51 protein-coding genes (1 of these 51 running past the window's edge) are annotated in these 57,671 nt (G+C 67.0%); 41 read left to right on the forward strand and 10 right to left on the reverse strand.

Annotation, left to right across the window (positions count from 1 at the left end; translation table 11 throughout):
- Positions 1-60: 60 nt before the first annotated feature.
- The gene (locus BIU82_RS10030) at positions 61-2,085 is read right to left on the reverse strand and encodes a M3 family metallopeptidase (RefSeq protein WP_070349329.1); all 2,025 of its coding nucleotides are present in this window, start codon (positions 2,083-2,085) and stop codon (positions 61-63) included.
- Positions 2,086-2,177: 92 nt separating this feature from the next.
- On the opposite strand from BIU82_RS10030, the gene BIU82_RS10035 reads away from it, so the two are divergent.
- A complete protein-coding gene (locus tag BIU82_RS10035; RefSeq protein WP_070349330.1) occupies positions 2,178-3,272 on the forward strand; it encodes an FAD-dependent monooxygenase in 1,095 nt (364 codons plus the stop codon).
- A gap of 4 nt (positions 3,273-3,276) precedes the next feature.
- On the opposite strand, the gene asnB is transcribed toward BIU82_RS10035, so the two are convergent.
- Positions 3,277-5,952: an asparagine synthase (glutamine-hydrolyzing) gene (gene asnB, locus BIU82_RS10040; RefSeq protein WP_070349331.1), complete on the reverse strand. Its 2,676-nt coding sequence runs from the start codon at positions 5,950-5,952 to the stop codon at positions 3,277-3,279.
- A 108-nt stretch (positions 5,953-6,060) separates the two neighbouring features.
- Between asnB and pdxT the strand changes: the two genes are divergently transcribed.
- The 9 genes from pdxT to BIU82_RS10085 all read left to right on the forward strand — a co-directional run bounded on the left by pdxT (position 6,061) and on the right by BIU82_RS10085 (position 15,954).
- Positions 6,061-6,741 (forward strand): pyridoxal 5'-phosphate synthase glutaminase subunit PdxT, encoded by a 681-nt coding sequence (gene pdxT, locus BIU82_RS10045; protein ID WP_253182743.1) that lies wholly within the window; start codon positions 6,061-6,063, stop codon positions 6,739-6,741.
- Positions 6,742-6,745: 4 nt separating this feature from the next.
- A complete protein-coding gene (locus BIU82_RS10050; protein ID WP_070349333.1) occupies positions 6,746-7,501 on the forward strand; it encodes a YebC/PmpR family DNA-binding transcriptional regulator in 756 nt (251 codons plus the stop codon).
- Between the two features lie 43 nt (positions 7,502-7,544).
- A complete protein-coding gene (ruvC, locus tag BIU82_RS10055; protein ID WP_070349334.1) occupies positions 7,545-8,123 on the forward strand; it encodes a crossover junction endodeoxyribonuclease RuvC in 579 nt (192 codons plus the stop codon).
- Positions 8,124-8,184: 61 nt separating this feature from the next.
- On the forward strand, positions 8,185-8,832 hold the full coding sequence (gene ruvA / locus BIU82_RS10060) for a Holliday junction branch migration protein RuvA (protein ID WP_070349335.1): 648 nt from the start codon (positions 8,185-8,187) through the stop codon (positions 8,830-8,832).
- Positions 8,825-9,901, forward strand: a complete 1,077-nt coding sequence (gene ruvB, locus BIU82_RS10065) for a Holliday junction branch migration DNA helicase RuvB (RefSeq protein ID WP_070349336.1) — start codon at positions 8,825-8,827, stop codon at positions 9,899-9,901. The genes ruvA and ruvB overlap by 8 nt, the downstream gene beginning before the upstream one ends.
- A 185-nt stretch (positions 9,902-10,086) precedes the next feature.
- The gene (gene yajC / locus BIU82_RS10070; protein ID WP_070349337.1) at positions 10,087-10,482 is read left to right on the forward strand and encodes a preprotein translocase subunit YajC; all 396 of its coding nucleotides are present in this window, start codon (positions 10,087-10,089) and stop codon (positions 10,480-10,482) included.
- A gap of 106 nt (positions 10,483-10,588) precedes the next feature.
- Positions 10,589-12,361 (forward strand): protein translocase subunit SecD, encoded by a 1,773-nt coding sequence (secD, locus tag BIU82_RS10075; RefSeq protein ID WP_070349338.1) that lies wholly within the window; start codon positions 10,589-10,591, stop codon positions 12,359-12,361.
- Complete coding sequence (gene secF / locus BIU82_RS10080) at positions 12,361-13,374, forward strand: protein translocase subunit SecF (protein WP_070349339.1); 1,014 nt, start codon at positions 12,361-12,363, stop codon at positions 13,372-13,374. The genes secD and secF overlap by 1 nt, the downstream gene beginning before the upstream one ends.
- A gap of 186 nt (positions 13,375-13,560) precedes the next feature.
- Positions 13,561-15,954, forward strand: coding sequence for a bifunctional (p)ppGpp synthetase/guanosine-3',5'-bis(diphosphate) 3'-pyrophosphohydrolase (locus BIU82_RS10085; protein WP_070349340.1), 2,394 nt, complete (start codon positions 13,561-13,563; stop codon positions 15,952-15,954).
- Positions 15,955-15,962: 8 nt separating this feature from the next.
- On the opposite strand, the gene BIU82_RS10090 is transcribed toward BIU82_RS10085, so the two are convergent.
- The 3 genes from BIU82_RS10090 to BIU82_RS10100 form a co-directional block, all read right to left on the reverse strand.
- On the reverse strand, positions 15,963-16,577 hold the full coding sequence (locus BIU82_RS10090; RefSeq protein WP_070349341.1) for a type IV toxin-antitoxin system AbiEi family antitoxin: 615 nt from the start codon (positions 16,575-16,577) through the stop codon (positions 15,963-15,965).
- Between the two features lie 89 nt (positions 16,578-16,666).
- On the reverse strand, positions 16,667-18,241 hold the full coding sequence (locus BIU82_RS10095; protein WP_070349342.1) for a DUF349 domain-containing protein: 1,575 nt from the start codon (positions 18,239-18,241) through the stop codon (positions 16,667-16,669).
- Between the two features lie 65 nt (positions 18,242-18,306).
- Positions 18,307-19,104, reverse strand: coding sequence for a peptidylprolyl isomerase (locus BIU82_RS10100; protein WP_070349343.1), 798 nt, complete (start codon positions 19,102-19,104; stop codon positions 18,307-18,309).
- Between the two features lie 205 nt (positions 19,105-19,309).
- On the opposite strand from BIU82_RS10100, the gene hisS reads away from it, so the two are divergent.
- The 4 genes from hisS (at position 19,310) to BIU82_RS10120 (ending at position 24,719) form a co-directional block, all read left to right on the forward strand.
- Entirely contained in the window at positions 19,310-20,653 is a 1,344-nt protein-coding gene (gene hisS, locus BIU82_RS10105) for a histidine--tRNA ligase (RefSeq protein ID WP_070349344.1), read from the forward strand.
- Between the two features lie 14 nt (positions 20,654-20,667).
- A complete protein-coding gene (locus BIU82_RS10110; RefSeq protein WP_070349345.1) occupies positions 20,668-21,957 on the forward strand; it encodes an amino acid permease in 1,290 nt (429 codons plus the stop codon).
- Between the two features lie 102 nt (positions 21,958-22,059).
- Positions 22,060-23,847, forward strand: a complete 1,788-nt coding sequence (aspS, locus tag BIU82_RS10115) for an aspartate--tRNA ligase (protein WP_139146577.1) — start codon at positions 22,060-22,062, stop codon at positions 23,845-23,847.
- A 68-nt stretch (positions 23,848-23,915) separates the two neighbouring features.
- Complete coding sequence (locus BIU82_RS10120; protein WP_070349347.1) at positions 23,916-24,719, forward strand: GNAT family N-acetyltransferase; 804 nt, start codon at positions 23,916-23,918, stop codon at positions 24,717-24,719.
- 25 nt (positions 24,720-24,744) lie between these two features.
- On the opposite strand, the gene BIU82_RS10125 is transcribed toward BIU82_RS10120, so the two are convergent.
- On the reverse strand, positions 24,745-25,404 hold the full coding sequence (locus tag BIU82_RS10125) for an acVLRF1 family peptidyl-tRNA hydrolase (RefSeq protein WP_253182744.1): 660 nt from the start codon (positions 25,402-25,404) through the stop codon (positions 24,745-24,747).
- A 42-nt stretch (positions 25,405-25,446) separates the two neighbouring features.
- Between BIU82_RS10125 and BIU82_RS10130 the strand changes: the two genes are divergently transcribed.
- The 14 genes from BIU82_RS10130 (at position 25,447) to nusB (ending at position 38,805) form a co-directional block, all read left to right on the forward strand.
- Complete coding sequence (locus BIU82_RS10130) at positions 25,447-26,886, forward strand: replication-associated recombination protein A (RefSeq protein ID WP_070349349.1); 1,440 nt, start codon at positions 25,447-25,449, stop codon at positions 26,884-26,886.
- 207 nt (positions 26,887-27,093) lie between these two features.
- Positions 27,094-27,720: a 30S ribosomal protein S4 gene (rpsD, locus tag BIU82_RS10135; protein ID WP_070349350.1), complete on the forward strand. Its 627-nt coding sequence runs from the start codon at positions 27,094-27,096 to the stop codon at positions 27,718-27,720.
- A gap of 158 nt (positions 27,721-27,878) precedes the next feature.
- Positions 27,879-28,253: a DUF948 domain-containing protein gene (locus tag BIU82_RS10140; protein ID WP_070349351.1), complete on the forward strand. Its 375-nt coding sequence runs from the start codon at positions 27,879-27,881 to the stop codon at positions 28,251-28,253.
- Between the two features lie 59 nt (positions 28,254-28,312).
- Positions 28,313-28,525, forward strand: a complete 213-nt coding sequence (locus BIU82_RS10145; protein WP_070349352.1) for a hypothetical protein — start codon at positions 28,313-28,315, stop codon at positions 28,523-28,525.
- 108 nt (positions 28,526-28,633) lie between these two features.
- Positions 28,634-31,312, forward strand: a complete 2,679-nt coding sequence (alaS, locus tag BIU82_RS10150) for an alanine--tRNA ligase (protein ID WP_070349353.1) — start codon at positions 28,634-28,636, stop codon at positions 31,310-31,312.
- Positions 31,313-31,323: 11 nt separating this feature from the next.
- The gene (gene ruvX, locus BIU82_RS10155) at positions 31,324-31,932 is read left to right on the forward strand and encodes a Holliday junction resolvase RuvX (RefSeq protein ID WP_070349633.1); all 609 of its coding nucleotides are present in this window, start codon (positions 31,324-31,326) and stop codon (positions 31,930-31,932) included.
- Positions 31,913-33,445, forward strand: a complete 1,533-nt coding sequence (gene mltG / locus BIU82_RS10160) for an endolytic transglycosylase MltG (RefSeq protein ID WP_070349354.1) — start codon at positions 31,913-31,915, stop codon at positions 33,443-33,445. The genes ruvX and mltG overlap by 20 nt, the downstream gene beginning before the upstream one ends.
- Positions 33,442-34,296 (forward strand): shikimate dehydrogenase, encoded by an 855-nt coding sequence (locus BIU82_RS10165; RefSeq protein WP_070349355.1) that lies wholly within the window; start codon positions 33,442-33,444, stop codon positions 34,294-34,296. Before mltG ends, BIU82_RS10165 begins: the two co-directional genes overlap by 4 nt.
- A 26-nt stretch (positions 34,297-34,322) precedes the next feature.
- Entirely contained in the window at positions 34,323-35,522 is a 1,200-nt protein-coding gene (aroC, locus tag BIU82_RS10170; protein ID WP_070349356.1) for a chorismate synthase, read from the forward strand.
- Positions 35,523-35,569: 47 nt separating this feature from the next.
- A complete protein-coding gene (locus tag BIU82_RS10175) occupies positions 35,570-36,088 on the forward strand; it encodes a shikimate kinase (protein WP_171906535.1) in 519 nt (172 codons plus the stop codon).
- Positions 36,085-37,176 carry a 3-dehydroquinate synthase gene (gene aroB / locus BIU82_RS10180; protein WP_070349358.1) on the forward strand — a complete coding sequence of 364 codons (1,092 nt, stop codon included), beginning with the start codon at positions 36,085-36,087 and terminating at the stop codon, positions 37,174-37,176. The genes BIU82_RS10175 and aroB overlap by 4 nt, the downstream gene beginning before the upstream one ends.
- A complete protein-coding gene (locus tag BIU82_RS10185; protein WP_070349359.1) occupies positions 37,173-37,694 on the forward strand; it encodes a tetratricopeptide repeat protein in 522 nt (173 codons plus the stop codon). Before aroB ends, BIU82_RS10185 begins: the two co-directional genes overlap by 4 nt.
- A gap of 137 nt (positions 37,695-37,831) precedes the next feature.
- Complete coding sequence (gene efp / locus BIU82_RS10190) at positions 37,832-38,395, forward strand: elongation factor P (RefSeq protein ID WP_070349360.1); 564 nt, start codon at positions 37,832-37,834, stop codon at positions 38,393-38,395.
- Positions 38,395-38,805: a transcription antitermination factor NusB gene (gene nusB, locus BIU82_RS10195; protein WP_070349361.1), complete on the forward strand. Its 411-nt coding sequence runs from the start codon at positions 38,395-38,397 to the stop codon at positions 38,803-38,805. The genes efp and nusB overlap by 1 nt, the downstream gene beginning before the upstream one ends.
- 71 nt (positions 38,806-38,876) lie before the next feature.
- Here the strand turns inward: nusB and BIU82_RS10200 are convergent, their stop codons facing one another.
- Positions 38,877-40,133, reverse strand: coding sequence for a PrsW family intramembrane metalloprotease (locus tag BIU82_RS10200; protein ID WP_070349362.1), 1,257 nt, complete (start codon positions 40,131-40,133; stop codon positions 38,877-38,879).
- A gap of 190 nt (positions 40,134-40,323) precedes the next feature.
- Between BIU82_RS10200 and pyrR the strand changes: the two genes are divergently transcribed.
- The 13 genes from pyrR (at position 40,324) to BIU82_RS10265 (ending at position 55,472) form a co-directional block, all read left to right on the forward strand.
- Complete coding sequence (gene pyrR / locus BIU82_RS10205) at positions 40,324-40,905, forward strand: bifunctional pyr operon transcriptional regulator/uracil phosphoribosyltransferase PyrR (protein ID WP_070349363.1); 582 nt, start codon at positions 40,324-40,326, stop codon at positions 40,903-40,905.
- Complete coding sequence (locus tag BIU82_RS10210; protein WP_070349364.1) at positions 40,902-41,906, forward strand: aspartate carbamoyltransferase catalytic subunit; 1,005 nt, start codon at positions 40,902-40,904, stop codon at positions 41,904-41,906. Before pyrR ends, BIU82_RS10210 begins: the two co-directional genes overlap by 4 nt.
- Positions 41,906-43,243, forward strand: a complete 1,338-nt coding sequence (locus BIU82_RS10215) for a dihydroorotase (protein ID WP_070349365.1) — start codon at positions 41,906-41,908, stop codon at positions 43,241-43,243. The genes BIU82_RS10210 and BIU82_RS10215 overlap by 1 nt, the downstream gene beginning before the upstream one ends.
- On the forward strand, positions 43,243-43,761 hold the full coding sequence (locus BIU82_RS10220; protein WP_070349366.1) for a hypothetical protein: 519 nt from the start codon (positions 43,243-43,245) through the stop codon (positions 43,759-43,761). Before BIU82_RS10215 ends, BIU82_RS10220 begins: the two co-directional genes overlap by 1 nt.
- 4 nt (positions 43,762-43,765) lie before the next feature.
- Positions 43,766-45,001, forward strand: a complete 1,236-nt coding sequence (gene carA, locus BIU82_RS10225; protein WP_070349367.1) for a glutamine-hydrolyzing carbamoyl-phosphate synthase small subunit — start codon at positions 43,766-43,768, stop codon at positions 44,999-45,001.
- Positions 45,001-48,309 carry a carbamoyl-phosphate synthase large subunit gene (gene carB / locus BIU82_RS10230; RefSeq protein ID WP_070349368.1) on the forward strand — a complete coding sequence of 1,103 codons (3,309 nt, stop codon included), beginning with the start codon at positions 45,001-45,003 and terminating at the stop codon, positions 48,307-48,309. The genes carA and carB overlap by 1 nt, the downstream gene beginning before the upstream one ends.
- Positions 48,302-49,180 (forward strand): orotidine-5'-phosphate decarboxylase, encoded by an 879-nt coding sequence (pyrF, locus tag BIU82_RS10235; protein WP_070349369.1) that lies wholly within the window; start codon positions 48,302-48,304, stop codon positions 49,178-49,180. Before carB ends, pyrF begins: the two co-directional genes overlap by 8 nt.
- Before the next feature lie 154 nt (positions 49,181-49,334).
- Positions 49,335-49,676 carry an integration host factor, actinobacterial type gene (gene mihF, locus BIU82_RS10240; RefSeq protein ID WP_070349370.1) on the forward strand — a complete coding sequence of 114 codons (342 nt, stop codon included), beginning with the start codon at positions 49,335-49,337 and terminating at the stop codon, positions 49,674-49,676.
- A gap of 21 nt (positions 49,677-49,697) precedes the next feature.
- Positions 49,698-50,270, forward strand: a complete 573-nt coding sequence (gene gmk, locus BIU82_RS10245) for a guanylate kinase (RefSeq protein WP_070349371.1) — start codon at positions 49,698-49,700, stop codon at positions 50,268-50,270.
- A 39-nt stretch (positions 50,271-50,309) separates the two neighbouring features.
- Positions 50,310-50,570 (forward strand): DNA-directed RNA polymerase subunit omega, encoded by a 261-nt coding sequence (gene rpoZ, locus BIU82_RS10250; protein ID WP_024816817.1) that lies wholly within the window; start codon positions 50,310-50,312, stop codon positions 50,568-50,570.
- Positions 50,571-50,597: 27 nt separating this feature from the next.
- On the forward strand, positions 50,598-51,860 hold the full coding sequence (coaBC, locus tag BIU82_RS10255) for a bifunctional phosphopantothenoylcysteine decarboxylase/phosphopantothenate--cysteine ligase CoaBC (RefSeq protein WP_070349372.1): 1,263 nt from the start codon (positions 50,598-50,600) through the stop codon (positions 51,858-51,860).
- Between the two features lie 88 nt (positions 51,861-51,948).
- The gene (gene metK, locus BIU82_RS10260) at positions 51,949-53,175 is read left to right on the forward strand and encodes a methionine adenosyltransferase (protein ID WP_070349373.1); all 1,227 of its coding nucleotides are present in this window, start codon (positions 51,949-51,951) and stop codon (positions 53,173-53,175) included.
- Between the two features lie 143 nt (positions 53,176-53,318).
- Entirely contained in the window at positions 53,319-55,472 is a 2,154-nt protein-coding gene (locus BIU82_RS10265; RefSeq protein ID WP_070349634.1) for a primosomal protein N', read from the forward strand.
- 15 nt (positions 55,473-55,487) lie between these two features.
- Here BIU82_RS10265 and BIU82_RS10270 read toward each other — a convergent pair whose 3' ends face one another.
- The 3 genes in view from BIU82_RS10270 to BIU82_RS10280 are tightly spaced (at most 57 nt apart) and all read right to left on the reverse strand, a layout consistent with a single transcriptional unit that may run on beyond the window.
- Positions 55,488-56,573: a glycosyltransferase family 1 protein gene (locus tag BIU82_RS10270; RefSeq protein ID WP_070349374.1), complete on the reverse strand. Its 1,086-nt coding sequence runs from the start codon at positions 56,571-56,573 to the stop codon at positions 55,488-55,490.
- Entirely contained in the window at positions 56,570-57,514 is a 945-nt protein-coding gene (locus BIU82_RS10275) for an alpha/beta hydrolase (RefSeq protein WP_070349375.1), read from the reverse strand. Before BIU82_RS10275 ends, BIU82_RS10270 begins: the two co-directional genes overlap by 4 nt.
- Positions 57,515-57,571: 57 nt before the next feature.
- On the reverse strand, positions 57,572-57,671 hold the 3' end of the coding sequence (locus tag BIU82_RS10280; RefSeq protein WP_070349376.1) for an aldo/keto reductase. Its footprint extends 779 nt past the window's final position; only the last 100 of its 879 coding nucleotides appear in the window; its start codon lies off the right edge, out of view — the gene reads right to left on this strand; its stop codon occupies positions 57,572-57,574.

Below are 57,671 nucleotides of genomic sequence, written 5' to 3' on the forward strand. Positions count from 1 at the left end.
CCGCCGCCGTCGTTTGGTGGTTGAGCTTGTCGAAACCCCGTCGACCCGGCAAGCGGCGTGTTACTCGAGGCCGCGGCGCTTGAGGAGGGGCTCCAGTTCGGCGTCGCGTCCCCGGAAGGCGCGGAAGGATTCCAAGGGATCCCGGCTGTTTCCGCGCGAGAGCAGCTCCGCCCGGAAGGTATCGCCGTTGGCCCGGGTGAGGCCGCCGTTTTCCTTGAACCATTCCACCGTGTCGGCGTCCAGGACTTCGCTCCAGATGTAGGAGTAGTACCCGGCCGCGTAACCGTCGCCGGCGAAGATGTGCTGGAAGTATCCCGTGCGGTACCGGGGCGGGATCAGTGCGTGGGCCACTCCTGCTGAGGCCAAGGCTTTGGCCTCGAAGTCGAGGACGTCCTCCGGAAGGGAAGCGTCGTCCAGGACGTGCCAGGCGAGGTCCAGCAGCGCGGCGCCGAGATATTCCGTGGTGGCGAAGCCTTCGCCCCACAGCCGTGATTCCTCCAGACGGGCGACCGTCTCCTTCGGAAGCGGTTCGCGGGTGCGGTAGTGCCGCGCGTAGTTGGCCAGGACCTCAGGCCACATGATCCACATTTCGTTGACCTGCGAAGGGTACTCCACGAAGTCGCGGGGGACTTCGGGGCCCGAGAACCGCGGGTACGTGACGTTGGACAGCAGGCCGTGCAGCGCGTGGCCGAACTCGTGGAACACGGTGCGTACTTCGTCGAGGGTCAGGAGCGTGGCTTCCCCGGCCGGCGGCTTGGAGACGTTCAAGGTGTTGTAGACCACCGGCCTGGTCCCGAGCAGGGCCGACTGCGCCACGAGTGAGTCCATCCACGCACCGCCCCGTTTGGTGTCGCGCGTGTAGTAGTCGCCAAGGAACAGGCCCAGCCCGCTGCCGTCGGCGTCGAAGACTTCCCACACGCGCACATCCGGGTGGAAACCCTGGAGGTCGGTGCGCTCCTGGAACGTCAGGCCGTACAGCTTGTTCGCCGCGAAGAACACGCCGTCAACCAGGACCCGGTCCAATTCGAAATAGGGCCGCAGGGCCTGCTCGTCCACCTCGTAACGCTCGCGCCGCACTTTCGCCGAGTAGAACGCCCAGTCCCAGGCCTCCAGCGGGTGGCCGGCACTTTCGGCGAGGGCGGCAGCCTCGGTGTCGGCGTTCCGGACCGCGGCCGGAGCCAGCCGGTTCAGCATGCTCTGGACGGCCGCGAAGTCCGGCGCGGTCTGGCGTTCCACCACGAGCTCCGCGTAGTTCGCGAAGCCGAGGAGGGCAGCCTTCCCGGCCCGGAGGCGCGCCATCGACAGCACCAGGTCCCGCACGTCCAGCGGACCGCCGTCGGTGCCGCGGGCCACGGAGGCCTCGTAAAGGCGCCGCCGCAGTTCCCGGCTTTCCAGGGAAGCCATGGCCGCCTGGTTGCTTGGCTGGATCAGGGTGAGCAGGTATTTCCCGTCGTGCCCCGCTGCGCGGGCGGCTTCGGCGGCGCTGGCGACGTCGTCCGCAGGAAGCCCGGCGAGCTCCGCGGCGTCTTCCACGAGAATTGCAGCTGCCTTCATGGACTCCTTGGTGCGCTGCCCGAACTCGGTGCCCAGCCGGGACAACTCGGCGTTAAGAGCGCGCAGCTGGTCCTGGCCTGCGGCGTCGAGCTGGATGCCGGCCTGCCGGAACTCCCGCAGGTACTCCTCAACCAGGCGGCGGGACTCAGCGTCGAGGCCGGAGGCGTCGATCGCGGCAAAGCGCTCGTACAGGGCTTTGTTGAGGTAGACAGCGTCGTGGTGTGCAGAGAGCTTGGGGGTCAGCTCCGTTTCGAGCTGGCGGATGGCGTCCGTGGCGTGGGCCGAGACCAGGGTGTAGAAGGAAGCAGCGGCGCGCCCCAGCAACTGGCCCGAGCGTTCCATGGCCTCCGCCGTGTTCGCGAAGTCCGCTGGCGCGGGATCAGCAACGATGGCCTCGATCTCGGCGAGATGCTCCGCCAGTCCGGCGTCAATGGCCTCTGCGTAGTGCTTGTCCTCGATCGCCGCGAAGGGCGGCAACTGGTAAGGAAGGCTGCTTGGTTCGAACAACGGGTTGCTGCTGGAAGTCGTCATGAAGCAACACTTTCACGAGTGAGGCGTGGCTCACAAGCCTGCCGTGCCAATGCGAGAATTGGCCCGGTAATCGAAGCGATGAGGGGGCAGCGATGAAGGTTGCGGTGATCGGCGGCGGAATTGTCGGGCTTGCCGCGGCGGCAGGGCTCGCGCGGGCGGGCGCCGCCGTCGAGGTCTTCGAACGGAGCCCGCGGGAGGCGGCTCCCGGAGCCGGAATCTCGCTGTTCCCGAATTCCCGGAAGGCCATGAAGGAATTGGGCCTGCTCGAGGCTTATGACCGGCTGCCGCACGGACCGGCCGCCTCCACCCGGACCGCCATGCGGCGCCCCGACGGTTCCATCGCCCTGTCCTTCCCGTCCTGGGCCCGGCCCGGTGTGCGGATGTTCCACCGGGCCGCGCTGCGGGGCTTCCTGCTGGAAGCCTGCCGCAGTATCCCTATCCACTGGGGTACTTCCGTACGCGTGCTCGACGACGGCGGTGCGGACCGTGCCGCCGTCCTCGCCGCCCCGGACGGCAGCCGCAGTTCCTGGGACCTCGTGGTGGCCGCCGACGGTTTGCGCAGCGCCACGCGCGGATTCCTGGGAATGGACCCGGGCCTGCGCTACGCGGGGTATACGGCCTGGCGCGGCGTGACGAACGCGCCTGCCGACACCGCGGGCACCGCCGGCGAGGACTGGGGGAGCGGGCAGCGTTTCGGCACGGTTCCCCTGGCGGACGGCCGGGTGTACTGGTTCGCCGTGGCCAGCCGTCCTGAAGGCCACAGCGCCGGCTCCACGGGCTTCGCCTCTGAAAAGGATGCGGCGGCGCATGAATTCGCCGCGTGGTATCCGCAGGCGCGTGCCCTGATCGCCGGTACGTCCGAAAGCGAGGTGCTCCGGCACGATCTGTACCACCTCGCCACGCCGCTCCAGGCGTTCCACCGCGGGCGCGTCGCCCTCGCCGGCGACGCCGCGCACGCCATGACACCGGATCTTGGGCAGGGCGCGGGATGCGGCCTGGAAGACGCAGCGGCGCTGACCGCATTGCTGCGGTCAGCGCCGGAAGGGGACGTCGACGTCGTCGGGCTGCTGGGGCGGTACTCCCGCCTGAGGACGCCCAAAGCGGCCAGGCTGCTCCGCGCCTCCCGGCTGATGGGCCGGCTGGCGCAGCGGCGGCGGCCACGCTGGGACCGCTTCAGGCCCGCGTGAAGCCTTAGCCCTGCTTGAAGACGAGCGACATCGGGGTCGCCTGGGCGCCCTGGCCCTGCGGGTTGTCCTTGAAGATCGCCTGGATGGTGTCCTTGGGCAGGTCGGTGTCATGGCCCATGGCCACCACGCCGAGGTCGTTGGCGTCCATGATCGAGGTGCCCGCGAAGTTCGCGGCGTATTCGGCCGGAACCTGTTCACGGACCAGCGCGCTGATCCGGCGGGCAACCGCTTCCGGATCCTTCGGGGCCAGCTTCACCGAGTTCGCGGACGAACCGAGGCTATAGGGCGTGGCGCCGTCGATCGCGTTGATGTTGTGGCCCACGACGTCGTAGAACACGCCGCTCTTGCCCTGCAGCTTGCCGACGACGCTCGCGGCGGCCGCCTTCACGATCAGCGGCAGGCCGACCTCGTTGATGGCGATCTGCATCGACCACGGGCTGCCCAGGCCGATGCCAGCGGGCGTCCGCTTGACGAACTTGCTCAGGATGCGGGCCGCCGGGGTGACCTTGATTTCCCAGACGGGGAAGGAACGGCCCTGGGTGATGGCGACGATCTTTTCGCTCACCAGCAGGTACCACGAGGTGGAGGCGACGGCCTTGCGGGTCGCCTCGTCCGCCGTCTCCAGGCCGTCGAAGAAGCGCTTCACGTAGGACAGGACTTCCGGATCGAGATCCGTTTCGCGGGTGAAGACGCCGGTCTGCAGCGGGTAGCGGCGGAAGGTGTCGCCGCCCACGGATTCGGGAACCGTGATGTCCAGTTCCTTGCCGGGGTTCGGCTCGTAGTCGCTCTTGTTTTCCTTCACGTCCGCGGGCGTTTCGTTGTTGTCGATGAACTCGCGGAACCACAGCTCGACGTTCAGCAGGCGCCAGAAGATCATGGTGTCGGCGTCGTTCTTGTCGTTGAGGTATTCCTCGAACGCCGTCAGCACGGCCTCGCGGTTCCAGTACGGACGCTCGGCGAAGGAGTTGGACATGAACACCTTGTACAGGCGCTCCTTCATCAGCTTGAACCACTCCGCCTCCGGGGTGGTGAAGCCGATCTTGTTGCGGCGGTTGCTGATCTTCTCCGGCAGCAGGCCGCGCGTGGCGTCACGCAGGATGCGCTTGTTCCAGCCGCCCTTGATGATCGCTTCATCGGAGAGGCTGAAGAGGAACTTGACCACTTCCTTGTCCAGGAACGGCACGCGGCCCTCCAGGGAGAAACGCATGGTGTTCTTGTCCTCGTAGCGCAGCAGGGAAGGCAGCGACTTGTGGAAGAGGTCGTCGATCAGGCGCATCTTCATGTTGTCCGGGATGTTGCCGAAGCTTTCGCCCTTGTACTTGCCGGTGAAGCCCTTGCTCAGCAGGGAGGACATGGCCACTGTCTTCTTCGCGGTCAGCATGCCCTGGAGGCGGAAGCGGCCCAAGCGGTAGAAGATGTCCAGAGAGGACGTGGCTTCCTTGAAGAACGTCTTGTAGTCGCCTTTGGCCTTGAGCTGGCGCAGGTAGGCGAAGTAGTAGGGGATGTAGCCGGCCATCATCTCGTCGGCGCCCTGGCCGTCCAGGAGCACGGTGACGTGCTTGGACGCTTCCTTCATGACGCAATACTGCGCGTAGGGGCCCGAGGAGATGATGGGCTCCTCCATGGTGCGCACGAAGTCCTCCAGGTCGGCGGCGAAGCCTTCCGGCGTGGGGAGGATCTTGTGGGCCTGGATGTTGCCGCTGCACTTGGCGATCGCGGCATCGGCATAGTGCTCTTCGTCGTTGATCGAGTTCGGGAACACCGCGCTGAAGGTGTTCTGCTTCGCGCCGAGGGAATCGGTGGCTTCCGCCTTTTCCTGCATCAGTTTGTTGATCGTGACGACCACGGCGGAGGAGTCGAGCCCGCCGGACAACGCGGAGCCCAGGGGAACCTCGGACTTCAGGCGCATCCGGATGGCCTCGGTGAAGCGCTGCCGGTACTCCTCGGTGACTTCCGGGGTGTAGGGCCGGTTGACCTTGGAAAGTTCCTCGAGCTCTTCGCGGAGCCGGGTGAAGGCGGTGATGCTGTACTTCCCGGTGGCGTTGTCGATGGTCATCATCTCGCCGGGCAGCAACTTGGAGACGCCGTCGAAGAAAGTCTCGGCCGAGTCGTCGTGGATCCGGTACTGCAGGTAGCGGTACAGGATGCGTTCGTTGGGCTTGCGCTCGATCTTGCCGCTCTGCAACAGGGGCTTGATTTCGGAGGCGAACAGGATCTTCGGGGCATCCTGCGTGCCCGCGTTGGCCCAGTAGACGGGCTTGATGCCGAAGTGGTCGCGGGCCAGGACCGTGACGTTCTTCTTCTTGTCCAGGATGGCCAGGCCGAACATGCCGTTGAAGCGGTCGAAGGCCTCGATGCCCCACTGTTCGTAGGACTGGAGGACTACCTCGGTATCGGACTGGGTGCGGAAGCTGCGGCCCAGGCCTTCCAGTTCCGCACGCAGTTCAAGGTAGTTGTAGACCTCGCCGTTGTAGACGAGGACCGTGTCGCCATCGGCGCTGACCATCGGTTCCTGGCCGTGCGCGACGTCGATGATGGACAGCCGGCGGTGTGCCAGGCCCACGTTGCCTTCGGTGAAGTAGCCCTCGCCGTCGGGGCCGCGGTGCTCAATGCAGTCGTTCATGACCTTCAGCAGAGCTTCGTCTTCCCCAAAACCGTGGTAACCGGCGATTCCGCACATAGTGCCTACCTCTTCAATCGTCCTCTGAATCCTTGTCCATGCTACTTGCTGAGCGTCCACCGCCTTTCCGGGCGCGGTCCGCGCGCCCTCCACCCCTAGAATGTTCTGGTGAACAATCCACTGACTTCCTCGCCGCTGGTCGGCGTGCTCGCGCTGCAGGGCGACGTGCGCGAACACCTCCATGCCCTTGAAGCCGTGGGGGCACGCGCCGTCGGCGTCCGCCGCCCGTCGGAACTGGCCGCCGTCGACGGCCTGGTGATTCCCGGCGGGGAATCGACCACCATCGACAAACTGGCACGCATCTTCGAACTTGCCGAGCCCATCAAGGAGCGGATCGCCGCCGGCATGCCCGTATACGGCTCCTGCGCAGGCATGATCCTGCTGGCAAACGAGATCGCCGATCCCGCCAAGGACCTGGCCGGCAACCCCCAGCAGAGCTTCGGCGGACTGGACATCACCGTGCGCCGCAACGCCTTCGGCCGGCAGCGCGAATCCTTCGAAACCGACCTTGATTTCAAGGGCCTGGACTTCAGCGCGGGGGAGGCCGGCGTGGAGCCGGTGCACGCCGTGTTCATCCGTGGCCCATGGGTGGAACGCGTGGGGCCGGAGGTCGAAATCCTGGCCCAGGTGGAGCCGGACAAGGCACGGCACACGGACACTTTGCATGGGTTGGCTAGAATTGTTGCCGTGCGCTCCGGCCAGTTGCTGGCCACCTCCTTCCACCCGGAAGTGACGGGCGAGAAGCGCATCCACGAACTTTTCATTCGAATGATCAGAGGAGAAGCGTAAGAGCATGTCAGGCCACTCCAAATGGGCGACCACCAAGCACAAGAAAGCCGTCATTGACGCAAAGCGTGCAAAGTCGTTCGCCAAGCTGATCAAGAACATCGAAGTCGCAGCCCGCATGGGCGGCCCGGACCTCGCCGGCAACCCGGGCCTGGAACTGGCTGTCACCAAGGCCAAGAAGACCTCGGTCCCCAACGACAACATCGACCGCGCCATCAAGCGCGGTGCCGGCCTCACCGGCGAGGTCGTCGACTACACCGAGATCATGTACGAAGCCCGCGGTCCGCAGGGCTCGGCGCTGCTCATCGAATGTCTGACCGACAACAAGAACCGCGCAGCCTCCGAAGTGCGCCTGGCGATTTCCCGCAACGGCGGCACCATTGCCGACCCCGGTTCCGTGAGCTACCTCTTCACCCGCAAGGGCGTGGTCAGCCTGCCGAAGAACGGCCTGAGCGAAGACGACATCCTCATGGCCGTGCTCGAAGCCGGCGCCGAGGAAGTCAAGGACAGCGGCGAGAACTGGGAAATCCACTCCGAGCCCGGCGACCTGCAGGCCATCCGCGACGCGCTGACGGAAGCCGGCATCGAGTACGAAAGCGACGAAGCCGAATTCGTGCCGTCCATGGAGGTCCAGCTCGACCTCGACGGTGCCAAGAAGTTCATGAAGCTCGTCGACGCCCTCGAGGACCTGGACGACGTCCAGAACGTCTACACCAACGCCGACATGAGCGAAGACGTACAGGCTGCGCTCGACGCCGAATAGGCCCGCAGCTCACAACACCACAGCACCAGGAAAGGCCCGGATCTTGACTCTTCGCGTATTGGGAGTCGATCCGGGCCTTACCCGTTGCGGCATCGGCGTCGTCGACGTCGAACGGAACCGGCGCGCCACCATGGTCGCCGTCGGAGTGGTGGGGACTTCGCCGGAGGAGACCCTCGACAAGCGCCTCCTCGTCATCGCCGAAGCGATCGACGAATGGCTTGACCTGCACAAGCCGGACGTCATGGCGGTGGAGCGCGTGTTCTCGCAGCTCAACGTCAGCACGGTGATGGGCGTCGCCCAGGCGTCCGGCGTCGTCATTGCTGCCGCCGCGCGCCGCGGGATCCCGGTGGCGCTGCACACGCCGTCGGAAGTCAAGGCCGCCGTGACCGGCAGCGGCGGCTCCAACAAGGACGCTGTCACCAAGCTCATCACCAAGATCCTGCGGCTGGATGCGCCGCCCAAGCCCGCCGACGCCGCCGATGCGCTTGCGCTGGCCGTCACCCATGCCTGGCGTGCGGGCAGCGGGGCCGCCGTCGCGACCACCGGCCCGGGAAGCAATTCCCTGACGCCGGCACAGCGGGCGTGGGCCGAAGCCGAGGCCAAGGCGCGCCGCGGACGCTGATTGTCCGATGCCCTTGCTAGGGTATTCGTAGATATGTTCGGATAGGCAGTAGGAGCCGGCTTTGATCAGTTTTCTTCGCGGAACGGTGGCGCACGTGGGTCTGTCCACGGCGGTCATCGACCTTAACGGCGCCGGCATGAGCGTGTTCGCCACCCCGCAGACCCTGAGCCGCCTGCATGTCGGCGAGGAAGCCCAGCTGTTCACCTCGCTGATCGTCCGCGAAGACTCCCTGACGCTTTTCGGCTTTGCCGACGACGACGAACGCGAAGTTTTCGAGGTCCTGCTCAGTGTCAGCGGGGTCGGGCCGCGCCTCGCCCTGGCGGTCCTTGCCGTCCATGATCCCGAGACGATTCGGGTTGCCGCGCACAGCGGCGACGGCAAAGCGTTCACGAAGGTCCCCGGCATCGGACCCAAGGTTGCCGGCCGGATCGTCCTGGAGCTGACAGGCAAGCTTGTTCCGCATGGCACCGGCGGAACCGCACCGTCGCCTGCGGCCGTGTCCGAAGCGGACTGGAAGCCACAGGTGGTTGCCGCGATGACCAGCCTTGGCTGGTCGGAAAAGGACGCCGGCGGAAGCATCGACAAAGCCATGGCCGACTCCCCGGAACTTGCCGAGGCGGGCAACGTGGCACAGATCCTGCGCGCCACCCTCCGCTGGCTTGGCCAGGACGGCGCGCGCGCAGGAAACAGGGTAGGCAGCCGTGGCTGAACCCTCACTGGTCGCGGGCGGGGAGGAACCGGAAGAGCGCGTCATCGAGGCCGCCCTCCGGCCGAAGAACCTGCACGACTTCGTGGGCCAGCACCGGGTGCGCAAGCAGTTGGCGCTGGTGCTTGAAGCATCACGCCTTCGCGGACGCAGCGCGGATCACGTGCTGCTTTCCGGACCTCCGGGGCTCGGCAAGACCACGCTGTCCATGATCATCGCCGCGGAAATGAATGTGCCCCTGCGGATCAGCAGCGGCCCCGCCATCCAGCATGCCGGCGACCTCGCCGCGATCCTCTCATCGCTGTCCGAGGGCGAGGTGCTGTTCTTGGACGAGATCCACCGCATGTCCCGGCCTGCCGAAGAGATGCTCTACATGGCCATGGAAGATTTCCGTGTGGACATCGTGGTGGGCAAGGGGGCCGGTGCCACCGCCATTCCCTTGGAGCTGCCGCCGTTCACCCTGGTGGGCGCCACCACCCGCGCCGGCCTGCTGCCCGGACCGTTGCGCGACCGCTTCGGTTTCACCGGGCATCTGGAGTTCTACACCGTCGAAGAACTCGAACTGGTGCTGCGCCGTTCGGCCGGGCTGCTCGACCTGAAAGTGAACTCTGCGGGCTTCCGCGAGATCGCGGGTCGTTCGCGGGGAACGCCCCGTATCGCCAACCGCTTGCTGCGCCGCGTGCGGGACTGGGCCCTGGTGCACGGCGTCGAGCAGATCGACGCTCGGTCTGCCTCGGCCGCCCTTGACATGTACGAAGTCGACCAACGTGGGCTCGACCGCCTGGACCGCTCCGTCCTCGACGCCCTGATCACCAAGTTCAACGGCGGGCCCGTGGGTCTTTCCACCCTCGCCATCGCCGTCGGCGAAGAGCCGGAAACCGTGGAAACAGTCGCCGAACCGTTCCTGGTGCGGGAAGGACTCCTGGGCCGCACGCCACGCGGCCGCATCGCCCTGGCCCCGGCCTGGACCCACCTCGGCTACGCGGTCCCCGCCGGCGTATTCGGCCAGGACCCGCTGGACCTGTTCAACGAGGATGACAACACGGAGCAGCGCATCGAGTCCGGGTTGTAACCCTGCGCCCGGCTTTTCCCCCTAGACTGGTATGACGCTCGGCACGTTCGGGCCCATGGAGCCATGCCCGCCGACTGGCGGTGCAGTTCCGGTTGGTCGGGGGATTTCTCCGCTGCCGGTTCCACCGGGGAACGATGCCGTGAACCTCAACGTATGCAAAGAAATGGAACTTCCCCGTGGATGTAATGAACATTCTGCTGTTTGTCCTTCTCGGCGTCTTCATCTTCATGATGTTCCGCCGCAACAAGAAGGCCCAGCAGCAGCAGGCCGAGCTGCAGGCCAAGTTTGCTCCCGGCGTGGACGTGATGACCAGCTTCGGCCTCTTCGGCCGGATCGTTTCGATCGACGAAGCTGAAAACAAGGTCGTCCTTGAACTGTCCCCCGGAAACCTCGCCACCGTGCACCGCCAGGCCGTCACCAAGGTCGTGGACGCCCCGGTGGCCGCAGAGGCCGCCGTCGAGGTTCCGGATGACGCGTCCTCCCTCGGGAACGCGCCGCAGGCCGGCTCCACGGTGGACCCGAACGAAACCCCGGAAGAGTCCATCAAGCGGCTCAACGGCGAAGACAAGAAGGACAACTAGTCCTGCGCCTTTCCAAGGCGGACACGTTCCCTAGGCAATGAGCTGCCGCCGGCTGCGCTTACAAGCGACGGCCGGCGGTAGTTCCGTCACAACAGGAAGATCAAACATGGCACGAACCGGCCGCAAGAACCCAGCCCGCAGGGTGCTGATCTGGCTTGTCGCAATATTCGCCGCATTGACCGCCGTCCTTGGCGGCGGCGTCATCGCGGGCCAGGCCAGCTGGGCTCCGAAGCTCGCCCTGGACCTCGAAGGCGGCACCCAGATGATCCTGGCGCCCAAGGTCGAGGGCACATCGGAAATCAACGAGGACCAACTGAACCAGGCCGTGGCGATCATCCGCCAGCGCGTCGACGGTTCCGGCGTCGCCGAAGCTGAAATCAGCACGCAGTCCGGCCGGAACGTCGTGGTCAGCCTGCCGGGTACCCCGTCCAAGGAAACCCGTGCCTTGATCCAGGCCTCGGCGGACATGAACTTCCGCCCGGTCATTGCTGCGACGGACGGCGCACCCGTGCCGCCGGAAAGCCGCACCAAGGACGCAAACCTGCCCAAGCCGACGGCCAAGCCGAAGGATGCCAGCGACATCAACTGGGTCACCGCCGATGTCTACAAGGCCTTCGAAGCCCTTGACTGCGTCAACCCGGCCCAGGACAAGCAGGAACGTTCCGACCCCACCAAGCCGCTGGTCACTTGTGAACCGGCCACCGACGTGAGCCCTGCCATCAAGTACATCCTTGGCCCGGTGGAAGTGAAGGGCCAGGACATCACGTCCTCGTCCTTCGGTCCCGTCCAGGGCGCGCAGGGTTCGGTCACCAACGACTGGGCCGTGAACATCACGTTCAATGAGTCCGCCACCAAGACCTTCCGCGCCGTCACCGAGCGCCTCAACCAGTTCTACCTGGCCTCGCAGTCGCAGGGCGGCAACGATCCCAAGGCCCAGTTCGCCATCGTCCTGGACGACCAGGTGATCTCCGCGCCGCGCTCCCTCGCCGTTATCACCGACGGCCGTCCGCAGATCACGGGCAACTTCACCGAAGAAAGCGCCAAGGCCCTTGCAGACCAGCTGCGCTACGGTGCCCTGCCCATCAGTTTCGACATCCAATCCGAAGAGCAGATCTCGGCAACCCTCGGTGGCGAACAGCTCCGCCTCGGGCTGCTGGCCGGCGTCATCGGCCTGCTCCTGGTGGTGGTCTACTCCCTGTTCCAGTACCGGGCGCTCGGCTTCGTCACCATCGCTTCCCTCGTGGTCGCCGGCGGCCTGACATACCTGGCCATCGCGATCCTCGGCTGGACCGAAAACTACCGCCTGTCGCTGGCAGGCGTTGCCGGCCTCATCGTCGCCATCGGCCAGACCGCGGACTCCTTCATCGTGTACTTCGAACGCATCCGCGACGAACTGCGCGAAGGCAAGGGCCTCGTGTCCGCCGTCGAAAACGGCTGGAAGCGCGCCAAGCGCACCGTCCTGGCCTCGAAGGCCGTCAACCTGCTCGCCGCGCTGGTCCTGTATTTCGTGGCAGTGGGCAACGTCCGCGGCTTCGCCTTCACCCTCGGCCTCACGGCGCTGGCCGACCTCCTGGTGGTCTTCATGTTCACGCACCCCACCCTGCAGCTGCTGGCCCGCACCAAGTTCTTCGGTGAAGGCCACCGCTTCTCCGGCCTGGACCCCGAACGCCTCGGAGCCGTGCCGCTGTACCGCGGCGCCGGGCGCCTCCGCACACCCACGGAGAAGCCCGCCGTGGTCCGCCCGCGCAACACCGGCGCAGTTGCGGAAGCCGAACGCCGCATGACCATCGCCGAACGCCGGCTCGCAGAGAAGCAGGGCGAGTTGTCCGGAACGTCGAACGGCAGCGGAACGTCCGCCGGATCCAAGGAAGGCAAGTAATGAGCAGCAGCTTCGCACGCTTCGGCAATGAGCTCTACACCGGCAAGCGGTCCTACGATTTCGTCGGCACCAAGAAGATCTGGTTCCTGATCGCCGCTGTCCTGATGGCCGTGTCGATCCTCCTGCCGGTGGCCAAGGGCGGTTTCAACCTCGGCATCGAGTTCCGCGGCGGTTCCGAATTCACGGTTTCGAACGTCAAGACCACCGATGCCTCGCTCGGCGAAAAGGCCGTGCACGACGTCGTCCCCGGCGCTGTGCCCCGCGTGGCGAACGTCGCCGGCGACACCATGCGGATCCAGACGGACAAGCTCAGCGACGACGAAACCCTCCGCATCAAGGAAGGTCTCACCTCGGCCTACGGCGTTACCGACAACGAGGTCACCTCGACCTTCATCGGTCCCACCTGGGGCCAGGACGTCACCCGCCAGGCCCTGATCGGCCTCGTGGTCTTCGTGGGCCTCGCTGCGGTGCTGATGGCGCTGTACTTCCGCACGTGGAAGATGTCCGTCTCCGCGCTGGTGGGCATGGTGGTTACCATGCTCATCACCGCCGGCGTGTATTCGGCCAGTGACTTCGAGGTGACCCCGTCCGCGATCATCGGCTTCCTCACCGTGCTGAGCTACTCGCTCTACGACACCGTGGTGGTGTTCGACAAGATCCGTGAGAACACGGCGGACATCGGCACCTCCACCCGGCGGACCTTCTCCGGCGAGGTGAACCTCGCGGTCAACCAGACGCTGGTGCGCTCGATCAACACCATGATGGTCGCTGTGCTGCCGGTTGCCGCGATCCTGTTCATCGGTGCAGGCCTGCTCGGCGCAGGCACGCTCCGCGACCTGTCGCTGGCGCTTTTCGTCGGCATCCTGATCGGCACGGCGGCGACGATCTTCATTGCCGCTCCGCTGTACGCCTGGTTGCGCCAGGGCGAGCCGGAACTGGTCAAGCAGGCCCGGAAGGTTGCCTCCCGCCACTCGGCAGGAAACGCGTCCGACGGCGAGCCCGTCACCGCCTGACCGCCGCACCAAGCACAGGGCCGGCCACCGCATCCGGCGGTGGCCGGCCCTGTGCTTTACGGCCTGTCCGCAAAGAGAGCGTTGCCGCCTGCGGCGACGGTGTTTCCGTCATGTTGGCGGCAGTTCCCGAGCGGTGCTCCGGCAGGAATAGACTGGGATAATTAATTCGTTCGTGAGGGGACATCTGTGGAGGAACGTACGACGTCGGCGCCACCGGCAGGAGGGGACAACGGCCCGGGCCGTGCCTCCGGAACTGCCCCTGCGCCGTCGGCAAGTACCGCGGGCGGGGTGCCCGTGGACAGCTTCGGCATGCGCCCGACCTTCCCCGGCCGGCGCGAGCGAACGCGCTCCCGGCTTGCCCGCCTCACGGGCCGCGGCACCACCAGCTACTCGCCGATCCTCGAGCCCCTCCTGCGAACGGTGCGTGCCAACAACCCCAAGGAAGACTTCGACTTCATCCAGCGCGCCTTTACAGTTGCCGAACGGAGCCACCAGGGGCAGAAGCGCAAGAGCGGCGACCCCTACATCACCCACCCCGTAGCGGTCGCCACCATCCTTGCCGAACTAGGCATGACGGGAACCACCCTCGCTGCCGCACTGCTCCACGACACCGTGGAAGACACCCCCTACACACTGGACGACCTCACCCGGGACTTCGGGCCGGAAGTGGCCATGCTGGTGGACGGCGTGACCAAGCTGGACAAGGTCCAGTTCGGTGACGCCGCCCAGTCGGAGACGGTCCGCAAGATGGTCGTGGCGATGGCCAAGGACATCCGGGTGCTGATGATCAAGCTTGCCGACCGGCTCCACAACGCGCGCACGTGGCGCTTCGTGTCGGCCGAATCCTCGGCCCGCAAAGCCCGTGAAACCCTTGAGATCTTCGCACCGCTGGCCCACCGCCTGGGCATGAACACCATCAAGTGGGAACTCGAAGACCTTTCCTTCGCCGCGCTCTACCCCAAGGTGTACGAAGAAATCGTCCGGATGGTGGGCGACCGCACCCCGGAGCGCGAAAAGAGCCTCAGCGTCATCCGTAACCAGATCGCCGACGACCTCCGCCTCGCGAAGATCAAAGCGACCATCACCGGCCGTCCCAAGCACTACTACTCCATCTACCAGAAGATGGTGGTACGGGATAAGGACTTCGACGACATCAACGACCTCATGGGCGTACGCGTCCTGGTCGACACCGTCCGCGACTGCTACGCGGCCCTTGGTACCCTGCATGCGCGCTGGAACCCCCTGCCCGGGCGGTTCAAGGACTACATCGCCATGCCGAAGTTCAACATGTATCAGTCCTTGCACACCACGGTCATCGGTCCCGGCGGCAAGCCGGTGGAAATCCAGATCCGTACCCATGAGATGCACCGCCGCGCCGAATACGGCGTGGCCGCGCACTGGAAGTACAAGGACCAACCCAACCGGACCGCCGTCGGCCCGGGCAGTCCGCGCGACGGCGACATGGGCTGGCTGCGCTCCCTGGTGGACTGGCAGCAGGAAACCTCGGACCCGGGCGAGTTCCTCGATTCCCTCCGCTTCGAGATCAACGCCCGCGAGGTCTTCGTGTTCACCCCCAAGGGTGAGGTCATGGCCCTTCCGGCCGGTTCGACCCCCGTGGACTTCGCCTACGCGGTGCATACGGAGGTGGGCCACCGGACCATCGGCGCCCGGGTGAACGGCAAGCTGGTTCCGCTCAACAGCGAGCTGAACCACGGGGACTGGGTGGAGATCTTCACCTCCAAGGCAGAAGGTGCCGGGCCCAGCCAGGACTGGCAGCACTTCGTCAAGAGCGCCCGTGCCCGGAACAAGATCCGCCAATGGTTCAGTAAGGAACGTCGCGAGGAAGCGATCGACCGCGGTAAAGACCTGCTGACCCGCGCCATGCGCAAGCACAACCTGCCGCTGCAACGCCTCATGACACACGACGCGCTGTCCGCAGTGGCGGAGGACTTCCACTACGTCGACATTTCCGGCCTCTACGCCGGCGTCGGCGACGGCCATACCTCCGCCCAATCCGTCATGGAAAAGCTCATGGAGCACCTTGGCGGCCAGGAAGCTCCGGATGATGAGCTCGATGAGGTCAGCGTCCCCACGCAAGTAGCCAAGACCCGGTACTCCGACTCCGGCGTGATCGTGCGCGGCGTGGGCGATGTTTGGGTCAAGCTTGCCCGCTGTTGTACCCCGGTTCCGCCGGACCCGATCCTGGGCTTCGTCACGCGTGGCTCCGGCGTTTCCGTCCACCGTACCGACTGCACCAACGTGGCAGACCTCCGCGACGAGCCGGACAGGATCGTCGAAGTCGAATGGGCCCCGACACAGTCCAGCGTGTTCCTGGTGGAAATCCAGGTGGAAGCCCTGGACCGGAAGTCCCTGCTGTCCGACGTGACCCGGGTGCTCTCGGACAACCACGTGAACATCCTTGCCGCGTCCGTGCATACCTCGAGCGACCGTGTGGCGATTTCCCGTTTCGCCTTCGAAATGGGTGATCCCAAGTACCTGCATCATGTCCTCAGCGCCGTGCGCCGGATCGACGGGGTCTTCGACGTCTACCGGACCACGGGCAACCGGCGGCGCAGCTAGGCATTGTTTCACGCCGCGGACTCCGCCGGTTCCGGGAGCAGCGCCAGAAGTTTCGCCAGGGCTGCTTTCTTGTGCGGCACCCGCGGCGTGGCGTCAATGGCCAGCCGTAGCAGGCGAAAGCGGATGCCGAGCTCGGATTTGTCCAGGAGCGCCCTGAGGGCGGGGACGGCGCGTTCCGCCTCCACATGCAGGGCGATGTCGACGGCGGTGCGCAGCGGGCTGGTGACGAGCAGGCCGCCGATGCTGACCACGTCCATGGGGCCGAGGCGCACTTCGTGCAGGATGCAGCCGCGCGTGGACCGCAGGCTGGAGACCCGGTGCTTGGCATCCACCAGCAGGGAGAGCCGCTCCGGAGCCGTTCCGCAGCCGTAGATCCAAGCGGCCGTCATGCGCCCCGCGACCACTTTCCGGCGGATGTTTCCAGGGACCATCAAGGCCGCCGCGCGTGCCCGCAGGCGCGGCGTCACGCTGACTCCCGGCGCGATGAAGCTTTCGCCGAACAGGGGCTGCAGCACGCCGTCGAACGCCATGGACTGAAGTTCGGCGTAACTGAACAAGGCGCTGGGGGAGTACAGCTCCTGCAGGGGGACGGCCGGCTCCGTGGCCGGTGGTGTGGCGCTCATTGAGCCATCATGGCCTGCACTGGTTAAACGCGTACAGGCCCGGTTCCGGTTATGTGGATAACCGGAACCGGGCCTGTACGGCGGAGGTGCTAGCTGAGGTCGCTGGCCGAGCGCTGGATCTGGTCCAGCCAGGCCTGGCGTGCCTCAAGGGCTTCGCGTGCTTCCTTGATGCCGCGGGCGTCGCCTGTCTTCTCGGCCTTGGCAAGGTCTTCCTTCAGGCCTGCGATCGCGGCTTCAAGCTGCGCCAGGGCGCTGTTGGTACGGGCTTTGGTTTCCGGGTTGCTGCGGCGCCACTTTTCGTCCTCGGCCTCGCGCACGGCGTCTTCCACCTTGCGCAGGCCGGCCTCGATGCGGCCCATGTCTGCGCGCGGAACCTTGCCGGCTTCTTCCCAGCGGTCGCGGATGGACTGAAGGGCCTTCTTGGCTGCGGCCAGGTCCGAGATCGGCAGGAGTGCCTGTGCTTCGGTGAGCAGTTCTTCCTTGACCACCAGGTTGGCCGCGTACTGCTGGTCGATTTCCTCGTTGGCGGCCTGGCGCTTGCTGAAGAACACATCCTGGGCGGCGCGGAAGCGCAGCCACAGCGCGTCATCGTCCTTGCGGCTGGCGCGCGGGGTGGCCTTCCACTGGTCCATCAGGCGGCGGTACTCGCCCGCGGTGTAGCCCCAGTCGGTGGAGGAGGACAGGGCCTCGGCCTCGGCGATCAGTTTTTCCTTGGCTGCTTTGGCTGCCGAATTGGTGCTGTCCAGCTGGGAGAAGTAGGCGCGGCGGTGGCGGTCGAAAACCGTGCGGGCTGCGCGGAAGCGCTTCCACAGGGCGTCTTCGTTGCTGCGGCCCAGGCGGATGCCGTTCTTCTGGGCGGTCTTCCAGCTTTCGAAGAGCTCGTTCATGCGGGCGCTGGAGGTCTTCCACTGCACCTGCGCGGGATCCTGCCCGGAAATTGCCTCGGCCTCGGCCACAATGGCCTCGCGGGCGGCGAGCTCGGCGGTGCGGGCGGCCTCGTGCGCTGCCTTCTCCGACTTTTCGAGTTCGGCGATCTGCGAGGTCAGGGTATCGAGGCGTGCCTCGGCGGAGCGGATGTCGCCCACCATGTTGCGTTCGGCCAGCTGTTCGCGCAGGTGGTTCACGGTCTTCTGCATGTCCGTGGCCGGCGCCTTGGATTCGACCCGGTGTTCCAGCAGCACGATCTGGGCCAGGATGTCCTCGAACTTGCGTGCGAAGTAGCCCAGGGCTTCCTCGCGGCTGACACCCGGGTACTGGCCCACGGGTTGCTCTTCGCCGTCGATCGTCAGGAAGACGTGGCCGTCTTCCTCTGCGCGGCCCCACTTAGAAGCCTCAGCCAACGAAACAGCCGAGGGGGCGGCTGCGGGAGCGGCGGGGACCACGCTCGGGGCGGCCTTCGGGCGGGCCGCGAACGCCGCCGGAGACGGAGCTGCCGGGCGGGGTGCCTGCGGAGCAGGCGCGGCTGTTTCCGCAGGAGCTTCGCCGGATTCCTCCACGGGAGCTTCGGCGGGTGCCTCGGCTGCGACTTCCCCTGCTGCAGCGGAAGGCGCCGTTTCCTGCGTCACAGCGTCCGCCGTCGCCGTTTCTTCGGAGGCTGCGGGGAGCTGCTGCTCTTCTTCGTTGGCCGTTACTGCAGTTTCGTCGGATTGCTGACTGTGTGTCACCGCTAAAAGTCTTTCGCTCGAGGGATTACTAAGGTAACGCGCCACGGGACCGGGCCCGGGCCTGTTTACTTCAGGGAAAACGAGTCTATCGTGACTGTTGCCACAGGGGCGCCGTCGGTCTTCGAACCACCGGGCTTGATTCCGGCCTTGGCGATCTTTGCGACATTGTCCAGGCCGCTGGTCACCTTGCCCACGATTGTGTAGCCGCCGGCGGAGTCCGCCGGAATGACCGTGTCTTTGTACACGATGAAGAACTGGTGCCCGTTGCCGTAGGCGTTGTCGCCGGTGCGGGCGACCGCGATGGTGCCCGCCGGGTACTTGTTGTCCGCGGGCGTGTTTTCCAGCGGCCCCCAGTGGTAGTCGCTGTCATCGCCCGTATCGGCCGGCTTGGTGCCACCGCACTGTAGGAGCGCGAAGGAGTCCGAGGTAGTGACGCGCGGGCAGAACTTGCCCTTGTAGTAGCCGGAGTCCGCCAGCGACTTGAAGACTGCGGCGGCCTGCGGGGCCTTGGTGCCGTCGAGGGAGACACCGATTGCCGCGCCGTTGACCCTGAGCTCGCCGGTGAACGTCTTGCCCGCTGCCGTCTCCGGTTTGGGGATGTCCGGCCCGTTCGACGGCGAGGGGCTGGGGGAGGGGGTGCTCAGCCCGGCCTGGGCTGCCGCGTATTCGGCTTCCGTGGGATTGGAATTGAAGACGGTGAGCTGCAGGACAACGGCTGCGGCCAGCAGGACGGTACCACCCGCGGTGGCGACGATGTTGTCGAAGCGGCGCCGTTTGGCTTGTTCCTGCCGCAGATCGCGCTTGGCCTCCATCTGCCGGATGCGCCGTTTGGCTTCACGGGTTTCCCGCGGCCTTGTTGCCAAGTGTCCTCCTGCGTGTCTGAACAGCTCCCATGGGTGGCAACCGGCCGGTCCTGCCGCATTGGATGTGCAGGCTCCCGGACGCATAAACTGGCTGCCGCACATAGTTTATGCATGACTGCCTGGACGCAGGCCTGACGCGCCGCCGAAGCGGTGCCGCGTCACGCATCGTCCCGTCACACTCAATCCTTGAGGAGAAAATTCCACCATGGCACGTACCGCCTCCCTGTCCGGATTCCCCGAGTGGCTTCCCCAGGAGCGGTTGGTGGAACTGCATGTGCTGGACACCCTGCGCCGCGTCTTCGAGCTTCACGGTTTCTCCTCCATCGAAACCCGCGCCGTCGAAACGGTCGGCCAGCTGCTGCGCAAGGGTGAAATCGACAAGGAGGTCTACGGCCTCAGCCGCCTCCAGGAGGACGAGGACTCCGCGGGCAACGCCAAGGGCGACCCCAACGCACTTGCCCTGCACTTCGACCTCACCGTCCCCTTTGCCCGGTACGTCGTCGAGAACGCCGGCTACCTGACCTTCCCGTTCCGCCGCTACCAGATCCAGAAGGTCTGGCGCGGCGAACGCCCGCAGGAAGGCCGTGCCCGCGAATTCACCCAGGCGGACATCGATGTGGTGGGCGACGGCGAACTTCCCTTCCGCTACGACGTCGAGATCGCGCTGGTCATCGCAGAGGCCCTCAGCGCGTTGCCCATCCCGGACTTCCGGCTCCGCATCAACAACCGCAAGCTGGCGGAAGGGTTCTACCGCGGCATCGGCCTGGAGGACACCGCAGGAGTGCTGCGAAGCATCGACAAGCTGGAGAAGATCGGTGCCGACAAGGTGGCCGAACTGCTCAAGAGCGAGTTGGGTGCCAGCGATGAACAGGCACAGCTTGCCTTGAGCCTCGCGCAGATCCGCACCGAAGACACCTCCTTCGTGGAGCAGGTGCGTGCCCTGGGTGTCAGCCACGAACTGCTCGAAGAAGGCCTGAGCGAACTGGAGCAGGTCATCGACGCCGCCGTCCAGCGCGCACCGGGCAAGGTCCTGGCCGACCTCAGCATCGCCCGCGGCCTTGACTACTACACCGGAACGGTGGTCGAAACCGTCCTCGTGGGCCACGAACAGCTGGGCTCCATCTGCTCCGGCGGCCGCTACGACGCCCTGGCCCGCAAGGGCAACCGCACATTCCCCGGCGTCGGCCTGTCCATCGGCGTCACCCGCCTGGTGTCCCGCATCCTCAGCCAGGAGTTCGCCACGGCCAGCCGCTCGGTTCCCACAGCGGTGCTCGTCGCGTTGAACAACGACGACAGCTGGGCCGCGGCCCAGGATGTTGCTTCGCAGCTGCGGGCCCGCGGAATCTCCACCGAGGTGGCGGCCAAGGCGGAGAAGTTCGGCAAGCAGATCAAGTTCGCCGACCGCCGCGGGATCCCCTTCGTGTGGTTCACCGACGACGACGGCAAGCACCAGGTCAAGGACATCCGCAGCGGCGAACAGGCTGATGCGGATCCGGCCAGCTGGAGCCCGCCGGCCGAAGACCTGACCGTCCGCATCACCACCGCGTAGGCAGCGCGGCGGCGATGGCGAACAATGCAGGCGGCACATTGGCCCGGCGCCTCGGCACCGTGGACGCCGTCACCATCGGCCTCGGCTCGATGATCGGAGCGGGGGTGTTCGCGGCGTTCACGCCCGCTGCGCAGTCCGCGGGCGCCGGCCTCCTGGTCGGCCTGGTGATCGCTGCGGTCGTGGCGTACTGCAACGCAACCTCTTCCGCACAGCTCGCCGCGGCGTACCCGTCGTCCGGCGGGACCTACCTTTACGGGCGGCAGCAGCTGGGGGAGTGGCCCGGCTTCCTGGCCGGCTGGGGCTTCGTGATCGGAAAGACGGCGAGCAGCGCCGCCATGGCCCTGACTTTCGCCGCCTATCTCGCGCCGGAAGGCTGGGAGCGGCCGCTGGCCATCGCAGCGGTACTCGGACTGGCCGCCGTCAACTACCGCGGCGTGACCCGAACCGCCCGGCTGGCGCGGATCATCGTTGCCGCCGTCCTCGCGGTGCTGCTGCTGATCATCGCCGCCTGCTTTTCCGCAGCCGGAAACTCCGGCGCGGGCCTGGGCAGGATGTTCGACGGCGGCACGAACGGCGGCCTCTTCGACGGCGGCTGGTATGGCATCCTGCAGTCCGCCGGCCTGCTGTTCTTCGCCTTCGCCGGCTACGCCCGCATCGCGACCATGGGCGAAGAAGTCATCCGCCCCGAGCGCACCATTCCGCGGGCAATCATCATCTCCCTCGGCATCGCGGTTGTCCTGTACGCGGCAGTTGCCACCGGAATCCTTTCGGTGCTCGGCCCGCACGGAGTGGCCGGAACTCCCACCCCCTTGGCCGCGGCCGTCGCGGAAAGCGGCTGGAGCTGGCTGGTTCCGTTCGTCTCGATCGGCGCGGCGCTGGCCGCGCTGGGCGCCCTGCTCGCCTTGATCGCCGGCATCGGCCGCACCACCCTCGCCATGGCCCGCGACGCCGAACTCCCGATCTGGCTCGCGGCCGTCCATCCCCGCTTCAAGGTGCCGCACCGCGCGGAAGTGGCCCTCGCCGTCGTCGTCTGCCTGGTCATTGCGGTGGCGGACCTGCGCGGGGCGATCGGCTTCTCCTCCTTCGGCGTGCTGCTCTACTACCTGGTGGCGAACCTCGCCGCCTTCACGCAGGACAACGCGCAACGCCGCTTCCCGAAGGCCCTCCAGGTGCTGGGCGCGGCGGCGTGCGTGCTGCTGGTGGCGACCCTTCCGCCGTCGTCCCTGATCGCCGGCGCGGCCGTGTTCGCGGCTGGAATCCTGTACCGGTTGCTGCGGCTCCGCTTCGCCGCCGCACGTTCCTGAGCCCCGATCCCGGGCAGTGGCGATCTGCCCGCATCCGGGCGGGTAAACTCAAACGGGATCGTTTCGCCACGATCGGCCGAAAATCATGCTGAAAGGAATGCTGTGCTGCGCACACATGACCTCGGATCGCTGCGTTCCGAGCACATTGGACAGACCGTTACCCTGGCAGGCTGGGTGGGCCGCCGCCGTGACCACGGTGGTGTGGCCTTCGTCGACCTGCGTGACGCTTCCGGTGTCGCCCAGGTGGTCGTCCGCGAAGAAGAGGTCTTCCACGGACTCCGCAACGAGTACGTCCTCCAGGTGATCGGCACGGTCGAGAAGCGCCCGGAAGGCAACGAAAATCCGGCCCTCGCCACGGGTGAGATCGAGGTCATCGCCGAAAAGGTGGTGATCCTGAACACCTCGGACCCGCTGCCGTTCCAGATCGACGAGCACGTGGAGGTCGGCGAGGAAGCGCGCCTCAAGCACCGCTACCTGGACCTTCGCCGTCCGGGCCCGGCCCGCAACTTGCGCCTGCGTTCCGAAGCGAACCGCGTGGCCCGTGAACTGCTGCACCAGCAGGGCTTCGTGGAGATCGAGACCCCCACCCTGACGCGTTCGACGCCGGAAGGCGCCCGCGACTTCGTGGTCCCCGCGCGCCTTGCGCCGGGCTCCTGGTACGCGCTTCCGCAGTCCCCGCAGCTCTTCAAGCAGCTCCTGCAGGTGGGCGGCTTCGAGAAGTACTACCAGATTGCCCGCTGCTACCGTGACGAGGACTTCCGCGCCGACCGCCAGCCGGAATTCACCCAGCTGGACATCGAGGCCAGCTTCGTGGAGCAGGATGACATCATCGCGCTCGGCGAAGCCCTGGTGAAGGCCCTCTGGCAGCTGATCGACGTCGAGGTCCCCACTCCGATCCGCCGCATGACCTACTGGGAAGCCATGGCCAAGTACGGTTCGGACAAGCCGGACCTGCGCTTCGGCCTGGAGCTGACCGAGCTCACCGAATTCTTCAAGGACACCAACTTCGGTGTCTTCAAGGCCCCCTACGTGGGCGCCGTCGTCATGCCCGGCGGGGCCTCCCAGCCGCGCCGCACGCTGGACGCCTGGCAGGAATGGGCCAAGCAGCGCGGTGCCAAGGGCCTGGCCTACGTCCTGTACAAGGAAGACGGCGAACTCGCCGGTCCCGTGGCGAAGAACCTGACCGACGCCGAACGCGCAGGACTGGCCGACGCCGTCGGTGCCAAGCCCGGCGACTGCATCTTCTTCGCTGCCGGCGAGGCAAGCCCGTCGCGTGCGCTGCTCGGCGCCGCACGCGTGGAGATCGGCCACCGCACCGGACTGATCGACCCCAAGGACTGGGCGTTCGTGTGGATCGTGGACGCCCCGATGTTCGAACCCGCGGCGCAGGCCACCGCATCCGGCGACGTCGCTCTGGGCCACTCGGCCTGGACTGCAGTGCACCACGCCTTCACTTCGCCGAAGCCCGAGTTCCTGGACACCTTCGACGAGAACCCGGAAGCGGCCCTGGCCTACGCGTACGACATCGTCTGCAACGGCAACGAAATCGGCGGCGGCTCCATCCGTATCCACCAGAGCGACGTGCAGGAACGCGTCTTCAAGGTCATGGGCATCAGCCACGAGGAAGCGCAGGAGAAATTCGGCTTCCTGCTGGAGGGCTTCAAGTATGGCGCTCCTCCGCACGGCGGCATCGCCCTCGGCTGGGACCGTGTGGTGTCCCTGCTGGCCGGCGTCGACTCGATCCGCGACGTCATCGCCTTCCCGAAGTCCGGTGGCGGCTACGACCCCTTGACCGCTGCACCCGCGCCGATCACGGCCCAGCAGCGCAAGGAAGCCGGCGTGGACTTCAAACCGGAGGCCAAGCCGCAGGCCACTCCGCCTGCCGAATAGCGAGCATCACGGCTCCCCGTCCCGCGTGCTGCGGGGCGGGGAGTCTTTCTTTGACGAAGGAGGGGCTGATGGCAGTGGAATCCGCAGCGGTTGCTTCCGGCCTGCTGGAAGAGCTCATGGACCTGGCATGGCCTGCTCCGGAGCACGAGGAGCTGAACGGCTGGGTGATGCGGTCCGCCGGCGGCGTGACCCAGCGCGCCAATTCCGTGTGGCCGCGCGGCGTGGCCGATGATCCGGCTGCCGCACTCAACGCGGCCGCTATGTGGTACCGGCTCCGGCGGCAGCCGTTGATCTTCCAGCTCTTCGATGACCCCCGGTACGCGGAGCTGAACGCCTTGCTCGATGCGCGGCGCTTCACCCGGCAATCGGAGACGCTCCTCATGACCCGCTCCGCGGCGGAGCTTCCCGCTGGCCAGGGAGGCGGCGTGGAGATCACCGGCTCACCGTCGGAGGAATGGCTGCGCCTGTGGTGGTCGGTGGACGGCCGCGGCGGCGCGGCTGAACTTGAGATTGCCCGCCGTATCCTCTCCGGCTGCCCCTCGCTCTACGCGATGGTGAGGGACGACGACGACGCCCCCGCCGCCGTCGGGCGCCTCGCCTTGCCGGCCGGTATCGGGGTTAAGGGTACCGCCCGCTGGGGCGGGTTGTACTGCATGGCGACCTCGGCGGAACACCGCCGCCGTGGGTTCGCCCGGCGGGTCCTGGCCGCATTGCTCACAGCAGGCGCGGGGGAGGGCGTGCAGGATTTCTGGCTCATGGTGACCGCCGGCAACCTCGGCGCGCAGGCACTATATGCCGGCGCCGGTTTCGAGGAGCAGGGCCGCTACCTGTACCGGCAGGCACCGCTGCAGCGCGCACTGAGTGGCTGCTGATATCCGAGGCAGCTGCCACGGGTGCCTACGCCGGATCAGTCACCAGGATCCGGATCGAACACGCATCCGCGGCAGCCTGCTTGAGGACGGTGGTGTTCGGATCGGGCACGGCCATGAACGGCAGCCTGGGACGCCGTGCGAAGTCCCGAAGCGCCGGATCCTCCAGCGCCGCTGCAGCCAAGGCCGCATCGCCGCCCGGCAGGACGTACTCCACGGAGTGTCCCGGGAAAACTGCTGCCGCCTGCGCCGCGACCGTGGAAACCAAGGCGTCGGCCTGGTTGGCGCGGCGCCGCGCGTACCGTTGCTGTGAGCTGCCGCCGGCCGCGGAACGGGACTGCACGTAGCGGCTTCCGCTCTTGGACGCCAGGAGCCGCCCGCCGCTCGCCACACCCACGGCGTAACCACCCCGCCGCACCAGCACGATGCCGATCTTCCGTTCCTGGGAAGCGAGCGAGGCCAAACGCTCCACGTCGTCCGCCCCGCGCCCCGGCCGGCCGTCGTCGGGCCATGGCGGCTGGAGCAAAGCAGTGGCGCCGTCTGCGGCACGGAGCAGCAAGCCGCCGTCGTGCGGTTCCTCCACGGGATGCCCGTGGCTGGCGGCGAAGCGCTGCACCCACCCGGCAAGCCGGCCCGCGGACACGAAGGCAGTCCGGGAGGGCGCTCCCTTTGAAGGGGTCCTGTCCACCGTGATGCCTCCTTTGCCGCAATCCATGAGTAGCCTAGTCGGGTGGAAGATCTCTTTGGTTCCGGCGGCAGCGGGGACGACTCCGATGACCGCGACCCGGGCCAGGACACAAGCAGCGGCCGCCAGGCCCCGCCGCTTGCAGTCCGCATGCGCCCGAAGAACCTCGACGAGGTCGTTGGGCAGCAGCACCTCCTCGGCCAGGGCTCCCCGTTGCGCCAGCTTGCGGCGGGAGCCGAGGCCGCCGGTCCCGCGGGGCCCAGTTCGGTCCTGCTGTGGGGACCGCCGGGCACAGGCAAAACCACGCTCGCCCATGTGATCGCGCGCGGCCCGGGCCGGAAGTTCGTCGAACTGTCCGCCATCACTGCCGGCGTCCGCGATGTCCGCCGCGTGATGGACGAAGCCCTCACGGCGCGGGATCTCTACAAGACCACGACGGTGCTTTTCCTGGACGAGATCCACCGCTTCAACAAGGCCCAGCAGGATGCCCTGCTGCCCGGAGTCGAGAACCGCTGGGTGGTGCTGGTAGCCGCCACCACGGAGAACCCTTCCTTCTCCGTGGTCTCTCCGCTGCTCTCGCGCTCCCTGCTGCTGACCCTCAAGCCGCTCACGGACCGGGACATCGAAGGGCTCCTGCTGCGGGCGGTCAGCGATCCCCGTGGCCTGGGCGGCGCCGTCGAACTCAGCCCCGAAGCGCTTGAACACCTCGTCCGGCTCTCCGCCGGGGACGCCCGCCGGGCGCTGACCGCGCTGGAAGCAGCCGCCGGTGTCGCCTTCGGTGACCGCCATGACCACCCGAAAGACACCGACGACGGCGGCAGCGAGCCAGCTGCCGACACGGACGCGCCGCTCGTCGTCGAACTTCGCCACACCGAACGCGCGCTGGATTCCGCAGCCGTCCGCTATGACCGGGCGGGGGACCAGCACTACGACGTTGCCAGCGCTTTCATCAAGTCCATCAGGGGCTCGGACGTCGATGCTTCCCTGCATTACCTCGCGCGCATGCTGGAGGCCGGCGAAGATCCACGCTTCATCGCCCGCCGGATCGTGATCTCAGCTTCCGAGGACATCGGCATGGCCGACCCCACCGCGCTGCAGACCGCCGTCGCGGCCGCGCAGGCGGTGCAGCTCATCGGCATGCCGGAGGGCCGGATCATCCTCGCCGAGGCGGTGGTCCACCTGGCCACGGCGCCAAAGTCCAATGCCGCCTACATGGGCATCAACGCAGCCATCGCGGACGTCCGGGCCGGGCTTGGCAGCGGAATCCCGATGCACCTGCGCGATGCCCATTACCAAGGTGCCAAGGGCCTGGGGCACGGCCAAGGCTACAAGTACGCCCACGACGCGCCCCATGGCGTGGCTACCCAGCAGTACCCGCCGGACGACCTGGTGGGCAAGGACTACTACAAGCCGACGGCCAACGGCGCCGAGCGGGACATCGCGCCCCGGCTGGAGAAGCTGCGCCGCATCATCCGGGGGAAGTAGCTTCCGGAGGGAAGGGCGCCAGGCCCGCGGGATGCTAGGATGGATGTTTGTCTGGCATGGTCCGGGCGCAATCCCTTGAAGACTTCCCTGGAAGTTCCTTGATGGAGCTGTGCCGCGGACCCAGTAGCAAAAGGCAGCGGTTGGCCGATGCTCTCCCACATGGAGGCCAGTAACACCATCACACCGCAGTAATTTGGAAGGACACAAGTGGCTAACAACACTCGTGCTCGCCGTACCGCACGCCTTTCGCGTTCGCTCGGCATCGCTCTGACTCCCAAGGCCGCCAAGTACATGGAGCGCCGTCCGTACGGCCCCGGTGAACACGGTCGCGCCCGCAAGAAGCAGGACTCCGACTACGCCGTTCGTCTGCGCGAAAAGCAGCGTCTGCGCGCCCAGTACGGCATCCGCGAAGCCCAGATGACCCGTGCCTTCGAAGAAGCACGCCGCACCAAGGGCCTCACCGGTGAAAACCTGATCGAACTGCTCGAAATGCGTCTTGACGCCCTCGTGCTGCGCGCTGGTTTCGCCCGTACCATCGCCCAGGCCCGCCAGCTGGTTGTGCACCGCCACATCCTGGTTGACGGCGTCCGCGTGGACCGTCCGTCGTTCCGCGTTTCCGAAGGCCAGCTCATCCACGTCCACAGCCGCAGCGAGACCATGGCTCCGTTCCAGGTCGCCGCAGCAGGTGCGCACCGCGATGTTCTGCCGGCCGTCCCGGCTTACCTGGACGTCAAGCTCGACGCCCTCCAGGCCCGCCTGGTCCGCCGCCCGAAGCGCTCCGAGGTCCCCGTGACCTGCGAAGAGCAGCTCGTCGTCGAATTCTACGCACGCTAAATTCCAGCGAGCATAGACAAAGGAGCCCGTGGCACGCGCCGCGGGCTCCTTTGTATGTAAGGTACTTGGGGGAGATCAGCCGGCCTGCGCGGTATGCCGCGGCGTGGCCGGGAATCAAACGGGTCAGTGAACCAAACGGATCAAGGAGATGAGAGAACATGACTGGTGGCGATATCGCAGGACTGATCGCGGCCGGGGTTTTCGCCCTCCTTGTCCTGTTGCTGGCCGTGCCGATCCTCAAGCTCGGCCGGGTCTTCGACGAAGTCCGCACCTCCATCCGCAGCATCAGCGACGGCGCCACCCCTTTGATGGATGAAGTCACCGCCACTGTCTCCACCACCAACCAGCAGCTGAAGAAGGTGGACGGCATCGCCTCCAACGTCTCGGACGCTTCGGCGAACATCTCGGCCCTGTCGTCGCTGGTGGCAGCCACGCTCGGTTCGCCGCTGATCAAGGTCGCGGCCTTCAGCTACGGCGTGCGTTCGGCATTCACCACCCGCCGCAAGCCTTCTTCGGGCCGTCGCAGCCGCTGAGCTGCCACCCATAACTTTCGGAACGGTAAGTCAGGAACATCGTGAAAAGAATCGTCTGGATGGGAATCGGGGTGGCGATCGGCGTGATCGCTTTCCGCAAGATCAGTGAGGCCCAGGCCGGCCTTGGAGCCGAGGGACTCAACCGTGCGGTAGCCCGGCTGGCCGACGGCGTCTATGACTTCGCGGACGCCGTGCGCGCGGGAATGGGCGAACGCGAAAGCGAACTGCGGACCGCGCTCGGCCTGGACGACGCCGGCTCCACCCGCCGCTAGCCGCCGCGGTTCGCCCTACCGCCAACAACAGGGCAGAATTGGAAGCTGCGGACCGGCGCCTGCCGACCGCGCATTGAACCAGGTTTCAGAAGGGTAAGTAATCAGCTAATGAAGTCGCAGGAGATCACCAAGCGCTGGGTGGACTTTTTTGTCAGCAAGGGCCACACCGCTGTCCCCTCGGCGTCGCTCGTGTCCAGCGACCCGTCCCTGCTCTTCACCGTGGCCGGCATGGTGCCCTTCATCCCGTACCTGACCGCACGCGAAGAGCCTGCCTTCACCCGCGCCACCAGCGTCCAGAAGTGCATCCGCACCGGCGACATCGAGGAAGTGGGCAAGACCGCCCGCCACGGCACCTTCTTCCAGATGTGCGGCAACTTCTCCTTCGGTGACTACTTCAAGGAAGACGCCATCAAGTTCGCCTTCGAGCTGCTCACCAAGAGCGTCGACGACGGCGGATACGGCCTTCCTGCCGAGCGCCTCTGGGTGACGGTCTACGAAGAGGACGACGAAGCCAAGGAACTCTGGCTGAAGAACACCGGCATTCCCGCCGAGCGGATCCAGCGCATGGGCAAGGCCGACAACTACTGGTCCACCGGCCAGCCCGGCCCCGCCGGCCCCTGCTCCGAGATCTACTACGACCGCGGCCCCGCCTACGGCGTCGAAGGCGGTCCGCTGGCCGACGAGACCCGCTACATCGAAATCTGGAACCTCGTGTTCATGCAGTACCAGATCGAGAACGTCCGTTCAAAGGTGGACTTCGACATCGTGGGCGAACTGCCCAAGAAGAACATCGACACCGGTCTCGGCATGGAGCGCCTCGCCATGATCCTGCAGGGCGTCGAGAACATGTATGAGACCGATCAGGTCCGCCCGGTCATCGACAAGGCTGCCGAACTTTCCGGTAAGGAGTACACCTCCGCCGAGTCCGACGACGATCCGCACCATGCGGACGACGTCCGCATGCGGGTCGTGGCCGACCACATCCGCTCAGCCCTCATGCTGATCTCCGACGGCGTGGTCCCCTCCAACGAAGGCCGCGGCTACGTGCTCCGCCGCCTCATCCGCCGCGCGGTCCGTGCCATGCGCCTGCTCGGCGTCGAAAAAGCCTGCCTTCCTGAACTCCTGCCTGCCTCCCGCGACGCCATGAAGGGCGTCTACCCGGTGGTGGAGACGGACTTCGAGCGCATCAGCCGCATCGCCTACGCCGAAGAGAAGGCCTTCCTGCGCACCATCGCCTCCGGCACCGCGCGCCTCGAAGAAGCCGTGGTCGCCTCCAAGGCCGCAGGCACCCCGCTGTCCGGCGAGGATGCTTTCACCCTGCACGACACCTACGGCTTCCCGATCGACCTCACGCTCGAAATGGCGGAAGAGGCCGGCCTGAAGGTGGACGAAGCAGGCTTCCGCAGCCTCATGCTCGAACAGCGCCAGCGTGCCCAGGCCGATGCCAAGGCGAAGAAGGGCGGCCACGCCGACGTCGCCGCGTTCCAGGAACTGCTGGCCGAAGGCGAGACCGTCTTCACCGGCTACAACGAGCTCGAAAGCGAGTCCCGCGTACGCGGCATTGTCAGCGGCGGCAAGCGGCTCAGCCATGCCTCCACCGGTGACGAAATCGAACTCGTGCTCGCGGAAACCCCGTTCTACGCCGAGGCCGGCGGCCAGTCCGCCGACCAGGGCCTCATCACCGGCGATGGCTTCGTCGTCGAGGTCCTCGATGTCCAGCGCCCCGTCAAGGGCCTGAGCGTGCACAAGGCGATCGTCCGCGAAGGCGAGATCGCCGAATCCGCGCTGGTGCGCGCCGCCGTCGACCGCGAACGCCGGCATGCCGCCGAGCAGGCACACACCGGCACGCACATCGTGCACGCCGCCCTGCACCAGATCCTCGGCCCGGAAGCCACCCAGCGCGGCTCCTTCAACAAGGCCGGTTACCTGCGCTTCGACTTCGCCTGGGGCGAGGGCCTCAGCGCGGCCACCCGGTCCGAAATCGAAGAGGTCGCGAACATCGCCATCCGCAACAACTTCACCGTGGACACCAAGGTGATGGGACTGGCCGAGGCCAAGGCGCTGGGCGCGATGGCCCTGTTCGGCGAGAACTACGGCAGCGAAGTGCGCGTCGTGGAGATCGACGGCGCCTGGTCCCGTGAGCTCTGCGGTGGCACCCACGTGGCGAACACCTCGCTGATCGGCAGCCTGTCGCTGCTGGGCGAGCAGTCCGTGGGCTCCGGAAACCGCCGTGTCGAGGCCTTCGTCGGCCTGGATGCCTTCCGCCACCTCGCCGCCGAACGTGCCCTGGTGACTGAGCTTACCGAGATGCTGAAGGTGCCCTCGGGCCAGCTGGCCGACCGGATCTCCGCCACCCTGAACAAGCTCAAGGTCGCCGAAAAGGAACTCGACCGCCTGCGCAAGGAACAGCTCGCCGCCCAGGCCGCCACCCTGCTCTCCAGCGCCAAGGACGCCGCCGGCGTGCGTGTCATCGCGCACGACGCCGGCCAGGTCGGGGGAGCGGACGACCTCCGCGGCCTCGCCATGGACCTGCGCAACCGCCTCGGCTCCGACGCCTCCACCGTTGCGGTGGCCGGCGTCAGCAACGACCGCCCCGTCATCCTCGTTGCCACCAACGAGGCTGCCCGCGAGGCCGGAGTGAAGGCCGGTGCCCTCGTGCGCCTGGCCGCCGGGATCCTCGGCGGCGGCGGTGGCGGCAAGGACGATGTCGCCCAGGGCGGCGGCACCGATGCCGGCAAGGTCGGCGCGGCGCTTGCCGCAGTCGTGGACGCGATCACCACGCGGTGACTTCCGACTCCATGCCGCACAGCGGCAGTTACCCCCGGGGCGTCAAGCTGGGGGTCGACGTCGGGACCGTCCGGGTCGGGCTTGCGGCCTGCGACCCGGACGGTATCCTCGCCACTCCGTTCAGGACCCTGAGCCGGGACGCGAAGAAGAACTCCGACGTCGGCGTCATCGTCAAGCAGGCCGCCGAGCGCGGCGCCGTGCAGATCTTCGTCGGGCTTCCCCGCACCCTGAAAGGCCAGGAAGGCCCGTCCGCGCGGATGGCCTCGGATTACGCAGGCCTGCTCGCTGCCGCGTTGCAGAAAGCGGGCCTGGACGTTCCCGTCCATTTGATCGACGAGCGGCTCAGCACGGTTTCGGCGCACCGCAGCCTGCACGATGCTGGAATGAGCAGCAAGGATCACCGTAAAGTGGTGGATCAGCTTGCTGCGGCGGGAATCCTGCAGCACGCCATCGAAATGCAGAAGGCAAGGGGCCAGGACGTTGGCCGGCGCGTGCACGCGCCCGCACTGGCCGTGGAATCCACGCAGCCCGGGGGAGCCGGCGCGGACACGGCCTCCGGCCCAGCCAAGGAAACAGATTCCCAACGAGCGGAAGGCAATCGTGAGCCCGGTCAATCATGACCCCTCCGGCGGAACCCCGGAACCGACCGGCCGTCCCCTGACGCGCCGTGAACTGCGCGCCAGGGAACGCTTCCTGGAAACCCAGCAGCAATCGGTGGTACCCCTCCCGGCACCCGTTCCGGCCGCTTCCGCGGCGGGCCGGAGCGAGACGGACGTGGCCCCTGCGGTCGTGGCCCACCCCGAAAGCCCTGCGCCGATTGTTGAGGCGGCGCCGGTTGTTGAGGCTGCACACGCCGAGGAGCCGGTGCACGCTGAGGAGCCGGCCCACGTTGAGGAGCCGGCCCACGACGATGCTGCCCGGCATCACGACGGCCAGGGCAGCTACGACGATCTTCACCACGGCCACCACGCCGGTGAAGACCACTACGACGAACACCATCATTACGACGAGCACCATGAGGATCATGATCCGCATCCGGTGCTTGCCGCCGTCGACGCGCACCCGGCGCCGTCCAAGAAAGTCCGCCGGCGCCGCCGCGGACTGGCCCTGTTCCTGACCTTCGCGGTGTTTGTGACCGCGGTAGTGCTCGGGGCCCAGTTGCTCAAGCCCCTGCTCGGCATGGACAAGGTCAAGGACTTCCCCGGACCCGGAACAGGCTCGGTTTCCGTGACGGTCATGCCGGGGGCCGGCCCGAAACAGGTGGCCGACCAGCTGCAGAACGAAGGCGTCGTGGCAGATGCCGGCAGCTTCCTCCAGGAGTTCTCCGCCTCGGGCGGTGAGCTTTCGCCCGGCGACTTCACCTTCCGCAAGGAGATGAAGAATTCCGACGCCGTCGCGGTGTTGGTCGACAACGAAGCGGGCAAGGTCATCTACTTCGCCCTGAACGCCGGCCTGCGCATCGGCGAATCGCTGGAGGCCATCTCGAAAGGCTCCGGCATCCCCGTGGCGCAGCTGAAGGCGCTCAGCGACAGCCCGGCACAGTTCGGAGTCCCCGCGAAGGCGAAGAACCTTGAGGGCTTCCTGGCGCCCGGGGAGTACCGTTTCCCCCTTGGCACCAGCGCCAAGGACATCCTGCAGAAGCTCGTCTCGGAGACGCTCGGCGAGCTCAAGGCCCAGGGAATCACGGATCCTGCCAAGCAGTACCAGACCATCATCGTGGCCAGCATCGTCCAGGCCGAAGGCGGCCAGGCCGACTACCGCAACGTCGCCGGCGCCATCTACAACAGGCTCAAACCGGGCAACAAGGAAACCAACGGCCTGATCCAGTCCGACGCCACGGTGACATACGGCCTGGGCACCAAGACCTTCCACCTCACCGAGGAGCAGAAGGCGGACAAGGGCAACCCGTACAACACCTATGCGATCGCCGGCCTGCCGGTTGGTCCCATCGGCTCCCCGGGAAAGACTGCCATCGACGCCGCCGCCAAGCCGGCTGCGAACAATTTCCTGTACTGGGTCACCATCAACCTGGACACCAAGGAAACCAGGTTCTCCAGCACGCTGGCTGAGCACAACCGTTACGTCGCCCTGTACACCGCCTGGTGCGAGGCCAACCCGGGGCGGTGCGTATGAGCCGCCGCGCCGCGGTCCTGGGGCATCCGATCGGGCACTCGAAATCCCCGGCCCTGCATACCGCCGCCTATGCCCGCCTCGGCGTGGATATCGGCTACACGGCCATCGACGTCACAGTCGAGCAGCTTCCCGATTTCATGGCCGGCGTTGCTGCCGAGCCCGAATGGTGCGGACTCTCCGTGACCATGCCGCTGAAGACCGCCATGGTGGCCGAAGTTGACGAAGTCCGTGGCGCCGGAGCGCACCTTGGCGTGATCAACACCGTTGCCTTCGAAGACGGCAACGGCAAGGTGCGGCGGGTCGGCTACAACACCGACGTCACCGGAATCGTCCGCGCCGTCGGATACGCCGGCGTCACCGAGCGTCCGGACGCCGTGATCCTCGGCGGCGGCGGAACATCTGCCGCGGCGATTGCCGCGCTCCGCGAGCTCGGCTGCGGCAGTGCGCGGGTCTACGTCCGCGACGCCGGACGGGCCGGTGAAGCGATCAAGGCTGCCGACGCCGTCGGGCTGGCCATCGAACTGCTCCCCATGGCGGATGCCGCCGAAGGGATCGCCACGGCCGGGCTTGTCATCTCGACCCTGCCTCCGCGGGCGGCCGATGGCATCGCCGACAGTTTCGCGGGGCTGGGCACGGGCGGTGGCGGCGTCCTGCTCGACGTCGCCTACGATCCTTGGCCCAGCCGGATTGCCGAGGAATGGCAGCGGCGCGGGGGTGCGGTGGTCCCCGGGCTGGAAATGCTTCTCTACCAGGCCGTTGAACAGATCAAGCTCTTCAGCGGACATGACGTCGGCACGGATGTCATAGATGTGATGTGCGACTCAGTCGGGCTTCCCCGACGGGTCCGGTAACCCCCTTACATGGCAGGATTGGATATATGTTGCGTTGGTTGACTGCCGGGGAATCCCATGGACCGGCTCTGCTCGGAATTGTTGAAGGCGTCCCCGCCGGCGTGGAACTCACCAGTGATGATCTGCGCGAGGCCCTGGCCCGCCGTCGTCTCGGCTACGGCCGCGGTGCCCGCATGAAGTTCGAGCAGGATGAGGTCAGCGTCCTCGGCGGTGTCCGCCATGGTGTGACCCAGGGCGGCCCGGTCGCCATCCAGATCGGCAACACCGAATGGCCCAAGTGGGAGCAGATCATGTCCGCCGACCCGGTGGATCCCGAACTCCTGGCCGACCAGGCCCGCAACGCACCGCTGACCCGGCCTCGCCCGGGCCACGCCGACTTCACCGGCATGCAGAAGTACGGCTTCGACGAGGCGCGCCCCGTGCTGGAGCGCGCCAGCGCCCGCGAGACCGCCACCCGCGTGGCCCTCGGCACGGTCGCGGCGCAGTTCCTCAAGCAGCTTGGCATCGAGCTCGTCAGCCACACGGTGTCCATCGCCAGCGTCTCCGTTCCGGAAGGCCGGCCGCTGCCGGCGCCCTCCGACGTGCTGGCACTGGATTCCGACCCGCTGCGCTGCTTCGACCGCGAAACCTCGGACGCGATGGTGGCCGAGGTGGATGCCGCACACAAGGAAGGCGAAACCCTCGGCGGCGTCGTCGAGGTCCTGGCCTACGGACTCCCGCCGGGACTCGGCAGCTACGTGCACTGGGACCGCCGCCTGGATTCCCGCCTGGCCGCAGCACTCATGGGCATCCAGGCCATCAAGGGCGTTGAGGTCGGCGACGGCTTCCGCACGGCCGCCCGCCGCGGTTCTGCAGCCCATGACGAAATCGTCCGTGACGAGGACGGCCGCATCATCCGCTCCACCAACCGCGCCGGCGGCGTCGAGGGCGGCATGAGCATCGGCGAGGTCCTGCGCGTCCGCGCCGCCATGAAGCCGATCGCCACGGTTCCGCGCGCGCTGAAGACCATCGACGTGCGTACCGGGGAGGCTGCCAAGGCCCACCACCAGCGTTCGGACGTCTGTGCCGTTCCGGCGGCCGGCGTGGTGGCCGAAGCGATGGTCGCCCTCGTCCTGGCCGAAGCCGTCACCGAAAAGTTCGGCGGCGACTCCGTGGCCGAGACCGCGCGCAACCTCAAGTCGTACCTGGAGAACATCCCCGCATCCCTGGACACGGTCGGCAACTAGTGGTTCATAGTCATTCCGGTGCCGCAGTGCGGCCCGTGATCGTGCTGATGGGTCCGATGGCGGTAGGCAAATCCGTCATCGGCCAGCAGCTCGCACAGCACCTCGGCCTGCCCTTCGTCGACACCGACGCGGTGATTGTTGAACAGCATGGTGCGATCGCGGACATTTTCGCCGGCCGCGGCGAGCACGCGTTCCGCGAGATCGAGGCGCGGACTGTGGCACGCGCCGTCGAGGATTCCCGCCGGAACGGTGCCGTCATTTCCCTGGGTGGGGGAGCGGTCCTCGATTCCGGAACCCAGCAGTTGCTTGCCGGCTGCACCGCCGTCTACCTTGAATGCGACGCAGCCACAGTAGCCGAGCGGATCGCGCGCAACAGCGGACGCCCGCTCCTGGCCGGTGACGCCATGGAACGGTGGCAGACCCTGTTCGAGGCGCGCAAACCGGTTTACACCCGGCTGGCCGACATCACCATCGACGTCCGCAGCGGCACCGTCCAGGAACTCGCCCTCCGCGTGGAAGAGGCGCTGCGAAGCTTCACGGCCGTCAAAGAGGAAGTTCAACAATGAGCACTGAATCGACCATCATCAAGGTCACCGGACAGGCTGCTGCCGAAAATTACGACGTCGTCATCGGGCGCGGCCTCCTGTCTTCCCTTCCGGAAACCCTGGGGGAGCGCGTCAAGCGCGTGCTGGTGATCCACCCGCGCGCGCTCCGCCTCACCGGTGACGCGGTACGCGCCGAACTGGAATCCGCCGGCTTTACTGCCGTCACCGCGGAAATCCCGGACGCCGAAGAGGGCAAGCACATCCAGGTTGCGGCCTTCTGCTGGCAGGTACTGGGCCAGAACGACTTCACCCGTTCGGACGCCGTCGTGTCCGTGGGCGGCGGCGCCGTCACCGACCTCGCCGGCTTCGTGGCAGCCACCTGGCTGCGCGGCGTGAAGGTGGTCCACATGCCCACCAGCCTGCTCGGCATGGTGGACGCCTCAGTGGGCGGCAAGACCGGCATCAACACCGCCGAAGGCAAGAACCTCGTGGGATCCTTCCATCCGCCCGCCGCCGTCCTGGCCGATCTCGACACCCTCCGGACCCTGCCGAAGAACGAATTCATTTCCGGCATGGCCGAAGTCATCAAGTGCGGATTCATTGCCGATCCCGCCATCCTCGACCTGGTCGAAAACAAGGGCAGCGAAGCGCTGGACCCCGAGTCCGCCGTGGTGCGTGAACTGATCGAAAGGGCCATCGCAGTCAAGGCCAAGGTGGTCTCCGAGGACCTGAAGGAATCCGGCCTCCGCGAGATCCTCAACTACGGTCACACGCTCGGCCACGCCATCGAGCTGGTGGAACGCTACTCGTGGCGCCACGGCGCCGCAATTTCGGTGGGCATGATGTTCGCCGCCGAACTCTCGCGCAGCGTCGGACGCCTGTCCGACGCCGACGCCGACCGGCACCGCAGCATCCTCGAGGGCTTCGGGCTGCCGGTCACCTACCGGAAGGACCGCTGGCAGGGCCTGCTCGACGGCATGCGGCGGGACAAGAAGTCCCGTGGCGACCTGCTGCGTTTCGTGGTCCTTGACGGTATCGCCAAGCCGGGCATCCTCGATGTGCCGGACACCTCACTGCTGTTTGCCGCCTATCAGGAAATCGCATCATGACCATGACAGCCACCGAAGGCATCACGGACTGGCCCACTGCCGGGTTCCCCGGCGTCCGCGTCAATCCCGACACCCTGCTCCCGCACGTCGTCAACGAAGACGCGATGGAGGCAGCCCTTGCCGAATCAACCGACCCCGCCGACCGCATCATGGCGCTCCTGTTGGAGGGCCGTTTCGGCGACGCCGCCGAAGAACTCGCGGAGGCCCGTTGCAACAACCCGGAGTCCTTCAAGCTCCGGATCTACGAGGCCGAGCTGCACCGGGCCACGAACCGCTTCGACCGCGCCGTCGAGCTCTTCCGGCAGCTGCTGGCGGAAGTGCACGGCACCAGCCGCGAACCGCTTGTCCACCAGTTCCTGGGCCGGGCCTATTTCGTTGCCGGCAACGTCGCAGCGGCTGCCGAATCCTTCACCAAGGCGCTGGACCTGCGGGTTGCCCAGGCCGCCGACGCTTCGCTCATCTACTCCTCGGCCGTGGCCCTGCAGCGGGCACGGAATGTGCTCGAACTCGCGTCCTGACATCCGGCGCGGAGAATGCCGCTAGAATGGTCGTGGACTTTTAACGAAGTACGCGATTTTTGACAAAGACGCGCTGGCGGGCTGAACGGCATGCCTGGCGGGCATAGCGGTCTGCAAGAGAAACCAAGAGGATACGAGTGGCTACCACAAACGACATCAAGAACGGAACCGTCCTGAAGCTGGAGGGCAACCTCTGGAACGTCATCGAGTTCCAGCACGTCAAGCCGGGCAAGGGTGGTGCCTTCGTGCGCACCAAGATGCGCAACGTTCTCTCCGGCAAGGTGGTCGACAAGACCTTCAACGCCGGCGCCAAGATCGAGACCGCAACGGTTGACCGCCGCGACTACACCTACCTGTACCAGGATGGTGCCGACTACGTCTTCATGGACGTGCAGGACTACGACCAGCTCACCGTTTCCGGCGAGGTCGTCGGCGATGCCAAGAACTTCATGCTCGAAAACCAGCAGGTGCTGATCGCCATGCACGAAGGCGCGCCGCTGTACCTGGAACTGCCGCCGAGCGTTGTCCTGGAAATCACCTACACCGAGCCGGGCCTGCAGGGCGACCGCTCCTCTGCAGGCACCAAGCCCGCCACCGTCGAGACCGGCTACGAGATCCAGGTCCCGCTGTTCCTCGAACAGGGCACCAAGGTCAAGGTCGACACCCGCGACGGCAGCTACCTGGGCCGGGTCAACGACTAGTGAGCGCCCGTGGCAAGGCCCGCACCAGGGCCCTTGAAGTGCTTTTCGAGGCGGAGCAGCGTTCTGCCCCGGCGCTTGAGGTCATCAAAGCCCGGCGCGAAAAGATGGACCTCGTAGTCAACCCGTACACGATGGACATCGTGGAGGGCGTCCTGGCGAAGCAGGCCACCATCGACGAGTTCCTGCAGACCTACGCCCAAGGCTGGACCCTGGAGCGCATGCCGTCCGTGGACCGCGTGATCCTGCGGATCGGGGCCTGGGAACTGCTGTACAACGACGACGTCCCGGACGGCGTTGCTGTCAGCGAGGCGGTGGCGTTGGCCAAGACCATGTCCACGGACGAGTCTCCGGCGTTCATCAACGGCCTGCTCGGCCGGCTGCAGAAGCTGAAGCCTTCACTGCTGGCCTGACGTTCGTTTCAAACACAGAGGAGGCGGCATCCCGCAAGGGGTGCCGCCTCCTCTGCTGTCCGCAGGAGGTTTCAGGCCGTGACGGCCGCGCGCAATGCAGGAACATCGGCAAGCTGCCGGAGCTCGTCCGCCTGGTGCTGGTAAACGTCGCGGCCGCTCAGGATGCGCTGGCGTGTGCAGGCCAGGGCCGTGGCAGCTTTGACGAAACGCCGCATCGCGTCTTCGCGGCCGAGTCCCCGCGCCCAGCGCACAGCCTGGCGCCGGCCCCGCGCGGTGGCCAGCATGTCCACCTCCACCGGGCTGAACCATCCGGCACGTGCGTACTCCAGGAGGCGCTGGCGGGTCAGTTTGCTCTCGGCGACCCGGAGCAGGATGATCCCGACGACGGCGACAAGGAAGATGGGTACCTGTACCAGGACGTACTGGACCAGGAAGTCGGCGCCCATGCTGTTCCAGCGGTTGTGCAGGAACATGGCCGGCAGCAGGCCGACGAAGAAGGCCAGCACCGAATACCCGGAATGCCATTTGCGCGCGGCAAAGCCCATGATGAGGCCCGTGGTTCCCGTGAAGATGGCATGGGCGAACGGGGACATGATGCCGCGCAGGATGAAAATGCGCACCAGGTCGGTCCCGGGATCCGTGGACTCCGCAATTTCCCGGCCGAAGTAGAGGATGTTTTCCGTGAAGGCGAACCCGCCGGCAATGGTGAACGCGAACACCACGCCGTCCACCGGCCCGTCAAAATACTTACGGGCCACGAGGAGCAGGAGCAGCAGGCCCAGGGACTTGGTGAACTCTTCCACGATGGGAGCTTCGACGGTGGCCATGAAGAAGCGGAAGTCCGCCTCGCTGCTCCGTGGCGCGGCGAGGGCGAACAGGGGCTGGATCAGCAGCGTGCCGGCGATCGAGACGGCGGCGCCCCAGGTAAAGGCGAAGACCAGGAGCCGCTTGGGCTCGGGCTCCCAGCGGTCGATGAAGTAGACAGTGAGCAGCACCGCGGACAAAGGAAGCAGCGACGCGATGAACCCGATCGCGAAGCCCGCGACTCCGGTGTTTCCCAGGAGGAACGGTACAACCATCAGGAGGCTGGCGAAGGCCAGGACGCCGCCCGTGATCAGCAGCGCGAGCAGCCCCGAACCGCCCCTGCGCTGCGGCGCCGGCAGCGCGGGAAGCCAAGGTTGGGCGGGCATGGCGGAAGGATTGCCGGGGGCGGGCCGGTAGTTCCCCGGATCGATGCGGCCGAACCAAGTGGGATTCGCGCCTGCGTCCATGAGCGTACGGGGATCCGGTTGCGGGCCGCCGTAGTGCCCCGGATGGTTCATCGTCATGGGCACGAGCCTATGTGCAGCGGCGCCCGCGCCAAAGCAGGACCCGCGCGGCCGCCCCGGGCGCTGTGAGCGAAAACTCACGGACGGCCGCTTCACAGCTCCGGCCGGAAGGGGCCGCTGTGGTAGCTTTGGAGGGCAAATGTTCCTTTTTTAATTCCGTCCTGTGAGGCGGGGAAAGGGGAGACGAGCGATGACTGATGTCACAGCACCGGTGCCGTCCAGGGTTGTACTCAACCAGGGCGATATCGACCGTGCGCTCACTCGTATCGCCCACGAGATCCTCGAGGCCAACAAGGGTTCCCAGGACCTGGTTCTCCTGGGCATCCCGCGCCGCGGCTACCCGCTGGCAGTGCGCCTCGCCAACAAGATCGCCGCAGCCGATCCCGCAGTGGATCCCGCCGCGATCGTCGGCCAGCTCGATGTCACGATGTTCCGTGACGACCTCTCCCGCCAGCCGGCCCGGCCCCCGTACCCCACCCGCCTGCCCAAGTCCGGCATCGACAACAAGGTTGTTGTCCTGATCGACGACGTCCTGTACTCGGGACGCACCATCCGCGCCGCCTTGGACGCCATCGTCGATCTCGGACGTCCGCGCATTGTCCGCCTCGCCGTGCTGGTTGACCGCGGCCACCGTGAGCTGCCCATCCGCGCTGACCACGTGGGCAAGAACCTGCCCACAGCCTCCTCCGAGAAGGTCCGCGTGCACCTTGAGGAACTGGACACCGTGGACGGCGCCCCGGTCAACGAGGTAGTGATCGAGGCCGGCGCATGAAACACCTGCTCTCCACCCAGGACCTGAGCGCCGAAGACGCCATCCGCATCCTCGACACCGCCGAGGAAATGGCCGCCGTCAACGAACGCGAAGTCAAGAAGCTCCCCGCCCTGCGCGGCCGCACCGTGGTGAACCTCTTCTTCGAAGACTCCACCCGCACCCGCATCTCCTTCGAGGCCGCTGCGAAACGCCTTTCCGCGGACGTCATCAACTTCGCCGCCAAGGGCTCCTCGGTGTCCAAGGGCGAATCCCTCAAGGATACCGCCCAGACCCTCGCCGCGATCGGTGCCGACGCCGTCGTCATCCGCCACTGGGCGTCGGGCGCACCGCACCGCCTCGCCGCCACCGACTGGATTGACGCCGCAGTGATCAACGCCGGCGACGGCACCCACGAGCACCCCACCCAGGCGCTGCTGGACTCCTTCACCATGCGCCGCCACTGGGCACGGCTGCACGGAACCGATTCACAGGGCACGGACCTCAGCGGCATGCGCGTCGCCGTTGTCGGTGACGTCCTGCACTCGCGCGTCGCCCGCTCGAACGTCTGGCTGCTGCAGACCCTCGGTGCGGACGTCACCTTGGTGGCACCGCCCACGCTGCTGCCGATCGGCGTCGAACACTGGCCCTGCAAAGTCAGCTACAACCTGGACGAGACGCTGGAAGCCGGCGTGGACTCCATGATGATGCTCAGGGTGCAGGGCGAACGCATGAACGCCTCGTTCTTCCCGTCCACCCGTGAATATTCCCGCCGCTGGGGCTTCGACGACACCCGCCTGCGGGCCCTCGACGAACTGGGCCTCAAGGACACCATCATCATGCACCCGGGCCCGATGAACCGCGGCCTGGAAATCTCTTCGGCCGCTGCGGACTCGCCGCGCTCGACGGTCCTGGACCAGGTGCGCAACGGTGTGTCCGTCCGTATGGCCGCCCTCTACCTGCTGCTCTCCGGAGACACCCGCGAAGCAGTCCCCGCAACCACGCAATCCAAGGAGAGCAACTGATGGCAGAGAACTCGTACCTGATCCGCGGCGCTGCCATCCTCGGCGCAGACGCCGAAGACCTGCTCATCCGTGACGGCGTGATCGCTGCCCGCGGCAAGGACCTCGACGCTGGCGATGCCACGGTCATCGAGGCCGCGGGGCTCATCGCCCTGCCCGGCATGGTGGACATCCACACCCACCTGCGCGAACCGGGCCGCGAAGACGCCGAAACTGTCGAAACCGGCACCCGCGCAGCTGCCCTCGGCGGCTACACCGCCGTGCACGCCATGGCCAACAGCAACCCCGTGGCGGACACCGCCGGCGTCGTCGAACAGGTGCACAGCCTGGGCCGCGCCTCCGGCTGGGTGGACGTCCGCCCCGTGGGTGCGGTCACCGTGGGCCTGGCCGGCGAGCAGCTCGCCGAACTCGGCGCCATGGCAGACTCCCGCGCCCGGGTCCGGGTCTTCTCCGACGACGGAATCTGCGTCCACGACCCTGTGCTGATGCGCCGTGCGCTCGAGTACGTCAAGGCGTTCGACGGCGTCGTGGCCCAGCACGCGCAGGAACCGCGCCTCACCGCCGGGGCCCAGATGAACGAAGGCGCGGTGTCCGCGGTGCTCGGCCTGGGCGGTTGGCCCGCCGTGGCCGAGGAGAGCATCATCGCCCGCGATGTGCTGCTCGCCCAGCATGTCGGTTCGCGCCTGCATGTCTGCCATGTGTCCACCGCAGGCTCGGTGGAGATCATCCGCTGGGCCAAGTCCCGCGGCATCAACGTCACCGCCGAGGTCACTCCGCACCACCTGCTGCTCACCGACGAACTGGTCCGCAGCTACGACCCCGTCTACAAGGTGAACCCGCCGCTGCGTACCGCGGAAGACGTCCAGGCCCTCCGTGAAGCCCTCGCCGACGGCACCATCGACGTCATCGGAACCGACCACGCGCCGCACCCCAGCGAGCACAAGGAATGCGAGTGGGCGCAGGCAGCCATGGGCATGACCGGCCTGGAAACCGCGCTGTCCGTGGTGCAGGAAACCATGATCGAAACCGGCCTCATGAGCTGGGCCGACTTCGCCCGCGTCACCTCCACCGTGCCGGCCCGCATCGGTCGCGTGGAGGACCAGGGCCGGCCGCTTGAAGCCGGTGAGCCCGCCAACATCATCCTTGTCGATCCCGCCGCCCGCTGGACGGTGGACCCCTACAAGATGGCGACCATGGGCCGGAACTCGCCGTTCAAGGGCAAGGAACTGCCGGGCGCGGTCATCGCCACCTTCTTCAAGGGCCACCCCACGGTGCTTGAAGGCAAGCTGAACGAACCCTACCGCCACCCGGAGACCGCAGCCGCGGTCAGCGGGAACTGATGAACGAGCTCGCCTCCCTGCTGCTGGTCGTGGCGCTGTGCGCCGTGGCCTTCGCGCTCATCGCGCTCGGCTGGCGCTCCCGCCTCCGGCGGCAGGCCGGCGTCGGGCAGCCAGCGGAGGTTCCGGCGCAGCTCGGTGCCGCCGCCGTCGCCGTCGAAGGCCAGTATGTGGCCACCACGACGGCGGGGGACTGGCTGGACCGGATCGCCGTCCACGGGCTGGGCTTCCGCGGCAACGCGGAAGCCAGCGTGCACCCGGAAGGCGTGCTGTTCGACCGCGACGGCTTCCCGCCGCTGTTCGTGCCGCGCGAGGCCCTGCTGGCCCAGCGCCAGGACAGCGGCATGGCCGGCAAGTTCGTCGAAAAGGACGGGCTCGTGGTCATCAGCTGGACGCTCGGCGGGACCGCCGTCGACACCGGCTTCCGTACGCGCCACGCCGCAGACAAGCAGCCGTTCATCAGCGCACTCCAAGAATTGATCTCCGCAAACCCCCAGGCACAAGCCGATAGTGGAAAGTAAGACAGTGACGGACAACAACGCAGCGAACAACCAGAACGACGTTGACGCCAGCACAAGCACCTCACCCGCGGTGCTGGTCCTCGAAGACGGCCGCGTGTTCCGCGGCCGCAGCTACGGCGCCACGGGCACTGCCCTGGGCGAAGCCGTGTTTGCCACCGGCATGACCGGGTACCAGGAAACCATCACCGACCCCTCCTACGCCCGCCAGCTGGTGGTGCAGACCGCACCGCACATCGGCAACACCGGCGTGAACCGCGAGGACGCCGAGTCCCGCAAGATCTGGGTGGCCGGCTACATCGTCCGCGACGCCGCCCGCCGCCCGTCCAACTGGCGCTCCGAACGCAGCCTGGACGATGAGCTGGTGGAACAGGGCATCGTGGGCATCCAGGGCGTGGACACCCGTGCCATCACCCGCCACTTGCGCGAAAACAAGACCATGCGCGCCGGCATCTTCTCCGGTGACGCCGCCAAGGCTCCGGAAAGCGAACTCCTCGCCACCGTCCAGTCCAGCGCACCGATGGAAGGCGCCCGCCTGGCCGAAGAGGTCAGCATCGACGAAGCCTACGTCGTGGAGCCCAAGGACCACGGCTGGGAGGGCGAAGCCCGCTTCAGCATCGCCGCCATCGACCTCGGCATCAAGGCCATGACGCCGGTCCGCTTCGCCGAACGCGGCGTGCGCGTCCACGTCCTGCCGGCCACCGCCACCCTTGAGGACGTCAAGGCCGTTAACCCGGATGGCTTCTTCATGTCCAACGGCCCGGGCGACCCCGCGACGGCGGACGCCCAGGTTTCGCTGCTGCGCTCGGTCCTGGATGAGAAGCTGCCGTACTTCGGCATCTGCTTCGGCAACCAGATCCTCGGCCGTGCACTCGGCTTCGGCACCTACAAGCTCAAGTACGGCCACCGCGGCATCAACCAGCCCGTGATGGACCGCCGCACCGGCAAGGTGGAAATCACCTCGCAGAACCACGGCTTCGCCGTCGACGCCCCCATGGAAGGCGCCACCACGGCACCGGAGGAACGCTACGGCCGCGTGGAAGTCAGCCACGTCAGCCTCAACGACAACGTGGTGGAGGGCCTGTCCTGCCTGGACATCCCGGCCTTCTCGGTCCAGTACCACCCCGAAGCCGCCGCCGGCCCGCACGACGCCGCCTACCTTTTTGACCGCTTCATCGAGCTGATGGACAGCACCAAGAACATGGACAGCAAGAACTCCGCGAAGAACGAGGACAACAAGTAATGCCGAAGCGTACAGACCTCAAGAGCGTCCTTGTCATCGGTTCCGGCCCGATCGTCATCGGCCAGGCAGCCGAGTTCGACTACTCCGGAACCCAGGCCCTCCGGGTGCTCAAGGAGGAAGGCCTGCGGGTCATCCTCGTCAACTCCAACCCGGCCACGATCATGACCGACCCCGAGTTCGCCGACGCCACCTACGTCGAGCCGATCACCCCCGAGGTCGTCGAAAAGATCATCGCCAAGGAGCGCCCCGACGCCGTGCTGCCCACCTTGGGCGGCCAGACCGCACTCAACACGGCCATCGCCCTCGACAAGAACGGCGTGCTGGCCAAGTACAACGTGGAGCTGATCGGCGCGAACATCGCGGCAATCGAGCTCGGCGAAGACCGCGAGAAGTTCAAGGGCGTGGTGGAGCGCTGCGGCGCCGAATCCGCACGGTCCTTCATCATCCACACCATGGACGAGGCCCTCGCCGCTGCCGAGGACCTGGGCTACCCGATGGTGGTCCGCCCGTCCTTCACCATGGGCGGCCTGGGCTCCGGCTTGGCGTACAACGAAGAGGACCTGCGCCGCATCGTCGGCCAGGGCCTGCAGTACAGCCCCACCACCGAGGTGCTGCTCGAAGAGAGCATCCTCGGCTGGAAGGAATACGAGCTCGAGATGATGCGCGACAAGAACGACAACGTCGTTGTCGTCTGCTCGATCGAGAACTTCGACCCCGTGGGCGTGCACACCGGCGACTCCATCACCGTGGCCCCGGCCCTGACCCTGACCGACCGCGAGTACCAGAAGCTGCGCGACGTCGCGATCGCCGTCATCCGCGAAGTCGGCGTGGACACCGGCGGCTGCAACATCCAGTTCGCCGTCAACCCGGACACCGGGCGCGTCGTGGTCATCGAAATGAACCCGCGTGTTTCCCGCTCCTCGGCCCTGGCCTCCAAGGCCACCGGCTTCGCGATCGCCAAGATCGCCACCAAGCTGTCCCTGGGCTACACGCTGGACGAGATCCCGAACGACATCACCCAGAAGACGCCGGCATCCTTCGAGCCGACCCTGGACTACGTCGTCGTGAAGGTCCCGCGTTTCGCGTTCGAGAAGTTCCCCGCCGCGGACAACACCCTCACCACCACCATGAAGTCGGTGGGCGAGGCCATGGCCATGGGCCGCAACTTCACCGAGGCCCTGCAGAAGGCCCTCCGCTCCCTGGAGCAGAAGGGTTCGCAGCTGGACTTCAGCCACGTACCCGAATACGAAGTCGCGGAACTGGTCGAAAAGTCCAAGCGCCCGACGACGGACCGCCTCTACCAGGTGCAGCGCGCCCTGCTGGGGGGCGCCACCGTCGAAGAACTGTACGCCGCCACGAAGATTGACCCGTGGTTCCTGGACCAGCTGCAGCTGCTCAACGAAACCGCCCAGGAGATCCGCAAGGCCGGCGCGCTGACCGAGGACATGCTCCGCAACGCCAAGCGCCACGGCTTCTCCGATGAGCAGATCGGCGCCCTCACGCACAACAGCGAGGCCGTGGTCCGCGGTGTCCGCCAGGCCCTCGGTGTCCGCCCGGTCTACAAGACCGTGGACACCTGCGCCGCCGAATTCGCCGCCTACACGCCGTACCACTACTCGGCCTATGACGAGGAAGACGAGGTCGGCCTGCACGCCAAGCCGTCCGTCATCATCCTCGGCTCCGGTCCGAACCGCATCGGCCAGGGCATCGAGTTCGACTACTCCTGCGTGCACGCCTCCATGGCGCTGCGCAAGGCCGGCTACGAGACAGTCATGGTCAACTGCAACCCGGAAACCGTCTCCACCGACTACGACGTCTCCACCCGCCTGTACTTTGAACCGCTGACCCTTGAGGATGTCCTCGAAGTCATCGCGGCCGAGGAGCGCACCGGCGGCGTGATGGGCGTGTTCGTCCAGCTCGGCGGCCAGACCCCGCTGAAGCTGGCCCAGCAGCTGGCCGACGCCGGCGTGCCGATCCTGGGTACCTCGCCCGAGGCCATCGACCTTGCCGAGCACCGCGGCGAATTCGCCCGTGTGCTGGACAACGCAGGCCTGATCGCCCCGAAGAACGGCACCGCCGTCTCCTTCGAGGACGCGAAGAAGATCGCCGACGAGATCGGGTACCCGGTCCTGGTGCGTCCGTCCTACGTGCTCGGCGGCCGCGGCATGGAGATCGTCTACGACGAAGCCAACCTGTCCCGCTACATCGCCAACGCCACGGAAATCACCCCGGACCACCCGGTGCTGATCGACCGCTTCCTCGAGGACGCCGTCGAAATCGACGTGGACGCGCTCTTCGACGGCACGGACATGTACCTCGGCGGCATCATGGAACACATCGAGGAAGCCGGCGTCCACTCCGGCGACTCCGCCTGCGTGCTGCCCCCGATCACCCTCGGCAAGAACGTGATCGACCGCGTCCGCGAGGCCACCAGGGCCATCGCAGAAGGCGTGGGCGTGCGCGGCCTGATCAACATCCAGTTCGCCCTCGCCTCGGATGTCCTGTACGTCCTGGAAGCCAACCCGCGCGCCTCCCGCACCGTGCCGTTCGTGTCCAAGGCCACCGGCGTGCAGATGGCCAAGGCCGCGGCGCTGATCGGCACGGGCGTGACCATCAACCAGCTCCGCAGCGCCTACAAGATGCTGCCGGAAACCGGTGACGGCTCCACCCTGCCGTTCGATGCCCCGATCGCCGTGAAGGAAGCCGTGCTTCCGTTCAGCCGCTTCCGCACCCCGGAAGGCAAGGTTGTCGACTCCCTGCTCGGCCCGGAAATGCGCTCCACCGGCGAAGTCATGGGCATCGACAAGCACTTCGATACCGCGTTCGCCAAGAGCCAGGCCGGCGGCGGTAACTCGCTTCCCACCGAAGGCAAGGTATTCGTCTCGGTGGCCAACCGCGACAAGCGCTCGGTGATCATGGGCGTCAAGCGACTGTCCGACCTCGGGTTCGAGATCGTTTCCACCGGCGGCACCGCCGATGTCCTGCGCCGCAACGGCATCCAGGCCACCCCGGTCCGCAAGGTCGCCGAAGGTTCCAGCGCCGAGGGCGAAGGCACCATTGCAGACCTCATCGTTGCCGGTGAGATCGACATGGTCTTCAACACCCCCTCCGGCGGTGAAGCCCGCAGCGACGGCTACGAACTGCGCGCCGCGGCGACCTCGATCGGCATCCCCTGCATCACCACGGTGGCCGAGTTCAACGCCGCCGTGCAGGCCATCGAAGCGCAGCGCACCTACGAATGGTCCGTCACCAGCCTGCAGGAACACGCTGCCAACCTGTCCGCCGCAAAGGAAGCCGTCAATGCCTGAGTCGCTCGAAGAACAGGGCACCGCCGTGGAAACCGGGGGCCGCGAGGCTTTCGGTTCCCGCCTGGCGGCCGCCATGGCGGACCGCGGTCCGCTGTGCGTGGGAATTGATCCGCACCCGGGCCTGCTGGCCGACTGGGGACTGAACGACGACGTCGCCGGCCTGGAGCGTTTCTCGCTCACCGTCGTCGAGGCGGTCGCTTCCCTCGCTGCCGCGGTCAAGCCGCAGGTGGCGCTGTACGAGCGCCACGGCTCCACCGGCATGGCCGTGCTGGAACGGACCCTTGCTGCGGCGGCGGACGCCGGCGTGCTGAGCATTGCCGACGCGAAGCGTGGTGACATCGGCTCCACGATGGCCGCGTATGCGGACGCCTGGCTGCGCGACGGCTCGGCACTGGCCGCTGACTCCGTGACCCTGAGCCCGTACCTCGGCTTCGAGTCGCTGCGCCCGGCCTTGGACCTGGCGGCCGAGTACGGCCGCGGTGTGTTCGTCCTCGCGCTGACCTCCAACCCCGAAGGCAAGTCGGTCCAGCACGTTGGCGGCGCCGAATCGGTGGCCAAGCGGATCGTGTCGGCCGCGGCCGCTGAAAACGGCCGCTACGGCGGCGCCCTGGGTTCGGTGGGCCTGGTGGTCGGTGCGACGATCGGCAGCGCCCTGGAAGACCTGGGCCTCGACCTGAACGCCGTCAACGGGCCGTTGCTGGCTCCGGGACTCGGCGCGCAGGGTGCCACCGCAGCGGATCTGCGCAGCACCTTCGGCGCCGCGTACCCCGCCGTCCTGGCAACCTCCAGCCGGGGAATCCTGGCTGCCGGCCCCGGCGTCGCGGGTCTCCGCGCTGCCACCGAGGAGACCCGGGACGGCCTGCTGGCCTGATCCCCGGGGCCGGGCGAAGAACCGTCCGCACGCTTTTCTCCGCGGAGCCGGTACCTGCCTGATGGCGGGTACCGGCTCCGCATTGCGTTCACTGTGCGGATGGTTGTAGCTTCGGGATCAAACCACTGGGCTGCAGGCAAAGTGGTGAACATACATGGGGAGAAAATCAGTGGCGCTGAAGGCTTTGTCAGCACAGGAACGCAGCGATGCTTTGGCCAAGGCGGCCCAGGCGAGGGCACACCGGGCCCAGGCCAAGGAACGCCTCCGGAAAGGCGAACTGGGCATTGCGGAACTTATCGACCGTGCGGCCGGGGATGAAGCCCTGGCCCGGATGCGGGTGGCCGAACTGCTTGAAGCCGTCCCGGGAATCGGGCCGGTCAGGGCGACGGCCATCATGGAGCAGATCGGGATCGCGGCCTCCCGCCGGCTGCGGGGCCTTGGCGTCCACCAGTCGCGGGCGCTGATAGATTTTATGGAAGACAAACATGGCGTCTAGCGCCCCACCCCAAAGGACCAAGTGAGCAAGAAACCGGGACTGACCGTCCTCGCAGGCCCCACCGCCGTGGGCAAGGGAACCGTATCCACCTACATCCGCGACAACTACCCGGAAGTCTGGCTGTCGGTCTCCGCCACAACCAGGGCACCGCGCCCGGGCGAAAAGGAAGGCGTCCACTACTTCTTCAAGTCCGCCGAAGAATTCGACGCACTTGTTGCCGACGGCCAGCTCCTGGAATGGGCCGTGGTGCACGGACAGAACCGCTACGGCACCCTGCGCAGCACCGTCGAAGCCGCGATCGCCGAGGGCAAATCCGTGCTGCTCGAGATCGACCTCCAAGGTGCGCGCCAGGTCAAGGAAGCCGTTCCGGACGCGAACTTCGTCTTCCTGGCACCGCCGTCGTGGGAGGAAATGGTCCGCCGGCTGGTGGGCCGCGGCACGGAAACCCCGGAAGAACAGCAGCGCCGCCTGGAAACCGCTAAACTGGAACTTGCCGCTGAGCCGGAGTTCAACCACACCGTCATCAACGATGACGTGGAACGCGCAGCGGACGAGCTTGTTTCACTCATGGGGCTTACCCCGCACCAGCGCTAAGCGCCGGGAATTGTCAGCCCGCTAGAATTTGGAGAATTCGTGTCCACGAACCTTGAAGGCATCATCAACCCGCCGATCGACTCGCTGCTTGAGGCTGCCGATTCCAAGTACGGCCTGGTGATCTTCGGCGCCAAGCGTGCACGCCAGATCAACGCCTACTACGCCCAGCTGCACGAGGGCCTCTTCGAGTACGTCGGCCCGCTGGTCGACACCAAGCTGAACGAGAAGTCCCTCTCCATCGCACTGCGCGAGATCAACGAGGGCCTGCTGGTTTCCACGCCGATCGAATCGGCCGAGTAAGCAGCTCAGCCTGTAGACGGGGGCCACGTGCGCATTATCCTCGGAGTCGGGGGAGGGATCGCAGCCTACAAGGTTGCATCGCTCCTCCGGCTTTTTACTGAAGCCGGACACGACGTCACGGTCATCCCAACCGAAGCGGCAACCCGTTTCGTGGGAACAGCCACCTGGGAGGCGCTCTCGGGAAAGCCCGTGAGCAACAGCGTGTTCGACGACGTCGAGAAGGTCAACCACGTGCGCCTCGGCCATGACGCCGAGCTTGTCGTCGTGGCACCCGCCACGGCGGACCTCCTCGCCAAGGCCGCCTCGGGGCTCGCCGCGGATCTGCTCGGCAACACCCTGCTGATGGCGCACTGCCCGGTGCTGTTCGCCCCGGCGATGCACAGCGAGATGTGGCAGCACCCGGCCACCCGCGCCAACGTCGAGACCCTGCGCAGCCGCGGCGCCACCGTCCTGGAGCCCGCCGTCGGGCGTTTGACCGGCGCCGACTCCGGCCCGGGCCGCCTGCCCGAGCCTGAAGCGATCTTCGAAGCGGCTGTCGCGCTTGCCGGTGCCGGCAACGCCGTTTCCGGCGCTGCGTCCGGAGCGGGCGACGACGCCAAGCCCCTCGCCGGGCGCACCGTCACCATTTCCGCCGGCGGCACCCGCGAAGCCCTCGATCCGGTGCGCTTCTTGGGGAACCGCTCCTCCGGCAAGCAGGGCGTGGCCCTCGCCCGCGCGGCGCTGGATGCCGGCGCCCGGGTGACGTTCCTCGCAGCGCACATGGACGTCGAGCCGCCCGCCGGCGTCGAGCTTGTCCGCGTTGAATCCGCCCTGGAACTGCGTGAGGCGGCACTGGCCGCAGCGCCGACTTCCGACGTCATCATCATGGCCGCAGCGGTTGCCGACTTCCGGCCGGCCGAAGTGTCCGACACCAAGATCAAGAAGAAGGACGACGAGGACGCGCCGCTCGTCCGCCTGGTGCGGAACCCGGACATCCTGCACGAACTCGTCCAGGCGCGCAACGCCTCCGGCGGGAACCAGCTGATCGTCGGCTTCGCCGCGGAAACGGGCGACGCCGACGGTGATGTCCTGGAACACGCGCAGGCCAAGCTCGCCCGCAAGGGCTGCGAGCTCCTGGTGGTCAACCAGGTCGGGGTCGGCCGGGTTTTCGGCCAGGACGAAACCTCCGTGGTGATCCTCGCCGCCGACGGAACCGGCCCCCAGTCCGCCTCCGGCTCGAAGGCCGACGTCGCGGCCGCCGTCGTGGACCGGATCGCCGCAGAACTGGCGCGCGTCGCGCCCGCCGGCTGACGCCGCACGCGGCCGGACAGCACTGAGTTTTCTTAGCAAGGGGACACACGGCGGCAGCCGGTTTCCCCCGACCAAGTAAGGTAGTCACGTGACTTTACCCCTGCACCATGCCCACGGAAATCCGTCCAAGCTCCGGCTCTTCACCTCGGAGTCGGTCACCGAAGGGCACCCGGACAAGATCTGTGACCAGATCAGCGATGCCATCCTTGACGCCCTCCTGGCCGCCGATCCCGAGTCCCGGGTGGCCGTCGAGACCATGGCCACCACCGGCTTGGTGCACGTGGCAGGCGAAGTCACCACCGACGCCTACGTCGAAATCCCGCAGATCGTCCGCGAGACCATCCTCGGCATCGGCTACGACTCCTCGGCCAACGGCTTCGACGGCGCACGCTGCGGTGTGTCCGTCTCCATCGGCCAGCAGTCCAACGACATCGCCGGCGGTGTCTTCAACTCCCTCGAAGCCCGCGAAGGCCGCCAGGAGGACGACTACGACCTCCAGGGCGCCGGCGACCAGGGCATCATGTTCGGCTATGCCAGCGACGAAACCCCGTCCTACATGCCTACTCCGATCTGGCTGGCCCACCGCCTGTCGGAGCGCCTGACGGAAGTCCGCAAGAACGGGGAACTCGCGTACCTGCGCCCGGACGGCAAGACCCAGGTGACGGTGGGATACGACGGCGACCGCCCGGTTTCGGTGGAAACCGTGGTGATTTCCAGCCAGCACGCAGAGGACACTCCGCTGGAGCGGCTGCGCGCCGATCTCGCCGAATACGTGATCAAGCCCGTCATGGATGCTTCCGAGCTCGATACCTCGCGCGCGGCGAACATCCTCAACCCCGCGGGTGCGTTCGTGATCGGTGGCCCCGTGGGTGACGCCGGCCTGACCGGCCGCAAGATCATCGTCGATACCTACGGCGGCTTCTCCCGCCACGGCGGCGGCGCCTTCTCCGGCAAGGACCCGTCGAAGGTGGACCGCTCGGCCGCCTACGCGATGCGCTGGGTTGCCAAGAACGTGGTGGCCGCCGGCCTTGCTAAGCGCGCCGAGATCCAGATCGCCTACGCGATCGGCCAGGCCCGCCCGGTGGGTACCTACGTGGAGACCTTCGGCACCGAAACCGTCGATCCCGCCCGGATCAGCGAGGCCATCGCGGAGATCTTCGATCTGCGCCCCCGCGCGATCATCGATGCACTCGACCTGAAGCGTCCCATCTACGCCAAGACGGCAGCGCACGGCCACTTCGGCCGCGACGAGCCCGACTTCACCTGGGAGCGCTTGGACCGCGTGGCCGAGCTGAAGGAATTCTTCAACGCCTGAGACTTCCCCTCGAACCGGCCGGCCGAAATCCGGCATTGGGCCGTCTGCGCTGAAAATGTCAGTGCCTCTTGCTTTGGTGGAAGCAGCAATGCAAGAGCAGGAGCCGGACCGGCTCAACGGAAAGACGAACGGCGGTGGACATCATGGGAGGCGAAGGCCTGTTTCCGCTGGCCGCTGACGCAGCGGGTGGCGGCAGCCCTGCTGCACGCCAACCGTCGCTGCTGCAAGGATTTCCGGCACAGCCGCCTGCGGGCGGACCGGAAGCGGCCGCTGTGGATCCCGTAGCAGCAGTCCTGATTGAATCGCCGCTCCCGCACCTGGACCGGCCCTTCGACTACAGCGTGCCTGCCAAGCTCGCTGATACCGCGCTGCCCGGCGTACGCGTCAAAGTGCGTTTCAACGGGCAGGAACTCAGCGGCTTCATCCTTGAGCGCAAGGGGTACCAACCCGGCGGACCGGCCCTGGTGCCCCTGCTCAAGGTTGTCTCGGCGGTTCCGGTGCTGGGGCCCTCGCTGCTCACTCTCGCCTCCGCCGTGGCCGAACGCTATGCCGGCACGCTGAGTGACGTGCTGCGTACGGCCATTCCGCCGCGGGTGGCCGGGCTGGAGAAGAGCTACCTCGCGGGCGACGCGCTGCTCGATGAGGCCAAGGACCCGGAAGCCGAGCCTGCCGGAAGCCCTGCTGCTGAAAACCACGCCGCTGGAAATCCTGCCGCCCAAGGCTGGTCGGCCTACGGTAACGGTCCGGCTTTCCTGCAGCACCTCGCATCAGGAGGCTCCCCGCACGCCGTCCTCACAGCGGTGCAGGGGTACGGCCCGGATTCCTGGCCCCGGCTGATTGCTGCCGCAGTCGCGGCCGTGCGTTCTTCTGGCCGCGGGGCCGTCGTCGTGGTCCCGGACCACCGCGACCTCAGCCGCATGGAAGAGGCGCTGCTCGCCGTCCTGCCGGCCCGGGACGTCGCGCGGCTGACTGCCGAGGACGGCCAGACTCCCCGCTACAGGAACTACCTGCGGCTGCTCCGTGGGGATGCCGTTGTGGCGGTCGGCACCCGCTCGGCGGCGTACGCTCCGGTGCGGGACCTCGGCTTGGTGGTGTGCTGGGACGACGGCGACGACCTCCACATCGAGCAACGCGCTCCCTACGCGCACAGCCGCGAAGTGCTGTTGCTGCGCAGCGAACAGGAATCCGCGGCCTGCCTCCTGGCGGCCCACAGCAGGAGCACTGAACTGCAGCGCCTGGTGGGTACCGGCTGGGCCGTGCCCGTGGAAGCACCGCGCCCGGTGGTGCGCAGCAGGACACCACGGGTGCTGAACACGGCGGACAGTTTCGAACAGGAACGCGACCCCCTCGCCCGGATCGCCCGCCTGCCCGGCGCTGCGTGGCGGGCGGCCAAGGACGGCCTGGAACGCGGGCCTGTGCTCATCCAGGTGGCCAGGGCAGGTTACGCGCCCTCGCTGGTCTGCGAAGAGTGCCGGGAACCGGCGCGCTGTACGCATTGCCAGGGCCCGCTGGCCGTCACGGGGCCGTCTTCGCCGCCCCAGTGCCGCTGGTGTTCCACTCCCGCACCTGAATGGCACTGCCGTCACTGCGGCGGAAGGCGGCTGCGGCGCGGTGCTGCCGGCGTGCTCCGCACCGCGGAGGAGTTGGGCCGCGCGTTCCCTGGCAAGACCGTCATCACCTCATCCGGCGACCAGGTCAAAGCCACAGTCGGTGCCGCGCCGGCACTTGTGGTGGCGACCATTGGTGGGGAACCTGTCGCCGAGTCCGGCTATGCGGCCGCGCTGCTCCTGGATGGTGACTCCCTGCTCAGGCGCGAGAACCTGAGGGCGGGGGAGGACACCGTGCGGCGCTGGTTCAATGCCGCGGCCTTGGTCCGTCCCGCTTCGGAAGGCGGACTGGTGGTGGTCACCGCGGATGACGGTACGGCCACCGGTGCCCTGTTGCGCTGGGATCCGGCGGGCTTCGCCGCCCGGGAGCTGGCCCTGCGGCAGGAACTCAAGCTACCGCCCGCGGTACGCCTTGCCTCGGTCACCGGCCAGCGGGCCGACGTCGCGCATTTCACCGATGCCGTGGAAAAGGCGGTGGAGCTGCGCCGCGTCGGTCCCTCGCCACTGTCGCTCTCATCGCTGCGGCCCGCGACGCCGGGCGAAGAACCCGACTTCCGGAGCCTGCTCTTCATTCCGTACGGACAGGCGGCCCAAGCCACCAAGGCGATGCGCGCCATCAAGGCGTCGACGGCGGCGAAGCGCACCGCGGGTCCCGTGCAGTTGCGCCTCGATGGCGTCGACGTACTCTAAGCCGGCTGCCGCCGCTTAGCGGCGCTTCCGGCTCCGGATCGCCACAACTTCTTCGGCCGCCGCGAGCAGTTGCTTCGCGGAGTCTTCCCAGCTGAAGTCGGCGGCGCGTTCCACGGAGCGGCGGGACCGCTTGTTCCAGAACTGCGGGTCCTCCAGTTCCTTGACGGCGCGGGTGAACGCGGCGGGCGACTCCGGGTCCACGTAGCTGGCCGCGTCTGAGCCCACTTCGCGGAAGATCGGGATGTCGCTGGCGATCACCGGCGTGCCCAGGGCCATGGCCTCGACGAGGGGGAGTCCGTAGCCTTCCGCGCGGGACAGGCTCACCAGCGCAGTGGCTTTCAGAAGCAGCGCACTGTATTCCTCGTCGGTCACGCCGTTGTGGAAGCGGACGTCCGCGCCCTCGGGCACCAGTGCCTCAAGCTCCGCCCGGCGCTGGGGCGTGATGCGGCTCAGCAGGTGCAGGGTGAATCCGGGCAGGCCGGCCATGCCCCTGATCATGGTTTCCACGTTCTTGTACGGCATGAACGAGCCCATGTAGAGCAGCGACTTGTCGGCCCCGGCCTCCGGGTTCCGGGGCAGCTGGCCGGGCTGCGGGGCGTTCCCCACGATCCGCACGGGCCGCCTGGTCAGCCGGTACTTGGCCATGAGGGCCTCGGTGGTGTGGCTGATGGTCGCCACGACGTCCGCCCGGTTCAGGAGCACGCGCTGCGGCCAGAAGGCCTTGTGGTACAGGCGCCAAAGGAGCCGGACCGGTGCGGGCAGGAAGCCGGGGGGCGCCGGGTGTTCGTAGTAGATGAGGTCGTGCAGCGTGAGTACCAGGCCGTACTTGCGCCCGAGGGTGCCCATCGTCTGCATGGGGCATACCACCACGTCGGCGCCGAGCTTGTTGACCTCGCGCGCCACGAACAGCTCCAAGGGGGACAGCGGGCTGTTCACGAGCACATGGGGCACATCGGGAAGCAAGGCCAGCTGGCGGGTATCGCTGATCAGCATCGTCACATCGGCGATTTTCGCGGTGGCTGCTATGAGGCTTGAGCCGTAGCGGCTGATCCCGTCGTGGTGGTCGGTCCGGGTAAAGCGGGCGTCGATGACGATTTTCACGCGGGGTGTTCCTCCAGGAAGGTGCGGATGGCGGCTGCTGCGGGCTCCGGTGTTTCGTAATGGATCAAGTGCCCGACGCCGGGAATCACCACGAGCCGCCCATCCGGCAGTGCCTCGAGCAGTTTGTGCTGGGCCGGCAGGGTGGCGATCTCGTCCTTCTCGCCGGCGATGAGCAACACGGGCAGTCGAAGTCGGGAAGCGACCTCTGCCACGTGGTGTGACACCGAGGCCTTGAAGGACTCCAGCAGGCTGTTCCGGTCCGCGAAGGCCGAGAAGTACGCGTCATGCTGGGCGTGGACGAATCCGCGCAGTTCCTTGTCGCGGGTCTTGGCCATGGTTTCGCTCATCACGCGCACAATCAGCCTGTTCCGCAGGATGGCCAGGCCCAGGCGGCGTGGCAGCTTTGCCGATGCGCGGTAGTAGAACACGGCGAGCTTGGTCATGATGCCCTTGGGGCCTTCGAGGGCGGGGGAGGCGATCGGGTTGATCAGCACCAGCGGGTTGATGGCACCGGGGTTGGCCGCGGCGAAGTGGCTGGTGATGATCGAGCCGAAGGAATGCCCCAGGAGGACGGTGTCCGGGCCGAGGCCGAGTGCCGCCATGAAGCGGCTGATGAAGGTCCCGTACCGCTCCACCGTGTGTTCGTCACGGACAAAGGCGTCCGAGCTGCCGAAACCCGGAAGGTCCGGGACGATCACGCGCATGTCCGGCAGCATGTCGACCACACGGAGCAGCCCGTGGTGGTCGCCACGGAAGCCATGGATCACCAGGATGGTCCGGGTGGCGGGTGTTGTGGCGACCGGCTCATAGATCCAGTAGGCCACCGTGCTGCCGTCGAGCTCCAGGTCCGAGGCCCGGGTGCGGCCGGCCAGGGACGCGCTGAAGAAGCCCTCCTGCGGCTCCCGTGCTGCACCTGATGTGCCGGTGTCCACTTGTTCCATGCGTAAAGTCCTCAAACTGTGGGTAGTGCTGGGCTGGGCGTGCGAAGCGGGCAGCGCTCAGTTGACGTTGTCCGGGTGCGACCCGGTCCGGTGATGGCGTTCCAAGGCCGCGATGCCGTCCATGTCTTCGTCCGGAAGCGCGAAGTCGAACACCCGG

Source organism: Arthrobacter sp. SW1, from assembly GCF_001766675.1.
Classification (GTDB): Bacteria; Actinomycetota; Actinomycetes; order Actinomycetales; family Micrococcaceae; genus Arthrobacter.

What these genes read in the sequence shown, in the direction of transcription:
- BIU82_RS10175 (WP_171906535.1), top strand. Translation starts at nt 35,570, where the DNA reads ATGGGTCCGATGGCGGTAGGCAAATCCGTCATCGGCCAGCAGCTCGCA.
- mihF (WP_070349370.1), top strand. Translation starts at nt 49,335, where the DNA reads ATGGGGAGAAAATCAGTGGCGCTGAAGGCTTTGTCAGCACAGGAACGC.
- aroB (WP_070349358.1), top strand. Translation starts at nt 36,085, where the DNA reads ATGAGCACTGAATCGACCATCATCAAGGTCACCGGACAGGCTGCTGCC.
- BIU82_RS10210 (WP_070349364.1), top strand. Translation starts at nt 40,902, where the DNA reads ATGAAACACCTGCTCTCCACCCAGGACCTGAGCGCCGAAGACGCCATC.
- secF (WP_070349339.1), top strand. Translation starts at nt 12,361, where the DNA reads ATGAGCAGCAGCTTCGCACGCTTCGGCAATGAGCTCTACACCGGCAAG.
- BIU82_RS10275 (WP_070349375.1), bottom strand. Translation starts at nt 57,514, where the DNA reads ATGGAACAAGTGGACACCGGCACATCAGGTGCAGCACGGGAGCCGCAG.
- BIU82_RS10035 (WP_070349330.1), top strand. Translation starts at nt 2,178, where the DNA reads ATGAAGGTTGCGGTGATCGGCGGCGGAATTGTCGGGCTTGCCGCGGCG.
- pyrF (WP_070349369.1), top strand. Translation starts at nt 48,302, where the DNA reads ATGCCTGAGTCGCTCGAAGAACAGGGCACCGCCGTGGAAACCGGGGGC.
- BIU82_RS10185 (WP_070349359.1), top strand. Translation starts at nt 37,173, where the DNA reads ATGACCATGACAGCCACCGAAGGCATCACGGACTGGCCCACTGCCGGG.
- asnB (WP_070349331.1), bottom strand. Translation starts at nt 5,952, where the DNA reads ATGTGCGGAATCGCCGGTTACCACGGTTTTGGGGAAGACGAAGCTCTG.
- BIU82_RS10215 (WP_070349365.1), top strand. Translation starts at nt 41,906, where the DNA reads ATGGCAGAGAACTCGTACCTGATCCGCGGCGCTGCCATCCTCGGCGCA.
- aroC (WP_070349356.1), top strand. Translation starts at nt 34,323, where the DNA reads ATGTTGCGTTGGTTGACTGCCGGGGAATCCCATGGACCGGCTCTGCTC.
- BIU82_RS10120 (WP_070349347.1), top strand. Translation starts at nt 23,916, where the DNA reads ATGGCAGTGGAATCCGCAGCGGTTGCTTCCGGCCTGCTGGAAGAGCTC.
- pyrR (WP_070349363.1), top strand. Translation starts at nt 40,324, where the DNA reads ATGACTGATGTCACAGCACCGGTGCCGTCCAGGGTTGTACTCAACCAG.
- BIU82_RS10265 (WP_070349634.1), top strand. Translation starts at nt 53,319, where the DNA reads ATGGGAGGCGAAGGCCTGTTTCCGCTGGCCGCTGACGCAGCGGGTGGC.
- BIU82_RS10110 (WP_070349345.1), top strand. Translation starts at nt 20,668, where the DNA reads ATGGCGAACAATGCAGGCGGCACATTGGCCCGGCGCCTCGGCACCGTG.
- BIU82_RS10050 (WP_070349333.1), top strand. Translation starts at nt 6,746, where the DNA reads ATGTCAGGCCACTCCAAATGGGCGACCACCAAGCACAAGAAAGCCGTC.
- BIU82_RS10030 (WP_070349329.1), bottom strand. Translation starts at nt 2,085, where the DNA reads ATGACGACTTCCAGCAGCAACCCGTTGTTCGAACCAAGCAGCCTTCCT.
- yajC (WP_070349337.1), top strand. Translation starts at nt 10,087, where the DNA reads ATGAACATTCTGCTGTTTGTCCTTCTCGGCGTCTTCATCTTCATGATG.
- alaS (WP_070349353.1), top strand. Translation starts at nt 28,634, where the DNA reads ATGAAGTCGCAGGAGATCACCAAGCGCTGGGTGGACTTTTTTGTCAGC.
- BIU82_RS10145 (WP_070349352.1), top strand. Translation starts at nt 28,313, where the DNA reads ATGGGAATCGGGGTGGCGATCGGCGTGATCGCTTTCCGCAAGATCAGT.
- BIU82_RS10140 (WP_070349351.1), top strand. Translation starts at nt 27,879, where the DNA reads ATGACTGGTGGCGATATCGCAGGACTGATCGCGGCCGGGGTTTTCGCC.
- BIU82_RS10090 (WP_070349341.1), bottom strand. Translation starts at nt 16,577, where the DNA reads ATGAGCGCCACACCACCGGCCACGGAGCCGGCCGTCCCCCTGCAGGAG.
- ruvX (WP_070349633.1), top strand. Translation starts at nt 31,324, where the DNA reads ATGCCGCACAGCGGCAGTTACCCCCGGGGCGTCAAGCTGGGGGTCGAC.
- secD (WP_070349338.1), top strand. Translation starts at nt 10,589, where the DNA reads ATGGCACGAACCGGCCGCAAGAACCCAGCCCGCAGGGTGCTGATCTGG.
- hisS (WP_070349344.1), top strand. Translation starts at nt 19,310, where the DNA reads ATGGCACGTACCGCCTCCCTGTCCGGATTCCCCGAGTGGCTTCCCCAG.
- BIU82_RS10165 (WP_070349355.1), top strand. Translation starts at nt 33,442, where the DNA reads ATGAGCCGCCGCGCCGCGGTCCTGGGGCATCCGATCGGGCACTCGAAA.
- BIU82_RS10220 (WP_070349366.1), top strand. Translation starts at nt 43,243, where the DNA reads ATGAACGAGCTCGCCTCCCTGCTGCTGGTCGTGGCGCTGTGCGCCGTG.
- carB (WP_070349368.1), top strand. Translation starts at nt 45,001, where the DNA reads ATGCCGAAGCGTACAGACCTCAAGAGCGTCCTTGTCATCGGTTCCGGC.
- BIU82_RS10200 (WP_070349362.1), bottom strand. Translation starts at nt 40,133, where the DNA reads ATGACGATGAACCATCCGGGGCACTACGGCGGCCCGCAACCGGATCCC.